General features: G+C 36.5%; 56 protein-coding genes (2 of these 56 running past the window's edge). 32 read left to right on the top strand and 24 right to left on the bottom strand.

Going from position 1 to position 57,671, the window contains the following annotated elements; genetic code table 11:
- Nucleotides 1–160, bottom strand: the 5' end (the start) of a protein-coding gene (locus C4F49_RS01995; protein WP_196934149.1) for a biotin--[acetyl-CoA-carboxylase] ligase. The gene continues 611 nt to the left of window position 1, outside the view; 160 of the gene's 771 nt are visible here — the first part of the coding sequence; it begins with the start codon at nt 158–160; its stop codon lies off the left edge, out of view.
- A gap of 48 nt (nt 161–208) precedes the next feature.
- Between C4F49_RS01995 and rsfS the strand changes: the two genes are divergently transcribed.
- Genes rsfS through C4F49_RS01975 form a run of 4 tightly spaced genes read left to right on the top strand, consistent with a single transcriptional unit; the run spans nt 209 to nt 3,992 of the window.
- Nucleotides 209–583 (top strand): ribosome silencing factor, encoded by a 375-nt coding sequence (gene rsfS, locus C4F49_RS01990; RefSeq protein ID WP_196934148.1) that lies wholly within the window; start codon nt 209–211, stop codon nt 581–583.
- 41 nt (nt 584–624) lie between these two features.
- Nucleotides 625–2,658, top strand: coding sequence for an ATP-dependent zinc metalloprotease FtsH (ftsH, locus tag C4F49_RS01985; RefSeq protein ID WP_196934147.1), 2,034 nt, complete (start codon nt 625–627; stop codon nt 2,656–2,658).
- An 11-nt stretch (nt 2,659–2,669) separates the two neighbouring features.
- Nucleotides 2,670–3,359, top strand: a complete 690-nt coding sequence (locus C4F49_RS01980; RefSeq protein ID WP_231388175.1) for a LutC/YkgG family protein — start codon at nt 2,670–2,672, stop codon at nt 3,357–3,359.
- Between the two features lie 3 nt (nt 3,360–3,362).
- A complete protein-coding gene (locus C4F49_RS01975; RefSeq protein ID WP_196934146.1) occupies nt 3,363–3,992 on the top strand; it encodes a rhomboid family intramembrane serine protease in 630 nt (209 codons plus the stop codon).
- A 103-nt stretch (nt 3,993–4,095) separates the two neighbouring features.
- Here the strand turns inward: C4F49_RS01975 and C4F49_RS01970 are convergent, their stop codons facing one another.
- Both C4F49_RS01970 and C4F49_RS01965 read right to left on the bottom strand, forming a co-directional pair.
- Nucleotides 4,096–4,782 carry a flavin reductase family protein gene (locus tag C4F49_RS01970; RefSeq protein ID WP_231388174.1) on the bottom strand — a complete coding sequence of 229 codons (687 nt, stop codon included), beginning with the start codon at nt 4,780–4,782 and terminating at the stop codon, nt 4,096–4,098.
- A 408-nt stretch (nt 4,783–5,190) separates the two neighbouring features.
- Nucleotides 5,191–6,729: a YifB family Mg chelatase-like AAA ATPase gene (locus C4F49_RS01965; protein WP_196934145.1), complete on the bottom strand. Its 1,539-nt coding sequence runs from the start codon at nt 6,727–6,729 to the stop codon at nt 5,191–5,193.
- Between the two features lie 184 nt (nt 6,730–6,913).
- On the opposite strand from C4F49_RS01965, the gene C4F49_RS01960 reads away from it, so the two are divergent.
- From C4F49_RS01960 to C4F49_RS01950, 3 genes are all read left to right on the top strand, one after another.
- Nucleotides 6,914–7,183 carry a YtxH domain-containing protein gene (locus C4F49_RS01960; protein ID WP_196934144.1) on the top strand — a complete coding sequence of 90 codons (270 nt, stop codon included), beginning with the start codon at nt 6,914–6,916 and terminating at the stop codon, nt 7,181–7,183.
- A gap of 80 nt (nt 7,184–7,263) precedes the next feature.
- Nucleotides 7,264–7,731, top strand: a complete 468-nt coding sequence (locus C4F49_RS01955) for a phage holin family protein (RefSeq protein ID WP_196934143.1) — start codon at nt 7,264–7,266, stop codon at nt 7,729–7,731.
- A complete protein-coding gene (locus C4F49_RS01950; protein ID WP_196934142.1) occupies nt 7,712–8,272 on the top strand; it encodes a hypothetical protein in 561 nt (186 codons plus the stop codon). The genes C4F49_RS01955 and C4F49_RS01950 overlap by 20 nt, the downstream gene beginning before the upstream one ends.
- Here the strand turns inward: C4F49_RS01950 and fcl are convergent.
- Nucleotides 8,269–9,195 carry a GDP-L-fucose synthase gene (gene fcl, locus C4F49_RS01945; protein ID WP_196934141.1) on the bottom strand — a complete coding sequence of 309 codons (927 nt, stop codon included), beginning with the start codon at nt 9,193–9,195 and terminating at the stop codon, nt 8,269–8,271. The genes C4F49_RS01950 and fcl overlap by 4 nt on opposite strands.
- Nucleotides 9,196–9,252: 57 nt before the next feature.
- Between fcl and trmB the strand changes: the two genes are divergently transcribed.
- Together trmB and C4F49_RS01935 are read left to right on the top strand one after the other, a co-directional pair.
- Entirely contained in the window at nt 9,253–9,912 is a 660-nt protein-coding gene (gene trmB, locus C4F49_RS01940; RefSeq protein WP_196934140.1) for a tRNA (guanosine(46)-N7)-methyltransferase TrmB, read from the top strand.
- Between the two features lie 47 nt (nt 9,913–9,959).
- Complete coding sequence (locus C4F49_RS01935; RefSeq protein WP_196934139.1) at nt 9,960–11,390, top strand: M20/M25/M40 family metallo-hydrolase; 1,431 nt, start codon at nt 9,960–9,962, stop codon at nt 11,388–11,390.
- Nucleotides 11,391–11,467: 77 nt separating this feature from the next.
- On the opposite strand, the gene trhO is transcribed toward C4F49_RS01935, so the two are convergent.
- Nucleotides 11,468–12,442, bottom strand: a complete 975-nt coding sequence (gene trhO, locus C4F49_RS01930) for an oxygen-dependent tRNA uridine(34) hydroxylase TrhO (RefSeq protein ID WP_196934138.1) — start codon at nt 12,440–12,442, stop codon at nt 11,468–11,470.
- A gap of 588 nt (nt 12,443–13,030) precedes the next feature.
- Between trhO and C4F49_RS01925 the strand changes: the two genes are divergently transcribed.
- Nucleotides 13,031–13,414, top strand: a complete 384-nt coding sequence (locus C4F49_RS01925) for a GxxExxY protein (RefSeq protein ID WP_196934137.1) — start codon at nt 13,031–13,033, stop codon at nt 13,412–13,414.
- Nucleotides 13,415–13,420: 6 nt separating this feature from the next.
- On the opposite strand, the gene C4F49_RS01920 is transcribed toward C4F49_RS01925, so the two are convergent.
- Genes C4F49_RS01920 through C4F49_RS01910 form a run of 3 tightly spaced genes read right to left on the bottom strand, consistent with a single transcriptional unit; the run spans nt 13,421 to nt 15,313 of the window.
- The gene (locus tag C4F49_RS01920) at nt 13,421–13,657 is read right to left on the bottom strand and encodes a DUF3820 family protein (RefSeq protein ID WP_196934136.1); all 237 of its coding nucleotides are present in this window, start codon (nt 13,655–13,657) and stop codon (nt 13,421–13,423) included.
- Nucleotides 13,638–14,393, bottom strand: a complete 756-nt coding sequence (locus tag C4F49_RS01915; RefSeq protein ID WP_196934135.1) for a glycosyltransferase family 2 protein — start codon at nt 14,391–14,393, stop codon at nt 13,638–13,640. The genes C4F49_RS01920 and C4F49_RS01915 overlap by 20 nt, the downstream gene beginning before the upstream one ends.
- Before the next feature lie 2 nt (nt 14,394–14,395).
- On the bottom strand, nt 14,396–15,313 hold the full coding sequence (locus tag C4F49_RS01910) for a glycosyltransferase (RefSeq protein WP_336244656.1): 918 nt from the start codon (nt 15,311–15,313) through the stop codon (nt 14,396–14,398).
- On the opposite strand from C4F49_RS01910, the gene C4F49_RS01905 reads away from it, so the two are divergent.
- From C4F49_RS01905 to C4F49_RS01890, 4 genes are all read left to right on the top strand, one after another.
- Nucleotides 15,314–15,997: an FkbM family methyltransferase gene (locus tag C4F49_RS01905; RefSeq protein ID WP_196934134.1), complete on the top strand. Its 684-nt coding sequence runs from the start codon at nt 15,314–15,316 to the stop codon at nt 15,995–15,997.
- Nucleotides 15,998–16,097: 100 nt separating this feature from the next.
- On the top strand, nt 16,098–17,546 hold the full coding sequence (locus C4F49_RS01900; protein WP_196934133.1) for a lipopolysaccharide biosynthesis protein: 1,449 nt from the start codon (nt 16,098–16,100) through the stop codon (nt 17,544–17,546).
- 5 nt (nt 17,547–17,551) lie between these two features.
- Nucleotides 17,552–18,913, top strand: a complete 1,362-nt coding sequence (locus tag C4F49_RS01895; protein WP_196934132.1) for an asparagine synthase-related protein — start codon at nt 17,552–17,554, stop codon at nt 18,911–18,913.
- A 1-nt stretch (nt 18,914) separates the two neighbouring features.
- Complete coding sequence (locus C4F49_RS01890; RefSeq protein WP_196934131.1) at nt 18,915–20,021, top strand: CapA family protein; 1,107 nt, start codon at nt 18,915–18,917, stop codon at nt 20,019–20,021.
- 4 nt (nt 20,022–20,025) lie between these two features.
- Here the strand turns inward: C4F49_RS01890 and C4F49_RS01885 are convergent, their stop codons facing one another.
- From C4F49_RS01885 to C4F49_RS01865, 5 genes are all read right to left on the bottom strand, one after another.
- Complete coding sequence (locus tag C4F49_RS01885; RefSeq protein ID WP_196934130.1) at nt 20,026–20,769, bottom strand: DeoR/GlpR family DNA-binding transcription regulator; 744 nt, start codon at nt 20,767–20,769, stop codon at nt 20,026–20,028.
- A gap of 53 nt (nt 20,770–20,822) precedes the next feature.
- Nucleotides 20,823–21,638 carry a hypothetical protein gene (locus C4F49_RS01880; protein WP_196934129.1) on the bottom strand — a complete coding sequence of 272 codons (816 nt, stop codon included), beginning with the start codon at nt 21,636–21,638 and terminating at the stop codon, nt 20,823–20,825.
- 146 nt (nt 21,639–21,784) lie between these two features.
- Entirely contained in the window at nt 21,785–22,510 is a 726-nt protein-coding gene (locus C4F49_RS01875) for a YebC/PmpR family DNA-binding transcriptional regulator (RefSeq protein WP_196934128.1), read from the bottom strand.
- A gap of 3 nt (nt 22,511–22,513) precedes the next feature.
- The gene (locus C4F49_RS01870) at nt 22,514–23,461 is read right to left on the bottom strand and encodes an NAD-dependent epimerase/dehydratase family protein (RefSeq protein ID WP_196934127.1); all 948 of its coding nucleotides are present in this window, start codon (nt 23,459–23,461) and stop codon (nt 22,514–22,516) included.
- Nucleotides 23,462–23,495: 34 nt separating this feature from the next.
- Entirely contained in the window at nt 23,496–25,160 is a 1,665-nt protein-coding gene (locus C4F49_RS01865) for a lamin tail domain-containing protein (protein ID WP_196934126.1), read from the bottom strand.
- Between the two features lie 150 nt (nt 25,161–25,310).
- Here C4F49_RS01865 and C4F49_RS01860 point away from each other — a divergent pair, with 150 nt between their 5' ends.
- Complete coding sequence (locus C4F49_RS01860; RefSeq protein WP_196934125.1) at nt 25,311–26,300, top strand: aspartate-semialdehyde dehydrogenase; 990 nt, start codon at nt 25,311–25,313, stop codon at nt 26,298–26,300.
- A 183-nt stretch (nt 26,301–26,483) separates the two neighbouring features.
- Here the strand turns inward: C4F49_RS01860 and C4F49_RS01855 are convergent, their stop codons facing one another.
- Together C4F49_RS01855 and C4F49_RS01850 are read right to left on the bottom strand one after the other, a co-directional pair.
- Nucleotides 26,484–27,473 carry a Kelch repeat-containing protein gene (locus tag C4F49_RS01855; RefSeq protein WP_196934124.1) on the bottom strand — a complete coding sequence of 330 codons (990 nt, stop codon included), beginning with the start codon at nt 27,471–27,473 and terminating at the stop codon, nt 26,484–26,486.
- A gap of 3 nt (nt 27,474–27,476) precedes the next feature.
- The gene (locus tag C4F49_RS01850; protein WP_196934123.1) at nt 27,477–28,841 is read right to left on the bottom strand and encodes a DUF4270 family protein; all 1,365 of its coding nucleotides are present in this window, start codon (nt 28,839–28,841) and stop codon (nt 27,477–27,479) included.
- 116 nt (nt 28,842–28,957) lie between these two features.
- Between C4F49_RS01850 and C4F49_RS01845 the strand changes: the two genes are divergently transcribed.
- The 13 genes from C4F49_RS01845 (at nt 28,958) to C4F49_RS01785 (ending at nt 45,662) form a co-directional block, all read left to right on the top strand.
- Nucleotides 28,958–30,400 (top strand): sensor histidine kinase, encoded by a 1,443-nt coding sequence (locus C4F49_RS01845; protein ID WP_196934122.1) that lies wholly within the window; start codon nt 28,958–28,960, stop codon nt 30,398–30,400.
- Complete coding sequence (locus C4F49_RS01840; protein ID WP_196934121.1) at nt 30,397–31,071, top strand: response regulator transcription factor; 675 nt, start codon at nt 30,397–30,399, stop codon at nt 31,069–31,071. Before C4F49_RS01845 ends, C4F49_RS01840 begins: the two co-directional genes overlap by 4 nt.
- Before the next feature lie 12 nt (nt 31,072–31,083).
- Complete coding sequence (gene pncA, locus C4F49_RS01835; protein ID WP_196934120.1) at nt 31,084–31,674, top strand: bifunctional nicotinamidase/pyrazinamidase; 591 nt, start codon at nt 31,084–31,086, stop codon at nt 31,672–31,674.
- A 97-nt stretch (nt 31,675–31,771) separates the two neighbouring features.
- Nucleotides 31,772–32,314, top strand: a complete 543-nt coding sequence (locus tag C4F49_RS01830) for a TetR/AcrR family transcriptional regulator (protein ID WP_196934119.1) — start codon at nt 31,772–31,774, stop codon at nt 32,312–32,314.
- Nucleotides 32,315–32,411: 97 nt separating this feature from the next.
- Nucleotides 32,412–34,118 carry a glycoside hydrolase family 3 protein gene (locus tag C4F49_RS01825; RefSeq protein ID WP_196934118.1) on the top strand — a complete coding sequence of 569 codons (1,707 nt, stop codon included), beginning with the start codon at nt 32,412–32,414 and terminating at the stop codon, nt 34,116–34,118.
- Between the two features lie 174 nt (nt 34,119–34,292).
- Nucleotides 34,293–35,720 carry an L-serine ammonia-lyase gene (locus C4F49_RS01820; RefSeq protein ID WP_196934117.1) on the top strand — a complete coding sequence of 476 codons (1,428 nt, stop codon included), beginning with the start codon at nt 34,293–34,295 and terminating at the stop codon, nt 35,718–35,720.
- Nucleotides 35,721–35,975: 255 nt separating this feature from the next.
- On the top strand, nt 35,976–36,536 hold the full coding sequence (locus C4F49_RS01815) for an RNA polymerase sigma factor (protein ID WP_196934116.1): 561 nt from the start codon (nt 35,976–35,978) through the stop codon (nt 36,534–36,536).
- Nucleotides 36,537–36,608: 72 nt separating this feature from the next.
- Nucleotides 36,609–37,718, top strand: coding sequence for a FecR family protein (locus C4F49_RS01810; protein ID WP_196934115.1), 1,110 nt, complete (start codon nt 36,609–36,611; stop codon nt 37,716–37,718).
- Nucleotides 37,719–37,721: 3 nt separating this feature from the next.
- Entirely contained in the window at nt 37,722–41,111 is a 3,390-nt protein-coding gene (locus C4F49_RS01805; RefSeq protein ID WP_196934114.1) for a SusC/RagA family TonB-linked outer membrane protein, read from the top strand.
- Nucleotides 41,112–41,113: 2 nt separating this feature from the next.
- Entirely contained in the window at nt 41,114–42,586 is a 1,473-nt protein-coding gene (locus C4F49_RS01800) for a RagB/SusD family nutrient uptake outer membrane protein (protein WP_196934113.1), read from the top strand.
- A gap of 1 nt (nt 42,587) precedes the next feature.
- Entirely contained in the window at nt 42,588–43,325 is a 738-nt protein-coding gene (locus tag C4F49_RS01795; protein ID WP_196934112.1) for a DUF4843 domain-containing protein, read from the top strand.
- A 10-nt stretch (nt 43,326–43,335) separates the two neighbouring features.
- Entirely contained in the window at nt 43,336–44,808 is a 1,473-nt protein-coding gene (locus C4F49_RS01790; RefSeq protein ID WP_196934111.1) for a PKD-like family lipoprotein, read from the top strand.
- A gap of 71 nt (nt 44,809–44,879) precedes the next feature.
- Entirely contained in the window at nt 44,880–45,662 is a 783-nt protein-coding gene (locus C4F49_RS01785) for an MBL fold metallo-hydrolase (protein ID WP_196934110.1), read from the top strand.
- Here the strand turns inward: C4F49_RS01785 and lipB are convergent.
- The 6 genes from lipB to recG all read right to left on the bottom strand — a co-directional run bounded on the left by lipB (nt 45,659) and on the right by recG (nt 50,866).
- Nucleotides 45,659–46,414, bottom strand: coding sequence for a lipoyl(octanoyl) transferase LipB (gene lipB / locus C4F49_RS01780; protein WP_262894774.1), 756 nt, complete (start codon nt 46,412–46,414; stop codon nt 45,659–45,661). The genes C4F49_RS01785 and lipB overlap by 4 nt on opposite strands.
- A gap of 14 nt (nt 46,415–46,428) precedes the next feature.
- Nucleotides 46,429–46,782: a four helix bundle protein gene (locus C4F49_RS01775; protein WP_196934108.1), complete on the bottom strand. Its 354-nt coding sequence runs from the start codon at nt 46,780–46,782 to the stop codon at nt 46,429–46,431.
- A gap of 52 nt (nt 46,783–46,834) precedes the next feature.
- Nucleotides 46,835–48,025: a GTPase HflX gene (gene hflX, locus C4F49_RS01770; protein ID WP_196934107.1), complete on the bottom strand. Its 1,191-nt coding sequence runs from the start codon at nt 48,023–48,025 to the stop codon at nt 46,835–46,837.
- A gap of 22 nt (nt 48,026–48,047) precedes the next feature.
- On the bottom strand, nt 48,048–48,356 hold the full coding sequence (locus tag C4F49_RS01765) for a helix-turn-helix domain-containing protein (protein ID WP_196934106.1): 309 nt from the start codon (nt 48,354–48,356) through the stop codon (nt 48,048–48,050).
- Complete coding sequence (locus C4F49_RS01760) at nt 48,334–48,636, bottom strand: type II toxin-antitoxin system RelE/ParE family toxin (RefSeq protein ID WP_231388173.1); 303 nt, start codon at nt 48,634–48,636, stop codon at nt 48,334–48,336. The genes C4F49_RS01765 and C4F49_RS01760 overlap by 23 nt, the downstream gene beginning before the upstream one ends.
- A gap of 124 nt (nt 48,637–48,760) precedes the next feature.
- Nucleotides 48,761–50,866 (bottom strand): ATP-dependent DNA helicase RecG, encoded by a 2,106-nt coding sequence (gene recG, locus C4F49_RS01755; RefSeq protein WP_196934398.1) that lies wholly within the window; start codon nt 50,864–50,866, stop codon nt 48,761–48,763.
- Between the two features lie 175 nt (nt 50,867–51,041).
- Here recG and C4F49_RS01750 point away from each other — a divergent pair, with 175 nt between their 5' ends.
- The gene (locus C4F49_RS01750) at nt 51,042–52,058 is read left to right on the top strand and encodes a PorP/SprF family type IX secretion system membrane protein (protein WP_196934104.1); all 1,017 of its coding nucleotides are present in this window, start codon (nt 51,042–51,044) and stop codon (nt 52,056–52,058) included.
- Nucleotides 52,059–52,146: 88 nt separating this feature from the next.
- On the opposite strand, the gene C4F49_RS01745 is transcribed toward C4F49_RS01750, so the two are convergent.
- The 3 genes from C4F49_RS01745 to C4F49_RS01735 are packed head-to-tail and all read right to left on the bottom strand — an operon-like array spanning nt 52,147 to nt 55,402.
- Nucleotides 52,147–54,021 (bottom strand): M1 family metallopeptidase, encoded by a 1,875-nt coding sequence (locus C4F49_RS01745; RefSeq protein WP_196934103.1) that lies wholly within the window; start codon nt 54,019–54,021, stop codon nt 52,147–52,149.
- A 37-nt stretch (nt 54,022–54,058) separates the two neighbouring features.
- Nucleotides 54,059–54,496 carry a hypothetical protein gene (locus tag C4F49_RS01740; protein WP_196934102.1) on the bottom strand — a complete coding sequence of 146 codons (438 nt, stop codon included), beginning with the start codon at nt 54,494–54,496 and terminating at the stop codon, nt 54,059–54,061.
- A gap of 51 nt (nt 54,497–54,547) precedes the next feature.
- Entirely contained in the window at nt 54,548–55,402 is an 855-nt protein-coding gene (locus C4F49_RS01735) for a M23 family metallopeptidase (protein WP_196934101.1), read from the bottom strand.
- 133 nt (nt 55,403–55,535) lie between these two features.
- Between C4F49_RS01735 and mutY the strand changes: the two genes are divergently transcribed.
- The 3 genes from mutY to pheS all read left to right on the top strand — a co-directional run.
- Nucleotides 55,536–56,588: an A/G-specific adenine glycosylase gene (gene mutY, locus C4F49_RS01730; RefSeq protein ID WP_196934100.1), complete on the top strand. Its 1,053-nt coding sequence runs from the start codon at nt 55,536–55,538 to the stop codon at nt 56,586–56,588.
- A 10-nt stretch (nt 56,589–56,598) separates the two neighbouring features.
- A complete protein-coding gene (locus C4F49_RS01725) occupies nt 56,599–57,039 on the top strand; it encodes a single-stranded DNA-binding protein (RefSeq protein WP_196934099.1) in 441 nt (146 codons plus the stop codon).
- A gap of 65 nt (nt 57,040–57,104) precedes the next feature.
- A protein-coding gene (pheS, locus tag C4F49_RS01720; protein ID WP_196934098.1) for a phenylalanine--tRNA ligase subunit alpha crosses the window boundary here: on the top strand, nt 57,105–57,671 show its 5' portion. 471 nt of this gene lie beyond the right edge of the window; 567 of the gene's 1,038 nt are visible here — the first part of the coding sequence; it begins with the start codon at nt 57,105–57,107; its stop codon lies beyond the right edge, outside the window.

The following is a 57,671-nucleotide window of genomic DNA, read 5'->3' as shown; positions in this document are numbered from 1 at the left end:
CTCTACCGGCGGTCTGCTCGTGTGTCATTATGGCAGTAAACTCTTCAAGTGGCTTGAATTTTGACAAATAATTTTTTAAATACGTATTTGTAGAATCCGTTTTATCTAAGACAAGAATATTTTGCGCTGTAGAATCTGATGAAAATATGTTATTTTGCAAGAGTAAAATTTATAACGTTAAGAATAAATCAAAAATAGAATACTTTTAATGAGTAAAAATACAAAATCTGAATTGTCCGAGAAATTAGCTGAGGTAGTTGTTTATGGAATGCAGGAAAAAAAGGGAAATGAAATTGTGCGGTTGGATATGCGAGAGATTAATAGAACCTTGTCAGATTTTTTTGTTATTTGTCATGCGGACTCCAACACGCAAATCAACGCCATTGCCAAAAGCATAGAAGAAGAAGTATATAAAGTGTTCGGTCAAGACCCCTGGCATAAAGAAGGCCATGCGAATGGCGAATGGATTCTTCTTGACTTTGTCGATGTAGTTGTCCATATTTTTAAAACCGATAAGCGCAGCCATTACCGCATTGAAGATCTTTGGGGAGATGCGAATGTTCAATCTTATCAAAGCGCTTAATTAGTCAACCAAAAAAATAATCACGATTTTATCAAGATATAATGAAGAAAATTCCTAGTAAAAAAATTACACCAATGCCACCAAAATTCAACATGATTTGGTTATGGATCGCCATGATCGTTGGTTTTTTTGGTTTACAATATATTTTTAGCAGCGAACCCACAAAGAAGATTTCGTACAATGAGTTCGAAACTAAAATGTTGATTCCAGGTGATGTCGATAAATTAGTTGCTTACAAAAGCAATGATTTAGTGGACGTCGAAGTCTATATTAAGAAAGATAAATTAGAGGAAGATAAATACAAAGAGGTCGCTCCAAGCTCAAACTCTTTAAGCCTATCTCCGAATTCTGGTCCTCAATATCGTTTCACAGAACCTTCTGCAGAAATCTTAGAGAAAAAATTGACAGCTTCACAAGATAGTTTGGGACAATCCCAAGCGCGCGTCGCCGTATCGTATGAAGACCGTTCTAATCCTTGGACAGGCTGGTTTATTTCGTTTATGCTTCCATTGTTAATTATTGTGGTCATCTGGATTTTCCTGATGCGCAGAATGAGTGGCGGTGCAGGAGGCGGAAGTGGCGCGTTGTTCAATATTGGTAAATCAAAAGCGACCTTATTCGATAAAGAATCTCAAATCAACGTAACGTTCAATGATGTTGCTGGATTGACGGAAGCGAAGCAAGAGGTTATGGAAATTGTAGATTTCTTGAAAAATCCTAAAAAATACACAAATCTTGGAGGTAAAATTCCTAAAGGAGCTTTATTAGTTGGTTCTCCGGGTACAGGTAAAACATTATTGGCAAAAGCCGTTGCAGGTGAGGCACAAGTTCCATTTTTCTCTTTATCAGGTTCTGATTTTGTTGAAATGTTCGTGGGTGTGGGAGCTTCTCGTGTTCGCGACTTATTCAAACAAGCTAAAGACAAAGCGCCATGTATCATTTTCATTGATGAGATAGATGCGATTGGTAGAGCCAGAGGAAAAGGCAATATGATGGGCGGAAACGATGAGCGCGAAAATACATTAAATCAATTGCTGGTAGAAATGGATGGTTTTGGTACGGATTCAGGTATCATTATTATGGCAGCTACTAACCGTGCAGATGTATTGGATCATGCTTTATTGCGTCCAGGACGTTTTGACAGACAGATCTATGTGGATATGCCAGATATCAACGAACGTAAAGAGATTTTTGCAGTTCACTTGAAACCGATTAAAATTGAAGCTGGAATCGACGTGAATTTCTTAGCGAGACAAACGCCAGGATTTTCGGGTGCTGATATTGCAAATCTTTGTAATGAAGCAGCCTTGATCGCCGCTAGAAATGGACATGAATCTGTTATTAAGCAAGATTTTCTAGATGCTGTCGATCGAATTATCGGTGGTCTTGAGAAGAAAAATAAAATTATTACTGTTGAGGAAAAGCAAGCGATTGCCTTTCACGAGGCTGGTCATGCGACCGTATCTTGGTTATTGCGCCATGCGCATCCATTGGTGAAAGTGACTATTGTTCCTAGAGGGAATTCTCTTGGCGCTGCATGGTACTTGCCAGAAGAAAGAAGCATTACAACTACAGAGCAGATCTTAGATGAAATGTGTTCGGCTTTAGGCGGTAGAGCGGCAGAGAAAATTGCTTTTGGAAAGATCAGCACAGGTGCGTTGAGTGATTTAGAAAAAGTAACGAAACAAGCTTATGCAATGGTTTCTATGTACGGTTTGAATGATAAAGTAGGAAATATTTCGTACTATGATTCCAGAGGACAAGAATCCTTTACAAAACCTTATTCTGAAACGACGGCTCGCATCATCGATGAAGAAGCAAGTAAAATCATCGAGGAGCAATATGCGAGAGCTTTACAGATTCTGAATGATAACAGAGAGAATCTGGATAAATTGGCGAACAAATTATTGACTTCGGAGGTTATCTTCAAAGAAGATTTAGAACAGATTTTCGGTAAGCGTCCTTTCGATGCAGAGAACACGGAGTTGTTAGCTGAGGCTGTTCCAGATGAAAGCTATTCGATTGAAAATGCGGCGAACCCATCTAGTGCTGAGGGATCGGACGAAAATAAATAACATAATTTTAAATGAAAAAATCCTCTGCGGGGGATTTTTTCGTTTTGATGCATATGAATATTAGAAATACAACATCGAAAGAGCAGATGCTCAAAAAAATTCGACAGGCATTGCTTCAAAAAAAAGAGAATCCTCATCCTGATTTTGAAGATTCACAATTGTATTTTGATGAAGAAGATCCGTTGGATGTTACTTTCGCTCGCGAGTTTATCGCTACGGGAGGACAATTTGTGTATTGCGATGGAGAAATTTCGTTGGTTGAAAACCTAATCATTCTTGTTGAGAAACTAAAAATTTCCAAAATTCATGTTTGGGAATCGTCTATCCAATCTTTGCTGAACCACTATGGTTTTCCGTTTTTGGCGAATGGTGAAGATTTTGAACAGGCAGAGGCAGGGATTACGGGCTGTGAATGTCTTTTGGCGCGTAACGGCAGTATCTTGCTAAGCAATGGGAACGCATCGGGAAGAAGGCTGAGTATTTATCCTCCAGTTCATATTGTATTGGCGAAAGCTTCGCAGTTAACGATGGATATCAAGCATGGAATGAATGCGATCAAAGAGCGTTATGGCGCCAATATCCCAACGATGGTCACAACCATAACAGGGCCAAGCCGCACGGCTGATATTGAGAAAAAGCTAGTGCTTGGTGCGCATGGTCCGAAACAACTTTTTGTATTTTTAATCGAAGATAGATTTTAATTTATGCTAATAGACTACTTAATCGTTACACCTGTAGCTAGTGTTATTTTTGCGCTTACGATAGGGATAAGTATATACGTTTTTTCTAATCCTGAATGGTACGGAAAATTGATGTTGCACCCCTACAGCATCTATCGCGATAAATCAAAAGCTTACATGATTTTTACAAGTGGATTGATCCATCAGGATTGGATGCATTTGTTATTTAACATGATTACATTCTATTATTTTGGGTTTGCTTTAGAAGCCTTGATGGTAGGCCTTAGTGGTGGATTAGGACATTTATACTTTGCAATTATTTATATAGTTGGTTTGATATTAAGCGACATTCCAACGATTCTGAAAGAAAAAAATAATTACGGATACCATAGCCTTGGCGCATCCGGTGCGGTGAGTGCTGTGTTATTTAGCTATATTTTGTTCAACCCAAAAGCAGAATTGCGCATCTTTATGGCGATTCCAATGCCTGCGTATCTGTTTGCATTTTTATATCTAGGCTATTGTATCTGGGCATCTAAGAAAGCACAGGATAACATTAATCATGATGCGCATTTATTTGGAGCATTGACTGGTTTACTGTTAACGATTTTGATGTACCCTTGGGTTATCCGTCATTTTATTGATCAGTTTTAAGGTTTAGCTAGCTCAATTTTCTCGGTATAAGCGTCGGAAATGAATGGCTTCGGCTAAATGGTTATTCTGAATATTTTCTGATTGGTCCATATCAGGATTGTTCTTATATCAGCAATACTTTCCACGCTTCCACAACAAAACCATTATCTAAAAATTCCTTTGCTTTTAAATGCAAGCGCAAGATTCGATTATCGGTGTCGATGCTGAAGTCAAGTAATTCTTTCATTTCTTCAGTTTTGCTAAAAGCTTCTACTTCCTCATCGGACGGAAGAGTTTTAACAAGCGCCAATAATCCCAAATTATTCCCTGTTAATACGTTAGAGTTTTTGACCGCTTCAGGAAAAGCATCTATACCGATGCCCATTCCAGCGAAATCTGAAGGTTTGGCGATTTTAAATAAATTATCTTTGGTTACTCTACAATACCAATCACCGCCTAATCGAGCTACCAGATCTATTTTATGAGGGTCTATTTGACCATTATCATCCAAAATACCTTCATTGATATGAACCAGTTTCACCTCCGCAATTACCAAATTGCCAGATCCTCCGTTTTTTCCTAACGAAATCACATCATTTACTACACATTCCAATTGAACGTGTGATTCGGCTACCCTTGGTGGTTTCACAGTCTCTGAAGCCAATTCTGTAAATCCAGCTTTCATAAACTCATTCACTCCTTTTGGATAATCAGCACTAGTTAAATAGGTCTGTTGAACCATTTCATAGTTCACAATATTAATAACACATTCAGGTACTTCTAGAACGTGTATGCTTCCTGCTGTTATCACGCGCCCTGCTTGTCACCGAAAAGACGCATATGGGTGGATTGATACTAAACACATTAAAAAAACTAAACGGGCTTAAATTAACCTTGCCGTTTTTATCTATGGTGGACGCAAAACAGATTGGTCTAGGTGCAATGGCATAGTGCAAAAATCCCTGAATTTCTGCCGATGTTAAAGATGACGCATCAATAGTTTTTAGACTCATTCAAATTTCTGTTAACTTCATATAAAGATAAAAAAAGTATGCAAGAGCGAACAAATTGTGTAATTTCTGCTTGCAAACACTTGCCAGTCAACAAATACCAAAATAACGGAGTTCAGATATAGAATGACAGAAATTTTCGTATTACATTTTATATGATCATAATGTATCCGCCATTTATCCGTCATTTAATCGATCAATTTTAATTCTTATCCAGCCCAGTTTTCTCTGTCTAAGCTTCGGAAATGAATGGCTTCGGCTAAATGGCTGTTCTGAATGTTTTCTGATTGCTCCATGTCGGCAATTGTTCTGGCGACTTTTAGGATTCGGTCGTATGCCCTTGCTGACAGGCTTAAGCGCTCCATCGCATTTTTGAGCAATTCCTTTCCTCGATCATCGATGTGACAGACTTCTCTCAATAAGGAGGAATTCATCTGCGCATTGCAATACATATCGACGCTGTTCTTAAAGCGTTCGATTTGAATTCCTCGAGCTTGAATAACGCGGTTCCGAATGGCTTCACTTTTTTCGGCAGCCCTTGAATTTGCTAGTTCATTAAATTCAACAGGAGTAACTTCCACATGGAGGTCAATGCGGTCAAGCAAAGGACCTGAAATTTTACTGAGGTAACGCTGAACAACCGCAGTGCCACAAATACATTCTTTATCCGGATGGTTATAATAACCGCAGGGGCAAGGATTCATTGCCGCAATCAGCATAAAACTAGCAGGGTATTCTATTGAAAACCTTGCTCTTGAAATCATAATCGATCTGGATTCAAGAGGCTGACGCATGACTTCAAGCACCGCACGCTGAAACTCCGGCAGTTCGTCTAAAAACAAAACCCCATTGTGCGCTAAAGAAATCTCTCCTGGCTGCGGATTTGTTCCTCCTCCGACTAAAGCAACGTTGGAAATCGTATGATGCGGCGCACGAAAGGGGCGTACTGTCATCAGCGAATCCATGGCAGAAAGATGTCCCGAAACGGAATGAATTTTTGTGGTCTCTAATGATTCCTCGATAGTCAATGGAGGTAAAATGGTTGGCAACCTTTTAGCCAGCATGGTCTTACCTGCGCCTGGAGGACCTATTAAAATAACATTATGGCCTCCAGCAGCAGCGATTTCTAATGCTCGTTTGATATTCTCCTGTCCTTTGACATCAGAAAAATCGACATCATAATTATTCATTCTTTGAATAAATTGCTGTCTCACATCAACCACCGTCGGTTGGAAATCTTCTTTTGATTCAAAAAATCGAACAACATCTGCTAAGCTATCAATTCCGTAAATAGCTAGATTGGAAACAATGGCAGCCTCTCTTGCATTCGCTGAAGGCAAAATGATTCCTTTGAAACCTTCTTTTTTTGCTTGGATGCTAATTGGCAATGCGCCTTTTATAGGCTGGATGGTTCCGTCCAATGACAGTTCTCCTAAAATAATGTAATCCGAGATTTCATCATTAATCAATTGGCCTGATGCGGCTAAGATGCCGATTGCAATAGACAGATCATAAGCCGAGCCTTCTTTTCTGATGTCAGCAGGAGCCATATTGACAACGATTTTTTGTCGTGGCATGCGCATCTTTATACTGACAATAGCCGTTTCGATGCGTTGCAAACTTTCCTTAATGGCGTTGTCCGGCAGACCAACGATATAATATTTCGTCCCTGTAGAAATATTAACTTCAACAGTTATGGTGGTGGCATTTATTCCAAAAACGGCGCTAGCGTAAGTTTTTACTAACATGTTAATTTCCAATGGGTAGCTTATATAAAGCTAAAAAATTACTTTTAAAATTTTTGTTTTTACAGGAAAAAAAAGTAAATTATGTTGCATAGCAATTTATTTGAAAATTATTAAAACGATTCGAAAAGTTGATTGTTATCTTATAAAATAATTGCCATTACAAATAATTAAAAATTGATTGAAAATGAATGACAACAGCAAAATTGTAGCAGCATTGTTAGCAGGATTAGCAGCAGGAGCTGTAATTGGATTATTATTTGCACCTGATAAAGGATCAGAAACACGTGATAAGCTGAATGAATCTTTGGGTGACTTGGCAGACGCGATTAAAGAGCGTGCGGAAGAACAATTTGACCAGTTAGGGGAGCTAAAAGATAGATTGGTTTCAGTTGTTAAATCGAAATTGCATATTGCCGAAGAGGTAATTGACGACGAGATTGAAGAACATGCATGAATCTAATTAAGCCTCCGGCTTAAAATACCTTTTACCAAACCAATCAAGTTATTCATTAACCTGATTAAAATTATAAATGCATGGAAGATCAAAAATTCTCTTTTTCAGGAACAATTGATAAAGCGAAAGAATATGTAGATACAAGAATTGAACTGTTGCGGTTACGTGCAATTGCAAAATCATCGCGAATATTAGGAGCGCTGATATTGGATTTAGCGAAAATAATCTTAACACTGTTTATCGTTTTCTTTTTTTCTATGGCTCTAGGCTTTTATTTTAGTGAGCTTTTCGATAGTTATTCCCTAGGTTTCTTGACTACAGGGGGTGTTTTTGTTATTATATTGTTAATTATTCGAGCTTTCGAGCCTAAGTTGGAATTGAAGTTTATGAATTTGACAATCAGTAAAATATTCGGAAAATTAGATGAAGAGGAAGATCATATTAACGAATCACAGCAACCTGTTGAGGACGACATAAATTCTGTTAAGGAGAAAGAGAGCGAATTGTATAACGAAGAAGCGGAAAGTAATGAAAGTAAAAAATATTGATGATTTAATGTCAGAGATTGCTCGATTAAGCCTTGTTCAAAAAGAACAAGAGGCTTATTTAGGCAATCAATATGGTTTATTAAAGGCAAAGCTTGAAAAACCTGTTCGCGTCGCTAACTCACTGTTTTCGTCTATACCCGGTGTTGGATTGGTTAAAGATTTAGTGTCGCTGACAAAAAATAAAGATGGTTCTGGCAATTCAAAATCAGATTGGCTGACCAAAACATTACAGTTTGGAGTGCCTCTTGTGTTGAACCGAACTGTTCTCAAAAATGCAGGATGGGTTAAGAAAGGACTTGTTCTTTTGGCTTCCGAAACTGCAGCCGGTCAAGTCAATCAAAATAAAGTCGGCAATTTGTTTTCTAAACTAACGGATTTCATTCGTCCTAAAAAGAAGAAAGCAAAGAAAAAAATTATCGATGGCATTGACGAAGTGGAGGACAAAGTTCATAAAGGTCTTGATAAAGTCGATGATGGAATACAAAAAAGCCATGACAAAATTAGCCATGGCCTTGATAATCTTAAAGACAAGATTGATTAATTATTTTTCAAAAAATCTTCATAAGCTAACTGAATCCCTTTTTCTAAAGGGATTTTGTATTTCCAGCCCAATTCTGACAACTTCGAAACATCCATCAATTTCCGTGGCGTACCATCCGGTTTTGATGTATCGAATTTTATTTCGCCTTCAAATCCAACCGTTTCTTTGATTAAGGTAGCCAAATCCTTAATTGAAATATCGGTGCCTGTACCAATATTTACAAATTCTTTCTCCTCATAATTTTCCATCAAGAAAAGACAAGCTTCAGCCAAATCATCCGCATATAAAAATTCGCGAAGTGGCGTACCCGTACCCCAAATCGTCACTTCAGAAGCTCCTGATAATTTCGCTTCATGGAAGCGACTGATCAATGCTGGCAATACGTGTGAGTTTTGAGGATGATAATTGTCATTCTTTCCATACAGATTCGTAGGCATCACTGAAATAAAACGCGAATTGTATTGATCGCGGTATGACTCGCACATCTTGATCCCTGCAATCTTAGCGATTGCGTAAGGTTCATTGGTGGGTTCCAACTCTCCGGTCAATAAATACGTTTCCTTCAAGGGCTGTGGCGCCAATTTTGGATATATGCAGCTAGAGCCTAGAAACATCAGCTTATTCACCTCATTCACATGCGAAGCATGAATAACATTGTTTTGAATGGCTAAATTTTCATACAGAAAATCTGCTCGGTACGTATTGTTTGCTACAATTCCTCCAACTTTAGCGGCGGCAAGGAAAACATAATCTGGTTTTTCTTTTTCGAAAAACTCAAAAACATCCTGCTGATTGCGCAAATCTAATTCTTTAGAGGTGCGAACCAAGAGATTTGTAAATCCTTTTTCTTCCAATAAACGATAAATGGAGGAACCCACCATTCCTCGATGTCCGGCAATATATATTTTAGCGTCTTTTTCCACGTGTTTTGTATAGAATATTGCAAATATAAGGTTATTTTTGCGACAAATTTTTTCGTTATGGGTAAGGATAAGTTAAGAAAATTCGCGGAGATTGAAACCTTCAAAAATGTATTGCAAAAAGAAAATGGCTTGCCATATAAAGGGAAATGGGTTAAAGATTTCTTTGGGAATTCAAATCCATTAATTCTCGAATTGGCTTGTGGCAAAGGTGAATATACGGTGAATTTAGCAAAATTGAATCCTGAAATAAATTATTTGGGAATCGATTATAAAGGAAACCGAATCTGGAGGGGAGCAAAAACAGCGATAGAAGACGGGATAGAAAATGTGGGTTTTTTGCGTATTCAAATCGAAAATATTTTGGAGTTTTTTGATGAGAATGAAATTTCTGAAATATGGATTACATTTCCAGACCCGCAACCTCAAGATAGCAGAGAAAAGAAAAGATTAACAGGTCCCAAATTTTTGGAACGCTATAAATTTATCTTAAAACCAGATGGAATTATGCATTTGAAAACTGACAATGATGGTTTTTATGCCTACACTATCGAACAGATTGAATTGCAAAATTTGCCAATCAATAAGCAAACCACAGACTTATACCACTCGGATTTGGTCGACGATGTATTGAGCATCAAAACATATTACGAAAAGAAATATTTGGCGCATGATAAGAACATCAATTATGTGCAATGGAAATTTGATTCTAAAAACTAATTCAGCAAGCGACCTAAAAATTAGGTCGCTTTTTTTTATCTTGCTTTATGAAAAATATCATCCTATTCATTTTCTTACTCCCTATATTTTCGCTTTTTGCACAAGATTATACGAAAGCTTACAATCAAATTGCAAAAGAGGTGGATAAAAATTCTGAAGCGTATTCCAATCTAAAATTGGCCACTGAAACTATTGGACATCGATTAACGGGTTCGTCCAACGGAGCTAAAGCAGAAGAATATGCATTTGAAGTTTTGAAATCTTATGGGCTAGATGTAAGATACCAAGCCTTTGAAGTAGAGAGCTGGGCTCGAAAATCCTTGTCGCTAAAGATGGATAACCAACCTGTAAAAGCGGTATCTCTCGCACATTCTCCAGTTTCTGCGGAACTGACTGCTGCAGTAATTGATGTCGGAAATGGGTTGAAATCTGATTATGAACGATTGGGTAATTCCGTTCAGGGTAAAATCGTGTTGGCATATTTGCACATTTTGCCAGGTTCAGAAGCGGCGTTGAAAAATTTGCACCGCTCGGAGAAAACTGCCTTAGCGGCACAGTATGGCGCCAAGGGGATTATTTTCATCAACTCGGTTAATGGCGGTGTTTTGCTAACAGGTACGGCTTCGATTACAGGTAAATTGATAAATATTCCGGCTGTATGTATTGGCAAAGAGGATGGAATGGCGTGGAAAGAGAAGCTTAAAAATTCGGAAATACAGGCATATATCCAAATGGAAAATAGTTCGGAACTCATTCAAGCTAGAAACATTGTGGCAACAATCCCTGGAAAATCTTTAGCGAATGAAAAAATAGTTGTCGGAGGACATTTGGATAGCTGGGATTTGGCAACCGGCGCGATTGACAATGGAATCGGTTCTTTTGCGGTAATGGACATGGCAAGAACACTTAAAGAACTTCATTTAAAAAGTGACAGAACAATTGAATTTGTTTTGTTTATGGGCGAAGAGCAAGGTTTGTTAGGTTCTAAAGCGTATGTTGAACAAGCAAAAAAAGATGGGCAATTGAATACTATCAAGTACATGCTGAATTTTGATATGACGAATAATCCAAAAGGATTTTCGACTTCAAGAGTGGAAATGGATGCGTTGCACGCGTCATGGGGAAAACTCTATAGCACAATCGATACAGCCTTTCAGAGCAAAAATACACAAGGCGCTTGGTTGCATAGCGACCATCAGCCATTTATGCTAGCTGGAATTCCGATTGGCGGGGGAGGTAGCGCGAAACTTCCAAATAATGCGGGATTATATTACCATTCGGACCAAGATAATTTCAATCTAGTGGATGAATATGGATTAAAACAAACTGTAAAAATCGGTGCTGTTTTGGCATATTCATTAGCAAACACAAAAGAAATTCCTGCCAAACAGCAGAATGATGATGAGCTGGTTCTGTTTTTAGAGGAAAGTAATCTGAAGGAGGAGTTAAAAATCTCCGGAGATTGGAAATGGAATTAATCATCTAACGATTAAAATAAAAATGGAGGCTACCTTATGAAAAAGATAGCCTCCATTTTTTATAGTTCAACTAGATTTTATTTCTGAATACTGAAATTCTTATGTTTTCGTTTGCTGATTTTTTCAGCATTGACAGGCTGAGGAACTTTTACGTAATAACCTGTGCCATCGTATTCGCGTTTTCTAGGATGTGTCATACATTCTGCGGAGCAACAACCTTCTAGCTCTTCTCCACAATCGTCGCATTGCGTGAAATGTTCATTGCAATCTGGGTTTGCACAGTTTATCATTTTTGGCGTAGTTCTTCCACAGTTTTTGCATGTAGAAACAACGACAGGATTTACCGAATTTACATCGACCGTGACCCGATTGTCGAAGACGTAGCATTTTCCTTCGAAATCTTCTCCGCCTGCTTCTTTTCCATATTTGATGATGCCACCATGCAATTGGTAGACTTCCTCAAAACCTTCTTTTAAAAGTAAGGCAGAGGCTTTTTCGCATTTGATTCCGCCAGTGCAATAGGTTAGGATTTTCTTTCCTTTGTATTGTTCTAACTCTTTTACTTTTTCCGGAAATTCCCTGAAATTTTCCATGTCCAGTGTGACCGCATTTTTAAATCGACCAACATTATGCTCATAATTCGAGCGCACATCCAAAACAACTACATCATCACGGTCTTTCATCGCTAAAAAATCTTGCGGTTCAAGATGAATACCTGTTTCTTTATTTGGATTGATGATTTCAGGATTGCGTAAGCCAGAATGTACAATTTCAGATTTGTAGCGGCAATGCATTTTGATAAAGGACGGTTCGTCTACTTCATCGATTTTAAATTCCGTATGGTTGAATCTTCCATCAGCATAAATTGCATCCATATAGGCTTTGCAAGACTCTGGAGAACCAGAAACGGTTCCGTTCAAACCTTCATCGGCTACGATTATGCGGCCAACTAATCCTAAGGATTTACAAAATGCTAAATGTTTGTCTGCGAATTCTTCCGCATCTTCGATTGGGCTGTAACAATAGTACAGCAATGTTTGATAAGCTTTCATATTCATTGATACCGCTGCAAACGGCGTTTAATGTTTAAAATTTAATGGGACAAAGGTAGTAAATTCAAAAGGAAAAATTAAAAATTCAAAAACGGAGAGGGATTTTTAAAATTAATAACCGCAGAAGACGCAGAGAAGGTCGCAGAAGACACAGAGCTTGAGTAATAATTAGTTGGATTTTCTCTGTGCAACTCTGTGTCTTCTTTGCGAAACTCCGCGGGTCAGCTTCTAGCGATGAATCGTGGAAGTATAAATGCATAACCGCAGAAGACGCAGAGAAGGTCGCAGAAGACACGGAGCCTTGAGCGATAATTAATTGGTTTTCTCTGTGCAACTCTGTGCCTTCTTTGCGAAACTCCGCGGGACAGCTTTCGGTTATGAGTCATAGAAATATAAATGCATAACCGCAGAAGGCGCAGAGAAGGTCGCAGAAGACACAGAGCTTGAGCGATAATTAATTGGTTTTTCTCTGTGCAACTCTGTGCCTTCTTTGCGAAACTCCGTGGGTCAGCTTTCGGTGATGAGTCATAGAAAACGCTAAAAATTTCAAAAGATTTGTGGAAATTTATATTCAAAAATCATCAGCTTATGGAAATTGAAAATGAAATAGCAACGTTAACCAACCGTTGTGCGATTGAAGTTCATAAGAATCTTGGCCCAGGATTATTAGAATCAGCTTATAAGGAATGCTTGTACTACGAGTTGCTAAATACGGGATTAGAAGTTGACAAAGAAATACCGTTACCGATTATTTATAAAGAGATAAAATTGGAGCATGGTTACAGGATAGATTTATTAGTATGCAAAAAGCTAGTCGTAGAAATAAAAACGGTAGAATGTTTTACAGACGTCCATTTAGCACAAGTTTTAACCTATTTAAAATTGGGGAATTTCAAGTTGGGGCTTTTATTGAATTTTAACGTTACTATGATGAAACATGGAATTAAGAGAGTGATTCAATCTCAAAGTTAATCCAAATTACCGTTTAATCAATGGAGTCAATAGATGTTCTAAGCCATTTAATTTGATTTCATAGAGCGTTGCTAATTGAATTCCTAGCTTGCCTGGAGGGAAACCTTTGCTATGAAACCAGACCAAATAAGGCTCAGGCAAATGGCATAAGCGATATCCTTTATACTTTCCAAATGGCATCGTCGAATTCGCTAGTTCGACCAAAATTTGCGGATTCAGAAAATTATTCTCTTGTTTTTCCATGTTTCAATCGATAGGCGAATAAACGCATTGCTATAATTCCGTGATTAATAAAATTTCGGATGACGCCATAATATTGATTAAAAATCACATATCGCTCTTTCAAACTTTCTCGATGACGTTTTTGAGATAATCCGCCAACCAAGTAGCGGGCCACCAGTTCGTTTACATTTACAGCAGTTTTTGCATTTTTCGCACAGCGAATAATCCAATCAATATCTGCGCTTAACTTGTAGTTTTCGTTGTAAGGAACTGCAATTTCTCTCTTAATGTAGATTGCCTGATGGCAAATGTTCATGCCGTATTTGAATGATTTCCAAGTAAACTCTTTAGGCGCAGCATGGCGACGTAAACCGATTTCTTGTCTGTTTTCGTCAATGAGCATGGTTTCACCATAAATAATGTCTGCATTCTTTCCTTTTTTGACGACATGGTCAAGTGTGTTTTCATCATACAAAGCATCCCCTGAATTAAGAAATAAAACATAATCTCCGGTAGCTTCTTTTAGTCCTTTATTCATGGCGTCATAAATTCCGGCATCTTTTTCTGACGTAAATATGGCAAGCTGGTTTTTATATTTTTTGATAATATCTACTGTGCCGTCCGTCGATAAACCGTCGATTACAATGTACTCAATGACTGGATAAGTCTGATTAAGCACCGATGCCATCGTGAATTCAATGTCTTTTGCATTGTTGTAGACAATGGTTATGATGGATATTTTTGGCAGGTTTGCCATATTTATTTTTTAAATTTTTTCTTTATGTATCTTTTGATTCTATCCAAAAGAGAACCTTTTCGAGTGGCATAGAAATGCTTGATAGCAACGTATGCCTGCTTATTTTCTTCTATTTCCTTCGGAAAATCGGAGACTCGCGTCGTTGCTAATTCAACATGATAAATCTGGTCGACATCAGAATGCGTTCCGCTTCCGTCAGTGCCGATGTTTTGAATCATGGACTGTCTTGGGTATAAAACCAGACCACGTTCTTTAAAAATCGACAAATACCAGCGTATCGCCCAAGAATTTATTTTTCCAGCTTTCAATTGTTTGACTTGCTTCCAAAAATTTTCCTTTCCCTCGATGCTAAACTGATGTCGGTCGTGTTTTGTGAAATCCTTGAGTAAATCTTTGATGTCTGGATTAAAATAATTCCAAGCCCTCTTCCAAGTTGCCCAACCCCAACTATTCGCTACGCGAAAGAAATAGCTTTCCGGCAGGTTTTCCAAGTTTTTGACAGGATACGAATAACCAGAAATTTCCATGACCTTAACATCATTCGCATAAATTTCTAAAGCATCGTTGAAATATTCCAAAGCATGTACTGAGGTTTCCAAATCATCTTCCAATACAATAACGGTTTCGTATTTTTCCAATACTTTGCTGACTCCGTCAATGACATTATTGGCCAAGCCCCAATTTTTGGAACGCTCAACGATTGTGATGTGCTTAAAATTCCATGGCTCACGGATTAATGAGCGCACGGCATTGACTTGTTCAATCGCTTCACCATCCTTCGCTCCATCCGAAAAAATAAACAAATCCGTCTCATCGGCCATCAGATTTTTTTCTAAAGCTAGTAGAGTTTTTTTTGTATGTTTGGGTCTATTATAGACAAATAAAACAACAGGGGCTAATTTTTTTTCGCTATCAATCAAATGAAAAAATTAAAGAATTTTATATTGAAATATTTTCCTGTCGATAAATTTCGGTATAAGAGTTCATATTCACAAGAGGGGGAGGATGCAGTTTTATTAGGATTCTATGAGGGCATAAAGAATTATAAGGGATACTACGTTGATATCGGAGCGCACCACCCTTATCGATTTTCAAATACGATAGCCTTCTATAAAAGAGGATGGAGAGGGATAAACATCGAGCCTAATCCAAGTGCTTTAAAATGGTTTAAATGGTTCAGGTCCAAAGATATCAATCTGAATATCGGCGTTGGTCCAGAGCTTGGAAACCTAACGTATTATCGTTTTAATGAGCCCGCATTAAATGGGTTTTCAGAAGAGATTTCCAATGATAGGCATGAAAAAACCAGGTACTACATTATTGATAAGCTAGAAATTCCTGTTCAGCCCCTAAGCCATGTTTTGGATACTTATTTACCAGCTGATCAAGAAATAGATTTTTTTTCCATTGATGTGGAAGGGTTTGATTTGTTGGTGCTACAATCTAATAATTGGGAAAAGTACAGGCCTAAATTTGTGCTAGTTGAAGACGTATTTAGCGAACCTGAATTTCAGAATTCTCCAATCGCAAATTATCTAAAAGAACTAGATTACAGAATCGTTGCAAAGACAAAGCGCACGGTATTTTTTGCTCTGCAAAAATAGACTTTGTTTGGTACTACAGGATTAAAGCAAACCTTGTCGATTTATTGCTCATATCAGCTTATTCTAAATTAACTTTTCTAAATTTGTCGTTTAAAATAGTATGAGCGAAAATAGCAAGCAACTAACTCTTAAAGGATTATTTTGGAATGCCATCGATCGATTTGGAAACCAAGCTGTGGTCCTTATTGTTGGTGTTTTTACTGCGCGATTATTATTTCAAGAAGATTTTGCGGTTATTTCTGCACTGGCTATCTTTTCTGTGATTGCGACAGCCTTAATCGATAGCGGACTTGCCACTTCTTTAGTTCGCTCTAAATCAGTCACTGAAATCGATTATTCGACGATGTTTGGATTCAATTTACTATTCAGTCTGGTCGTCTATTTTATCCTGTACTTTTCTGCTCCATATATAGAACGGTTTTATGGAATTGAGAATCTTGCGCTATATGCTAGAGTCCTATTTTTACAGATAGTCGTGCACGCTTTGGGAATTGTACAGAACGTGAAAATTTTGAGAAGTTTTCAATTTCAAATTACAGCGCGCATCAATTTATTGTCCGTAGTGATTTCTGGTTTGGCGATTATTGCTATTGCAGTTTTAGGTTATGGCGTATGGTCATTAATTTTGCAACCTGTTTTGCAGTCTTTAATTCGGACCATTTTATTTTGGTATTGGGGCGGATGGATCTTTGATTTAAAATTTCGTATGGAATCGCTTAAAAAGCATTTGGAATTTTCTGTTTTATTTATGTTTTCCACCATGCTAAGTAAAATCATGTCACCGTTATACAATTCAGTAATTGGAAAGAATTATTCTCAAACAATGACGGGCGCCTATTATCAAGCGAATAAATGGGGAGAAACGCCAAATCTATTGATATCTTCAGTTATTCAGGGAACGACTTTGTCGACATTAGCTCCTTTGCATTATGATTATCCGCGATTTCTAAATGCCTGCCGGAAGACAATGTCTACGCTGGCATTTGTGTTATTTCCGGTATCGTTTTGTGCAATTGTCGTAGCAGAACCCGCTTTCGTATCCGTATTGGGCGAACGCTATTTATCTTCTGTTCCATTCTTTCAATTGCTAACTTTTGCTGGGTTATTTATGTCATTAGCAGATTTGAATACCAATTTTTTGAACATAAAAGGCAAATCAAATTATACGCTTGGATTAGAGATTTTCAAGTTAAGCCTAGCAATTTTGCTGTTGTTTTTTACTTATGATAAAGGAATTTTAATTATTGTTTATGGACAAATTGCGGTTAGAATGCTTTTCTATGCAGTCATCACAGTTCTGAGTGGAAAAGTGTATGGTTATCATTTTTTCATTCAATTAAAAGATATTTTACCTTCATTTATCATTAGTTTAATCTGTGGTGTTATCGCATATTTGCCTTTATACTATGGATTGGAAGTCAATAATTGGATACTTTTTATCAGTCAAGGATTTATCTTCGTAGTGTGTTATCTTGCGATCAACCATTTAATAAAAAATCAAATTTGGATGGAGCTAATAGAAGTTGTTAAAAATAAAATTGCGAAATAGAGTTTATGGAGTTAGCCAAAGGTAATTGGGTTGGATATGCGACTGTTTTTTATCATGAGAAAACAGGAAAATATGGAACACAAATAAATGATGTAATTGATTATTCAACGCTTGAAATCGATCGTCAGGGACTTGCGGCGTACCTAGATTTTGGATACAGTGTTTTTGGACAAACTCCAGTAAAGCATGTAAAATACCTGCTTCCTTATCAGTCTTTACGTTTTGAAGACGGGAAATTAAGGGTTGTCGAAGGCGAAGATTTAACACTTGCCAAACTAGGGGGGAAGTCCACCGAGAAAGATGTTTTTTCTAGGTTAGAGAAGGATGTAAATAGTTGGGCAGATGGATTCGATTCGGACATCATTGTCCCTACGAGCGGTGGATTTGATTCCCGCTTATTGAATTTTTTAGTCAAAGATAAATCCAAAATTCATGCCTACACATATGGAACTTCTGCAAACCAAAGCGATTCTAGGGAGGTTGTTTATGCCAAACTATTGTGTAAGCGCTTGGGGATTGACTGGAAGCGAATTGATTTAGGCCAATTTAATCATTTTGAAAAAGATTGGTATGCTATTTTTGGTCCTTCAGTCGGCGCGACAGGAACTTACCAAATGGAGTTTTACACGAAAATTCAGGAAGAACTTGGCTCTCAAAAACCGCATCTATTGAGCGGAATAATTGGAGATGCTTGGGCTGGTTCTGTGCGTGTTTCGCCGATTCTTGATGCGATGGATTATCTGAAATTAGGATATACGCATGGGATGAATGCAAATTCTAAAGACGCGATGGATGTTGATTATTTGCCTTTGGTAGAGCCAATTTTTGATAGACAGAAGGATGCTTTGAAAGACGATAAATTTCGGGTTGTCTCAGCTATGCGGACAAAAATGATGATGTTGCAATATTTGATCAGCGTGCCTGAAACTTTTGGCTACGAGGGTTATTCTCCATTTATCAATGAAGATATTGCGATGAGCATGCTGAATTTGCCAGAAGAACGCAAACAGCAAAGACAATGGCAAAGAGACTTTTTTAGAAAAAATAACATCTTATTTGAAGAAGAGAAACATACATTCACTTACCAAAATTCGCTCAATTTCTTCACCTTGCTGAACGAGCGATTGGAACCATTAGACACTTCTTTGTTAAAGGAATACATCAAACCTGCTTACTTAGAGTGGATAAACCAAAAGATTACCCAAATTGGAACTGCCGAACGCTTATTTCAAACGTTGATGCATACGCCCAAGGTGAAAGGGGTAATGAAGATGATGGGTTTCAAAAATAATTTGATAAATGCTTACTTTGCGTACGTCACTTTGAAGCCGATCGAACGCTTATTGAAAATTAGAGAGAACTCGTAGCATGGAACATAAATTACTATTTGTTGGAGATGTCGTTTTAGAGAAAAAGTTGGAATTTTCTCCAGAAATAACTCAGCTGTTTTCGACAAGTTTGGTTAAATGCTGCAATTTCGAAGCACCGGTTAAAGGTTATGGAGCGCCAATCAAAAAAACTGGACCTCTTGTACAGCAATCTGCTGATTCGGCAGCGTGGTTAAAGGATTTGGGTTTCAATTTGTTTTCGATGGCCAATAATCACATCAATGATTATGGGAAAGAGGCGATGGATAAAACGTTGAGCTTATTTTCAAAGGATGAGGTTCTTGGGGCAGGACATGAAGCTGATGCATATGCAATGAAGGTCTTCGAATTTGATGGTGTGAAATATGGCTTTGTGGCTTACGGAGAAAATGGATATGGCGCTTTAAATGGAGATCGGGAATTTGGGCACGCATGGATAAATGCGGAGCGAGTAAATAATGATATTCGTCAGTGTAAAGAAGCGGTGGATGTTCTGCTGGTTCAAATTCATGCTGGTGTAGAAATGTTAGATGTGCCTATACCTGAATGGCGGCAACGATATAAGGAAATTGCGGATTGTGGTGCTGATTTTATTATTGCACATCATCCTCATGTGTTGCAGGGCATAGAAGTCTATAATCATTGCCATGTTTTCTATAGCTTAGGTAATTTTGCTTTTGATTATCCTTCAAATCATCCGGAATGGAATAGAGGAGGGCTTTTGCAATTGATTTTTGAGGAAGGTAAATTCAAAGAGTTTCAGTTATCCGTAATCGAAAAGAAAAATCAGACGATTTATTTGGAAGATTCTCAGAAGGGAAATGATGTCATTTCCGAATTAAATAAAAAAATATTCAGTCCTTCTTATGTTGATTATGTAAATCAAGCAGCAGTAGATTTTTGGCATAGCGCATTTAAGAATTATTATGCGAAACCTTTTAATGGAATTTCCACTTACAGCGCTAAAAATTTGCTAAAACAAATCAAGCGAAACCTATTTAATCGACAAATTGATTATTCTATGCTTTGGCACAATATGTTTATCGAAAGCAATGAATGGTTCATCAAAAGAGCCATCAAAACCATTCAATCAAAACAAGATTCTTAGAAAATTAGATAACCGTAATTTGTCGGCTAAAATCACGCAAATTGATGTGATGCGGTTCCAAATCTGTGATTAAATAATTTACATCACGCAAAGGTGCAACGCGCATTTTCTGATTGGAATTCAATTTTTCAGCAATGCTTAATACGCCGACTTTATTCGAACATTTTATCATTGCTCGTTTGATCTGAACAACTTCCCAGTCCGAATCCGTGATTCCATCTTCAACAGATAAACTATTCGTTCCCAAGAGACACAAGTCCACTTTGATTTCTGACAATTCGTTGATTACTTGCGAACCAGTAACGATGTTTGTATTTCTTGATAATTTTCCGCCAATTAGGATTACTTCAAGATTGTCTTTCTCGGCTAATTCTAGAGCGACTAGAGGACTGATCGTGAAAAAGGTACATTGTACATCATTTGGAACAGAACGCGCCAACTCAATCATGGTTGTTCCGCCACCAACTAAAACAGTCATGCCACTTTGGATCAATGTAAGCGCTTTGCTAGCAATTTCCTTTTTGGATTCTTTGGCATAAACATGTCCTTCCTGGAAAGGATATTGAAAAGATTTTGACAAAGCGCCTCCATAGACTTTTAGCACTTTTCCGCTTTCTGCCAATTCGTTTAAATCTCTGCGAATGGTATCTTCGGAAACATTTAATTGAACACTTAAGTCAGACGACAATACTTTGTTGTGTAAGTTAATCTGATGAATGATATATGCTTGTCTCTCTTCTTTTAACATGTTTATAAGGGTTTTGACTTTAAATTTAAACTCTTTTGGTGAAAATAAGAATTTTATTTTTCAGGAGAGTCTTGATTTTTATTTGTTATCCCTGCTTTAAATCTTGGCTTAAATCCAATCGGTTTTTTAATCTCGTTCGAGGATTTGATTTCTGGGTCAGAATCTTCATTTTCTGAAGGTTCATTACAAGTCTCATTAGGGGTTGCTTCTTCAGCTTTATTTTCTTCTGCAGGTTTTGTTGCTCCGGCTTTGAAACGCGGTTTGAATCCTGTTGGCTTTGCTGTAGTTTCGCTCGCTTTGATTTTGGCTTCCGAAGGATTTACCTCTTCAGCTTTATTTTCTTCAGCAGGTTTTATTACTCCGGCTTTGAAACGCGGTTTGAATCCTGTCGGCTTGGCCGTAGCTTCGCTCGCTTCGCTATTAGTTTCTGAAGGATTTACTTCTTCCGCTTTATTTTCTTCTGCAGGTTTCGTTACTCCAGGCTTGAAGCGAGGTTTAAATCCGGCAGGTTTTGCAACAGGAGAATCTACTGGGTTTTCTTGCTCAGCTATAGTTTTTGTTTTGTCTTTTTCAATAGCCGGTAATTCATCTTTTACAGGCGCTTTGAATTTTGGTTTAAACCCGCTCACTTTTGAAACCGAATCTCCTGCTGATTCAGGAGCAGATTCGACAGCGATTTTGTCAGTCAGCTTTTCTTTCGGCAAAATTGCTTCCTCAGGAAGCCTATATGTTTTTCTTAAGCGGTTAAACCAGTACTTTTTAGTGTGGTCAAAACTTTTTTCGCCCATCTGTACATAATGATTTTTGAATTCTGTATATAGACCTTGATCTGCCTGTTTTAGCGCAGGAAGATCTATTTTCTTTTTCACAAAAAACTCCTCAAAAGTCACCATAAACAAAAGTACTTATTTGCAAACACATAAAAAATTGCTAAACCGCTTTAGAGTACATTAACTTTTAATTCTTGGACAATAAAAAAAGAGGGCTAGCCCTCTTTCAAAATATGTTGAATTCATTAATCCATGTTGTGATATACAGCCTGTACATCATCATCTTCTTCAATTTTGTCAATTAATTTCAGCACATCAGCCGCTTGTTCTTCTGATAAAGGAGTTGTTGATAATGTAATACGCTCCAATTTGGCTGAGGAAACTTCAATTCCTTTTTCCTCAAGCAATTTTTGCATGTTTCCAAAATCCTCAAATGAAGTTTGTACAACTGCAATATCATTTCCCTCTTCATCGGATTCGATGTACAATTCTTCCAATCCACCGTCAATCAATTCCAATTCCAATTCTTCAATATCGAAATTTTCATCAGCAGCGAATCTGAAAATAGATTTACGTTGAAAAATAAAATCCAAAGAACCGGTTTTTCCTAGAGAACCGCCTGATTTGGTGAAATAACTGCGAATATTTGCGACTGTACGGTTTGTATTATCCGTTGCAGTTTCAATCAATACAGGAACACCATGAGGGCCGTAACCTTCATACACATGTTCTTCATAACCTTTTGAATCTTTTTCAGAAGCTCTTTTTATAGCTGCTTCCACACGGTCCTTCGGCATGTTAACCGCTTTCGCATTCTGCATAGCAGTACGTAAACGAGAATTATTTTCCGGATGCGGGCCTGATTCTTTAACAGCGATGGCAATCTCTTTTCCTAAACGTGTAAACTGCACGGCCATTTTTGACCAACGTTTAAATTTTCTTTCTTTTCTAAATTCAAAGGCTCTGCCCATTTGTTATGCGTTATTTTTAAGGTTTTCAATCATGTCTTTAGTCATTGCCTGCAAATCAAATTTTGGTTTCCAGTTCCAGTCGTTTTGAGCATGCTCATCATTGATGCTGGAGGGCCAAGAATCTGCGATGGCTTGACGCGGGTCATTTTCTTTATACGATAAGACAAAATTAGGAACAATTTTTTTAATTTCATTTCCAATCTGTTCAGGATTGAAACTCATACCGGCTAAATTATAGCTAGATCGGACACGGATATTTTCTGAAGGAGCATCCATCAGTTCGATAGTCCCCCTCACAGCATCTTCCATATACAGCATTGGCAATTCTGTGGACGCTGAAAGAAAGCTTTCATAATTGCCTGAACGCAGCGCTTCGAAAAAGATATGCACCGCATAATCTGTTGTGCCACCTCCAGGTTCAGTTTTCCAAGAAATGATGCCTGGATAACGGATACTGCGAATATCCAATCCGTATTTATGATGATAATATTCACACAGGCGTTCGCCAGCCAATTTGCTGATTCCGTAAATGCTATTCGGATCCATAATGCAATACTGGGGCGTATCCACTTTTGGAGAGTGAGGGCCAAACACGGCGATGGAACTCGGCCAGAATATTTTTTTGATACCTAATTCAACAGCCAAATCCAGGACATTCAACAAACCGTTCATGTTCAGATCCCAAGCTTTTTGAGGATACTGTTCGCCGGTAGCTGACAGCATCGCGGCTAATAGATAGACTTGAGTAATTTGGTGTTTTTCGAATAATGCTTTTAGCGCATTTTTATCCAGAACATTGATTAATTCGAATTGTTCATTTTCTCCTAACTGTTTCGGTTCGCGAATGTCTGAAGTGACGACATTTTCGTGTCCGAATTTTTTGCGAAGCGCAACAGCTAATTCAGTGCCAATCTGCCCGTTAGCGCCTAGTAGAATAATACTTTCTTTCATTGCCTACAAAGATAGTTTTTTTTATGGAGTCCTGTCAATAGCTAATGCCTTTGCGAACCAAAACAAAGCTCTCTTTATAGGTCTCGAAGACGCCATCTTCGCTGTATAATTCGATATAAAATATGTAAATCCCATCAGCTGCATCTTGCTTGTTTTCGCTCTTGCCGTCCCAAGTAATGATTCCTTTAGTTCCTATGTTTTGGTTGCGAATCAATCGGTTGACTAGGTTACCTTTATCATTAAAGATGTAGGCATTTATCATTAAATTTCCTTGGCTTAATTCATAATTCATTTCCAAAAAATCTTGAAAATTATCAAGGTCAGGAGAGAAAGTTTTTGAGCTTAAAAAAAAGCTGTTTTTTTCTGAAATTAATTCACTGTTTTTTGAATTTTCATAACCTGGAGTAGCTCCTTCGCTCAATGTTGATGCAGAAGTAAAGGTATTTATTCCGTTTGTTGGTAAATTTGCTCCTTGTCTTTCTAAGGAAATTCCGTCTGGATCGTCTAGCAGTTGAAGATGATAATCGCTGCTATAATACAGCGAATCACTTAACATTTCTGGAGAATAGATCGTCACAATACCTTGTTCATTCGAATAGGCGGGAAGACTAACTAGCTGAATCATGTTCTCTACAACTGCGCTTGGATAATTCAATTTGATGTTGTCAATATTGCTTGTCAGCACGCGATATTCATTCGGATAGAATAGATGAATACCGGATGAAATTACTCGATTGCCAAGCAACCAGCCTTCGAGATTTATTATAGCGTTGGAATTATTGAATAACTCAACAAAATCAACGCCATCTGCTCGCGGATTAAACAAAACTTCATTAATAATTACGTCGTTGTAATTGATGGGATCTGAAATGAAAATTGTTTTTGAAAGATTTATTCTATTTCCACAGAATTCCACATCATTCAATCCTAAAGTGTACGGTTCATTCTCCAGAAAATTGCTGGAAAATTGAATAGACAGAGTGTCATTTCCTAGAAAATCAACAGCAAGGATATTTCCTAAAGATGGACTTAAAGCAATCTGTTCATTTAAAAGATACAGTGAAAGATTAATGGTTTGATTGAAGATTAGCTTGACGGTATTATCCGTTACTTCTGTCTCTAAAATAGTGAGCTCTGCAAAAAAATCTTCGTCATAAACCGAATTTCGTTTTCCGGGAGTTCCTCCTTGATAATCGAGGCTTGCCATCCAATTTGTTTCTGATTGGCAAGTAAGAACTGGGTTTATCCGTTCTAAACTCCAACCACCATTATCTTTTGCCCCATCTTGGTACCAATCATCCTGATAAAATACGGAATCGACAAGTCTGTTGTTTGGATCGTGTAGGCTGATGGACGTTCCTGTGTTTGTCAAGGTAAACCAACGTGATAGGCCGATGCTGTTGCCATAACGTTCAAATTCGCTGACGTTAGCCGCGCTAACCAGAACTACATGTTGTTTTGGCGCTAAAAAATAGTCAGGCAAGGTTTGGGAATTTGAACCAACCGAATAGCGATAATCTTTTAAATTGAGCGAAATTTCCCCAGCGTTATAAAGTTCAATGTATTCTTGATTTGGCAACAAACTATTTGTCGGATTTGCCATAATCTCGTTAATCAGAATGGTTTGACTTGACACATTCGTGCTATGCATCAGGCATGCTAAAATAGCGAGCACATTGACAAAATTTGGTAAGTTCATAAGTAAAATTTCAAAAACGATAATTAAAATTCTATTTACTTGGTAGATTTGAAACTAAATTTAAAAATTTTTCCAGTTAATTTAGTATGTTTGGCTTCCTAACAATTTAATAATAATAGATTTAAAATTTTTAATTAACAGAATTAACGTATGAAAGTGGCAGTAGTTGGCGCAACAGGACTTGTTGGGTCAGAAATGTTGAAAGTATTAGCGGAACGCAATTTCCCAGTAACAGAATTAATCCCAGTTGCATCAGAGCGCAGCAAGGGTAAGGAAATTGAGTTTAAGGGTAAGAACTATAAGGTCGTTACTCCATTAGAAGCTATTGCTTTGAAACCTAATGTAGCGCTATTTTCTGCGGGAGGAGAGACTTCAAAACAGTATGCTCCTTTATTTGCTGCAGCAGGAATTACCGTAATCGATAATTCATCTGCATGGCGTATGGATACAACAAAAAAATTAGTTGTTCCAGAAGTAAACGGTGACGTGCTTACCGCAGAAGATAAAATAATTTCTAATCCAAATTGTTCGACCATTCAGATGGTGGTTATTTTAAAGCCACTTCATGATAAATATAAGATTAAGCGTGTTGTTGTTTCTACCTATCAGTCCGTAACGGGAACTGGCGTAAAAGCTGTTCAGCAGTTGCAAGATGAGCGTGCTGGAATCGTTGGAGAGAAAGCATATCCGTATGAAATTGATATGAACGTTATTCCTCACATTGATGTATTTCAAGAAAATGGCTATACAAAAGAGGAAATGAAAATGATTCAGGAGACGAATAAGATTATGCAAGATGACTCTATCCGTGTCACTGCGACTACAGTTCGTATTCCAGTTGTTGGAGGACATTCGGAAGCGATAAACATTGAGTTTGAATCTGATTTTGATTTAGCTGAAGTTCGTGAACTTTTGGCAAAACAAGAAGGTGTTATTGTTGTTGATAATCCTGCAAATCTAGAATATCCAATGCCAAAAGATGCGCATGGAAAAGATGAAGTTTTGGTCGGGCGTATTCGTCGCGATGAATCTCAAGACAATACCATCAACATGTGGGTTGTGGCAGATAACTTGAGAAAAGGAGCGGCAACAAATACAGTGCAGATTGCAGAAGCATTGAACAAAAAAGGATTAATCTAAGAGTCCAAAAATAATTAGTAAAACAGCGGCAAATTTTGCTGCTGTTTTTTTATGTTCCAAATTATGGAACAATAGATTTTATTGTCGCTATACTAATGCGTTGCTCATGAAGAGCAGATAGCTATAAACAAAAAAGCGTTGCTGATTTTAAACCAGCAACGCTTTTTTTACGAATTCGTTTGATTAACGAACTGGAATAAATTCCCAGTTATCATCAAAGTATGAAGTTCCGTTAATACCGGTAGCCACATACCCTTTGTTATTCAATGAGAAAGAAACAGCCTTTTCACGAGTTGAACCTAAGAATTCTTGGTGTCCGTCGATCCATGCATCTAAAGATGGGTCATATTTCCAAGTTGTATTTGTAATACCGCTTGAGCTACGACCGCTTGTTACGTAACCGTAGTTTCCGATCGCAAATGCAGCAGTGTTGTATCTTCTTACATCATACACATAAGAATCATCATCTCTAGCAAGATCTTCTAACTGAGTCCAAGTTGTTCCGTCAAATTTGTAAAAATCTTCAGGTAACGCATTGTTTGAATAACCACCGCCTACATAAGCATTGTTTCCAATTACAAAAGAGAAAGCATATGCTTTTTTGTAAGTAAAGTTAGTCGCTAATAAAGTCCAAGTGTTTGCAGTTGGGTCATATTTGTAAAAATCACCATAAGTTTTGTCATTATTATCCGTTCCTAAACCAACATAACCGAATCCACCTAGCGAGAAAGCTACAGCGCCAAAACGAGCTTCGCCTGGAAAGTCAGCAATTTTCGTCCAAGTGTCTGTGGTTGAATTGTACTTATAGAAATCCTTTAACTCCGAAGTTCCATTCCATCCAGTTCCTACAAATCCTTCCGTACCGATTGCAAATCCAACCGCGCTATTTCTGATATCTCCAGGAAATTCAGCTTTAGGGCTCCATGTTTTATCTGATCCGTCAAAAGACCAAGTGTCTTTTAATCTTTCGTTATTTGTTTTAATAATTCCACCTACTAAATAACCTTGATCACCAATGGTAAAATATGCTGATCCATTACGAGGAGTACTTAAAAATACTGAAGTTCTGAACCACTCATCTGGTTCTTCCGTATCATCACTACTACAAGATTGGAAGGATGTTAAAGCAATTGTACAAGCTAGTAATAAAACTAACCAATTTTTCTTCTTCATAAATTATTGAAATTTAGTATATATTATATTTAATTTAATTTTTGGTGCATTATTTTGCGTCGCAATAACAGAAGCATTCGTCGAATTGAACAAGCCTGGTGACATCACACTTAGAAATAAAGATGTGTCATAATAAGCATCTGTTGTTATCGATTTAGTGTATTCTATTAAGTCGAACGTATACGTATTGTTTTTTCCTGTTTGGTTTCCTGCTGTAAATACAGCTTGCTGAATGGACGTTGAATAAGGAGCAGTCAGGTAATAAATCGGAATATTATTGCTATTCGCAACAAAAAGCATTGCCGTTGTTGAAGCCGGATAGTTTCCATCGTAGGCTGAACTCGTCTCGATAATCAGTTCGGCTTTATTAATTGCAATGTTTGATTCCCTCATTAAATCCTGTAACGACTTTAATGTGATTTTAGTTACAACACCAGTTCCCGCTTGGAAAAACAGTTTTCCATTCGTTTCAGTTAGAGTCAATTCTTTTTTAGTTCCGTTTAGCGCTTCGAAAGGTGTTCCCGTGCGGTCGTATTCGAAATTATTGTATTGATAGGTGCGATTTCCTAAGTTCAGCAATTTGTAATCGGTTACTTTAAAGCCTGCCGAATTGATATAACTGTAGTTAAATCTGATTTGGACGGTGTCACTGAATGCTACTAAAGCTTTATTGTTTTCATCTGGTACAAGTGCGATTCCGTTTAAATAATCTAAGAAGAAATCGGTATTCGTTGTCTTGATGTCGGTTGTACGCATGAAATCAAAAAACGTAGTTCCGAAAGTTTGATCTAAACGGATGTCCAATGAATCCATTGATTTTATTCGAGGTCTAAACGATTTTGTACCCAATGGAGTAGCGTCGTAAGGATATACCGTATTGTTAAAAATAGTTGGCCCAGTTACAAAAACCGGAGCATTTGCCGCATCTATCCCTGTTGTAATATCTGTAGTTTCAAAACGTTTGGTAACCTGATGAACACTGAATTTATTGGTAACGGTTGTGTCTCCGTAATAATATCTTGTGCTATGCGGCCTTAAAACCATGTTAACGGAATCAAAAACTGCATTTTCAGGAATTCCCGCAACGTAGTTTTGCAATCCAAGTTCAAAATATGCTGTTGATTTTACGGATCCAATTTCGGCTTGTGAAGTTTTTCCAACTAAAACTACGCCGGTGTTTGCACCAGGCATATAATCTAATTGGTATGTTGAAGTCGTCACAGCCATGGAATCAATAATTGAAACATTTAATGCATCATTCGAATTTCTATCTAAGAAAACACTCATATCTTTGTCGCAAGCAGTGAACAGTGCGATAAACACTGGAAACAGAATAAGAATAAGTTTACCTTTATAAAATTGAATCATACAAATTATTTGTGTGTAAATGTAATTAAAGCTAATTGTTAATCATTGTTATATTTTGTTAAATCTAGCTAATTACTTATGCGGTGCAAATCTACTAATTTAAATTTGTTTTAATTATGTTAAAAAAGTATAAAATAATTATCCTAATCATCTTCCTTACGGCCGGTGGAATAGTTTTTATTCTTTCGATTTGGTTGCACAGCAGTTATAAAAACAAAGAAGAATTATTCATCTCCAATTTTGAACGCGACCTCTTTAATGTTATTCAGGAATTTTATCATTCCCAGCAAGACGTTAAAAATGATACCGCGGAAAATAGATTGCGGTTAAATAGAGGTGATTACAGATTGTTGAGCATAGTTTCTAGCCGGTATCCAAATGTCAATAAAGATACCATTGCCAAAACATTGGATTCATTATATAAGTTGAGGGATCTGCAACGTGATTCGATACGCAAGGCAGAAGGAAATCAAGATAAAGATGTCAACGAGCTGGCTCAAATCTTATCCCCTTTCATGCTTAGAAAGATTGATTTCAACGATAGTACGCTTTCTGTGTTGTCCGAATCAATGAAGGACGCGCTGGACTCGCGTGGCGTTGATGTGCCTTTTACTATTGCGCTCGTAAAGATTGAGCGTGAGAAATATAAGAATTATCAGACTGATTTACGAGCCTCGGGTCAATATAGCACACGTCCCATTTTAATTAATCCGGATGACAATGAATTTCTGATTGCAAAATTTGATAATCCCCAATCCTTTATTATTATGTCGATGGCTTGGCAATATTTGTATGTCGCTATTCTGATTTTCATGCTTATTGCTACCTTCTTTTATCTTTTAAATACAATTAATAGACAGAACAAGTTGGCAACAATGCGAAAGGCTTTTGTCAACAACATGACCCACGAACTTAAAACTCCGATTTCGACGGTGATGGCAGCGGTTGAATCCATTCAGCGATACGGAGCGAAGGATGATAAGGAACGTTTGGATAAATATTTGAAAATCTCAAAAATCGAATTGGAACATCTTTCCTTAATGATCGAGCGTGTTCTGAATTTCGATACGGCTGAAACAAACGGAATCCAATTGGTGAAATCTAATTTTGATATCGTAAAAACAGTCGAATCTTGCATCGAAAGCAGTAAGGTTGGCTTGCTAAAACAAGTTGATTTTGAAGTGCACTCCACGTTGGATAATCCAATTATTTATGCGGATGAATCACATATAAAAAGCGTGCTGAGGAATCTATTGGATAACGCAATTAAATATTCGAACAGTCCCGTACACATTACGATTAATTTAGATCAAGAAAAAGATAACGTAATCTTAAAAATAAAAGACAATGGAATTGGCATTCCAAAAGAACATTTGTCTGATGTGTTCGACATGTTCTTCCGCGTGCCCAGTGGCCATCTTCATAACGTAAAAGGATTCGGCTTGGGATTATCGTATGTCAAACAAGTGGTCGAACAACATGGCGGTTCGGTTTCTATAAATAGCGAGGTAGATAAATACAGTGTTTTTGTAATCAGTATCCCAAATAAAAAAATATGATAAATGTGTTGTATGTGGAAGATGAGTTGAGTCTAGCCATGATTGTTGAGGATAGCTTAATTGCGCATGGATTTAATGTGACTCATCGGAACAATGGGCAAGAAGCGCTTGCCAGTTATTCGAATAAAAAACCAGATGTCATCGTTTTGGATATCATGATGCCACTAATGGATGGTTTCTCTTTAGCGAAAGAGATTCGCAAAAAGGATAATGCGACACCCATAATATTTCTGACTGCTATGACACAAACAGAAGATGTGGTGAACGGATTTCATTTAGGGGGAAATGATTATGTAAGGAAGCCGTTTAAAATCGAAGAGCTGATCGTCAGAATAGAAGCTGCGGTTAAGAAACAAGCAAAACCAGCGGTGGGCCAAAAATATGAAATCGGCAATTACACTCTGGATACCTTAAAATGTACAATTAGTTTTGATGGAGAATTGGAGAAAATTTCATTCCGCGAAAGCGAATTGCTAAAAAAATTATTTGAAGGCAAAGACCGTGTGATTCCTCGAGAAGAAATCATTAAAGCTTACTGGAATGATGATAATTATTTTACAGGACGAAGTCTCGACGTTTTTATCAGCCGGATCAGGAAATTTTTAGCAAAAGACGAACGCATAAAAATCACAAATATTCGTGGAGTAGGATACATGCTGACCGTAGAATGAGTATCTTCGGATATGAAAGCGCTTATCGTAATTGATGTCCAAAATGATTTTTTGCCGGGAGGGAGTTTGGCTGTTCCCAAAGGCGATGAAGTCATCCCGATTATAAACGAATTGATTCCAGCTTATTCTTTGGTTGTTGCTACGCAAGATTGGCATCCAGCTAATCACCAGAGTTTTGCATCACAGCACCCAGATCAGCAAGAATTTGATGCCATTTTATTAAATGGCACGGAACAAGTTTTGTGGCCAGATCACTGTGTCCAAGGAACGTTTGGAGCTGAATTTGCTCCAAGCTTAAAGTTAAATTCTATTTCGGCTATTTTTCGGAAGGGAATGAACAAAAGCATCGATAGCTACAGCGGCTTTTATGATAATCAAAAAAGCCAGAATACAGGACTGACGGGTTATTTGAAAGACCGCGGGATTACGGAAGTCCATCTTTGTGGATTGGCGGCCGACTTTTGCGTTTATTATTCTGCGTTGGATAGTTTGAACGAAGGGTTTGGAACAGCGATTGTTTCTAAAGCGACGCGCGCGATTGATAAAAGCGAGTTTATGGAAAAGAAAAATAACTTTATTCAGCTAGGGGGAAAATTGATTTAATCTGTCATGATTTGGCAAATGCAAGCTGCATTTTATAGAGAATTGCTGATTGTCGCCCATCATGTTTAAAATAATATCTTTGTAGAAATTTAAGTAAATGAAAGAAAATACAATTAGTCGAAAAGAAAGAATTATGAAGGAGGCTTTGCTTCTTTTTTCTTCAAAAGGCTATATGGATACTTCGACGAAAGAAATTGCGCTACAAGCAAACGTTTCGGAAGCTCTCATTTTTAAACATTTTGGCAATAAAGATTCATTGCTGTCTCAGCTAATTAAATCAGGTTATCGACGAGTTATTTTGCAGCACAAGGATATGCTGACCTATAAAAATGCGAAAGATTTTCTTCGAAAAATGATTTTCTTGCCCAATAAATTAGTGTCTGAAGAACCCCAGTTTTGGCGATTGCAAGAGCGCTTATCTCATCATCCTTTTTCAAAATCCCAACATGAGCAGTTTATGAAACCTGTTCAGATTGTATTGAATAAAGCATTTGTTGAATTGGATTATGCTTATCCGGAATTGGAAACCCAATATCTTTTACTGTTAATCGATATGCTCTGGAAAAAAGAAGCTTGTGGAGAGATCAACAATGCGTTAGACATTTCTATCTTGCTGGAAAAGAAGTACAACTTAATTTAGATGCATTTTTTTTGCGGGTTGTAAATAATAAAACGCAAAACATTTTAAAATTCACCTTAAAATCACGTACTTCGTACGGATTTTAAAATCGTAGATCATGATTAAAAGAATTATTTTCCTAATTCCATTCTTAGTATGTACACTTTCGACGCTACAGGCGCAAAAGAAAGCTGATTTTGTCACATTTATTAACCAACAGCATACTTGGGTCGATTCCGTATTTAATAAATTAACTCCCAAAGAACGAATAGCACAGCTTTTTCTAGTGCGTGCGCATACCAATCTTGGGCAAAAATACATTGATTCGGTTGCGAATGTGATTAAAAAAGAGCAATTGGGAGGTTTAGTCGTATTCCAAGGTGGACCTGTTCGCCATGCGAATATGTTTAATCAATATCAAAAAGTGAGCAAAGTTCCTTTGCTGATTACTTTCGATGGAGAATGGGGCTTAGGAATGCGCATGCAGGATTCCACGCTTTCATATCCTTATCAAATGACTTTGGGCGCTATTCAAAATGATAATTTGTTGTACGAAATGGGTAGGCAAGTTGCGAAGGACTTCTTAAGGTTAGGCATGCACTTCAATTTTGCTCCGGTCGTCGATATCAACAACAACCCGAAAAATCCGGTGATTAACTTTCGTTCTTTTGGAGACAATAAACAAAATGTAACCAAAAAAGCAAAGCAATACATGGACGGAATGGTTGATGGAGGAATTATCGCTTCGTTAAAACATTTTCCAGGACATGGGGACACTGATGTCGATTCGCATTATGATTTGCCTCAATTAAATTTCACTAGAAAGCGCTTGGATACATTGGAAATGTATCCGTTCAAAGAGCTAATCAAACAAGGAGCTCCCGCAATCATGGTGGCTCATATGCATATTCCTGCATTGGACAACACGCCGAATATGCCCTCGTCGATTTCCAAAAAAGTAGTTACGGATTTGTTGAGAAGAGAATTAGGTTTCGAGGGCCTGATTGTTACGGACGCAATGGATATGAAAGGCGTAAAGAAATTTTTTCCGAATGGGGAAGCGGACGTAATGGCGATCGAGGCTGGTCATGACTTGTTGGAGGTTTCTGAAAACAGCGCTCGCGCAATCGACTTGATTGAAAAATCCATTGCTAGCGGACGTATAAGACAAGCCGACATTGATGCACGTGTGAAGCGTGTTTTGGCTTCAAAATTATGGCTGTCATTGGATAAATATAAACCGACCACTACACGTAATTTATATGCAGATTTAAATACTGCATCAGCAAAAACATTAATCCAGCGTTTGGCGGATGCGTCTGTAACGGTTCTGAAATCTGACCGTCGTATCCAAGATTTTAATCCTTCGGATGAAACCGCCGTGGTAAGTATTGGTATCGCTTCTGCGCAGGATTTTGAAAAAGGTTTGCAATCACAACTCTCGAACTACACACAATATTATGTGAGCGGAAAAGAGGATAAAGATTATTTAGATAGTATCTCAAAACTTATCCGAAGTAATGACCAATTGGTTTTAGCAATACACGATAATCGTACGCGGCCAAGAAGTGAATTGGATTTTTCTAAAGAAGTTCAAAAATTTATTGATAAATTAGCACGGCGAAAAGCAATTACGGTGATGTTTACGAATCCGTATGCGATCGAGTCTGTTGATATTAACCGCAGCGGAAGCATTATTCTTTCTTATCAGAACGATAACTTTATGCAAAAAGCAGCGTTGAAAGTGTTATTAAATCAAATCAAGCCTGCAGGAAAACTTCCTGTTACTTTATCAAAGAGGTATAAATTTGGTCAAGGAATTTAATCATCCTATATTAAACAAAGGAAAAGGTCGGCGAAAGCTGGCCTTTTCTCGTTATCGGTTATGTTGGAAACGCTTTTTAATTGGTAAATCCTTTTGATTTAATGTGAACTAGTGTAAAACTTAACAGGAATTTTTGAAGAATAAACGATAAGTTTGTTAATCTTATTAAACGACATGGCATCTGAACAAATTTCAATATTTGATATGTTTAAAATCGGTATCGGACCTTCCAGTTCGCATACCTTAGGGCCTTGGCGAGCGGCGCAGCGGTTTGTCGAGCTTTTAAAAGTTCAAAAGAATCTGTCTCAATTGGTAGGAATCAAAATTCTCTTGTACGGTTCTTTAGCTAAAACAGGAACTGGTCATGGAACGGATATCGCCGTATTGTTAGGACTTAGTGGAGATGATCCGGTGACTTTTGATGTGTATCAGGTATTGCCAAAAGTTGAACAGATCAAAACATCCAATCAAATTGTCATAGGCAACGAAAAAGTAATTTCCTTTAAATATACGGAAGACCTGTTGTTTCTTTACACAGAAAGTCTTCCCTTTCATCCGAACGCGTTGACTTTTCAAGCATTCTTCGATGATGAAACTGCCATTTCACAAACGTATTATAGCATCGGTGGTGGTTTCGTTGTTCAGGAAAATGATAGTGAAGGTGTGTTGTCAGAAGTAGATTTGCCATTTCCAGTCCATACAGCTCAGCAATTAATGGTTTGGTGTATGCGAACAGGATTAAAAATTTCAGAATTGGTGCTGGAAAACGAATTGGCTTGGCGTTCTGAAAAAGAAACGAAAGATGGCGTTTTGCAAATATTCAATACGTTGAAAGATTGTATTTATAAAGGGTGTCATACTTCTGGCGTGCTTCCTGGAGGGCTACATGTTGAGCGTCGTGCTGCCAAACTCAATCAACGATTATTAAAAGGAAAAGCCTATTCCAATTATGAGGAATGGATGGCGTCCATTCGCGAAGGGGGTAAAGATTTTGGTTATATTTTGGATTGGGTAAGTTGTTTTGCATTAGCGGTAAATGAAGAAAACGCATCCTTCGGGCGTGTGGTTACCGCGCCGACGAATGGGGCTGCGGGAGTAATTCCAGCAGTGCTGCAATATTACATTACGTTTTACGATTGTTATTCAGAAGACAAAATTATTCAGTTCATTGCGACAGCATCAGAAATCGGATCAATTTTCAAAAAGGGCGCGACTATTTCTGCCGCAATGGGTGGATGCCAAGCTGAAATTGGTGTTTCTTCAGCAATGGCTGCAGGAGCTTTGACCGAATGTTTGGGCGGATCACAACGCCAAGTTTTGATGGCTGCCGAAATCGCCATGGAACATCATTTGGGCCTAACCTGTGACCCGATCGGTGGGTTGGTGCAGATTCCATGCATCGAACGAAATACCATGGGCGCCATAAAGGCGATCACCGCCGCGCAGCTGGCTCTGCAATCTAACCCAGACAAAGCTAAAGTTTCATTGGATGCAGTTGTGAGTACTATGTGGGATACTGCGCAGGACATGAACGTCAAGTACAAAGAAACTGCCGATGGCGGTCTAGCTATCCAAATTCCTTTAAGCTTGCCGGAGTGTTAGGTTGAGATTTTATTCCTAAATATATTTTCATTTATTTTCCATCAATTTTGTAGCGAAAGCCATACTTACTCGTTGTTTTATAATATTATTTAACTACTAGTTTGATTATAATTTAAAAAATTATTAATTTGGTGGTTAATAAAGCCTTATGAAAGCATTTTCCTAAAATATTAGTTGTTTTCATGCAGTAAAACTTCTAAATATTTTAATTTTTTAATAGTTATAACCAGTTAGGGGTTTTGAGATTTTGTTTTTGTGAAAAATAAATTTATTCATAGTTCTGATAATGAGTTGTTAATGCTGATTAATGACCGGAATCCTCATGCTTTTACGGAGTTGTACAATAGATATAAGAAACCATTACTTATTTATGCCTATCAAAAACTGGAAAATAAGCAAGAGGCCGAAGATGTGGTGTCTGAGCTATTTATTAAACTATGGAATGATAGCCAATCTATAATTCTTCAAGGGGAATTCAGGTATTATGTTTTTAAAATGCTTAAAAACAGAATCTTAAATCAAATTTCTAGTTCTCAGAGAGTTCACGTTTTTGTTGAATCCCTAAGTCATTTTTCGAATACTCATCAGAATGACACTGATTTTTTAATCAGGGAAAAGCAGTTTGATGTTGAAATCGACAATTATCTAAATCGTTTTTCCGACCGCCAAAAACAGATGGTAAAAATGAGGATAGAGGGTTATAAAAATCCAGAAATCGCAGAAGAGCTTGGTATGTCCGAAAAGACTGTTCGGAATCAGTATTCGTCAATTGTCAAGAGCATCAAAACCAAATTTGGTTCAATTCTATTTTTTTAGGGACAATCATGCCCCCAAAATTGTCATTTCCCAAATACGCCTAAAAAAGGTATTAACTTAATTAAATAGTTTATGATTAATAGCGAATTATTTAAAAAATATATTCGCGGCGAATGCACTGTTGAGGAGTGTCAATTGATAGAAGATTGGTTAGCTCAGTACAATGCAGATAAGCCGATCGATTTTTCAGAAATCAATCAGATGCTTGATTCGATGGATAAGAAGCTGGACTCAGAAATTCCTTTGCCATCTAGTCAGAAAAACTATTGGCTTCATGTTTTAGTCGCAGCTTCGGTACTTTTATTTTCTACATTTTTCTTTATTCGAGTAAATCAAGAAGACCCACAAGATTTAGTCGCTCAAAATGAAAAACTTGCTCCAACTGGCAATAACGCAATTATTATTTTGGAAGATGGTTCAACCTATAAACTGGACGATCTTAAGCAATTTGATACTATTGACGCAAATTCCTATTTGATTACCCGAAATCAGGAGGGTCAATTAATTTATATTGAAAAATACGATAGCGATGTGCTAGTATATAATACAATTCAAACAAATTACGGGGGTATCGTAAATTTTGAATTGAGCGATGGTTCGCAAGTCTGGATCAACTCAAAATCGAAAATCACTTATCCGATCAAATTTTCAGAAAATAGCAGGGAAGTATCTCTAGAAGGAGAAGCCTATTTTGAAGTTGTTTCAAGTAAAGAATTAAAAAATCATCCAGCTTTTTTTGTAAAGACAAAGCAACATACGCTTGAGGTTCTTGGTGCGCATTTTAACGTAAACTCGTATAAAAAGCAATACGAAGTTGCTTTATTGGAAGGGCATGTTCAAATTAAAAATAATCATTTAGAGAATAATTCAATTCAATTATATCAAAATCAAATTTACGATGGAGCAATGATACAAAAAGACGCCAATATTGAACGATTCATAGATTGGAAATCGGGCTATTTTGATTTCTCGCATTTAACATTGCAAGAAATATCAGAAAAGTTATCTAACTGGTATGGTGTGGAATTTGAAATAAGCAAATCATTACAATCAAAACAAGTTTTCGGTCAAATTGATAGAAAAAAATCCTTACTTGATGTGTTGAAATTGTTAGAAAAAACGATGCCTATAACCTATAAAGTTGAACATAACAAAATATTTATCTACCAAAAATTAATCTGATAAATGAATTTAAATTTATATGAGAAACATAGACTATTCAAAGAATTAAAATTACAACAGGCAATTAATAAATATAGAAAGATCATTTATATACTATCTATCTTTTTTATGTTTTCAATTTCCCTTGCTAATGCTCAAAATATTTCTTTGAATGAGAAAAATGAAAAAATAGAAAAGGTACTAACTAAAATAAGAAGTCAAACAGGACTTGATTTTTTAGGAGACCTCAAACTTTTTCAAAATGCAAAATTAATTACGATTAATGTGCAGAATCAGCCAGTATCAAATGTACTCGCTGAATTATCAAAAGGACAAAATTTTAAGTTATCCATTAGTAATAAAACTATTATTGTGGAACCGCTACCTAAAGATATTTCAATGACGATGCCTGATAAGCTAAGCGTTACGCAGGATGTATATCTTTTGCGAGGTACAATATTAGATGAAGATAATAAGCCTGTTCAAGGGGCTACTATTAGGGTGCCAGATATGGCTAAGTTAGTGGCTAAATCAGATGAAAATGGGTTATTTACTATAGGTGTAAAAGCTGACTCTAAAATTCAAGTTACCATGCTTGGTTATCTAACACAAGAATTTGAAGTTGAAAATAAAACTTCTATTGCTATACATTTAGTTCTGGAAGATAACCTAATAGAAGATGTAGTCGTTACAGGTTATTCTAAAATTTCTAAGGAAAGTTTTACTGGAGCTGCGACAACCATTACGCGTAAGGAGTTAGAGAAATTTAATAATAACAATATCTTTTCTGTATTGCAAAGTATAGATCCTGCATTTAAAGTTGATGAAGGCGTTATAAATGGTTCCAATCCTAATGTTATTCCTGAAATTAATATTCGAGGGATATCTAGTGTAGGAGATTATGCTGTAAATGCGCCATTAGTAATTGTAGATGGTTTCGAGATTTCTCTTGCTGCCTTATATGACTTGGATGTAAATAGAATAGAAACTATCTCAATTCTAAAAGATGCTAGCTCCACTATTCTATATGGATCAAGAGGAGGAAATGGAGTAATCGTTATAGAAACTAGACTTCCAAAAGAGGGTAAGTTTACAGTCACATACGATGCAAAACCATCAGTAACCATAGTTGATTTGTCAGATTATAGTTTAATGAATGCTAGTGAAAAGTTAGCTTACGAAAGTTTGGCTGGACTTTACACGAGCAAATTAAATGATGCTACGGATAGACTTATGGAAAATGAATTTCTAACTAATTTATATAATCAAAGGTTATCCGATGTGCAGGCAGGGACAGATACGTATTGGCTTTCACAGCCTGTACAAAGCACCATTTCGGTAGCGCACAGTATTCGTATGGAAGGTGGTAGTGATCCAGTAAGATATAGCATTGATGGAAATTACAATAATTTCCTAGGCGCTATGAAAGAGTCGGGTAGAGAAAGAGGTGGAGCTGGATTTAATTTACTTTATCGAATTCCTAATAAGTTTACCTTTAGAAATTATGCTACATATCAATACACGAAAGAATCAAACAGCCCTTACGGGGACTTTTCGACATATACTCGATTAAATCCTTATGAGAAAATTTACGATGAAAACGGAGAAATAATTGCTTCCTATAATAATTATGATGGAGACTATAATTTTGGCGCAACCCAATTTAATCCAATCTATGATGCACAATTCCCATATTTGAATTACACAACAACAAACTACATCGCAAATAACATTGATATTGAATGGCGTATATTAAAGAACTTATTGTTTAATGTTAAAGGTGTAATAGGACGAACTTTTGTAGAACAACAATATTATAGTTCACCTTTTCTTTCAATTTATGCAGAAGAAACAGATCCGTCTTACAAAGGTTCACTGGATGAAATATCAGGAGATAGTTTCAATTATAGTGCAAATGCATCCCTGAATTATACAAAATCAATAAAAAAGCATAGCATTTCAGTATTAGGTGTGGCAGAAATAATTAACCAAAATACTAATAGTACAGAGCATAATTATATAGGATTTGTTGATGATCGTTTTATGAATGCTAGTCAAGCTTTGCAATATAATCCTTCCTATATTATGCCCAGTGTAATATCTAGTCCTATAAGATTAGTGTCATTAGCAGGAAGTTTCACATATGCTTATGATAATAAAATTTATGCTACAACCTCCTATAGATTGGATGGTTCTTCACAATTTGGAAACGATAATAGATATGGACAATTTTATAGTTTTGGTTTAGCTTATAATTTGCATAAGGAGGAGTGGTTTAAAAATAACATCGTTTCTAATTTGAAAATTTTTGCTAATACCGGCATAAATGGATCAGATAGCTTCAGTGCAGATATGACTACTACAGGGTATACTTTTATAAATAATTATGTATACCTGAATCAATATGCTGCAGTTTATTCTAGTCAAGGAAATGAAAGTCTTCGTTGGCCACAAATTAAACAAAATTCTGGTGGAATAGAATTAGGTTTATTTAACAATGCTATCAATATCAAGGCTAATATTTATGATAAATTAACTACCGACATGATATCTACTATTAGTGTTGCGCCATCATTTGGTTTTGCCAATAATATGTTTTATCAAAATTTAGGTAAGGTTAGTAACAAAGGATTTGAAATTAGCAGTAGTTTTCAAGTTTACAAAAATACAGAAAATGATATCTTATGGTTGTTGAATTTTAGTGCCATCCAAAACAGGAGCAAGTTGTTAGAAATATCAGATGAGCTAAAAGCTCTGAATGAATCCATGCTATCTACTGATCCTGATGATCCAATAACAGCACCCTCACAATACTATCAAGAAGGAGAATCTTTAAGTAATATTACAGCTGTTCGCTCATTAGGTATAGATCCTGCAACCGGTAGAGAGGTTTATTTGGATATTAATGGGAATAGAACTTTTACATGGAATGCTAATGATCAAGTGGTTGTAGGTAATGCCGAACCTAATCTTTTTGGAACATTTGGAACAACATTTAATTACAAAAGATTTTCGGCTCAATTAATTTTTAATTATACAGTAGGAGGCGATATTTATAATCAAACCCTAATGGATAAAGTTGAAAATAATGATCCTTATGTAAATGCAGATATCCGAGTTTTGGAAGATCGTTGGCAACAACCTGGAGATGTAGCCATGTTTAAGAGTATTTCTGATCAAACAATTACTCAAATATCTAGCAGGTTTGTACAAAGAGAGAATTATTTAAGGTTTTCGACGCTAAATCTTAATTATGAAATTCCACCAAAGATTTTATCAAAATTCAAATTACAAAGGGCAAAGTTTAATTTTTCGTGCAATGATATATTCCGCTACAGCACCGTACAAATGGAAAGAGGAACCTCTTATCCTTATGCAAGGACATATAATTTTGGACTTTTAATACAATATTAATTATGAAAAAGATACTTTTTATTATAACACTTATTATATGCTGTAGTTGTGATAAATATTTGGATGTCCAACCTTCTAATGTTGCTTACGAACCAGATTTATTTTCCACGAGGAGTGGCTTTGAAGCCGCACTAGCAAATGTTTATTTTGGATTGACAAGTACTGATCTATATGGTCGAGAAATGAAATATGGTTTCGTTGAAACATTAGTAGGATATTATAAGATTACAAGTACAAGTCATGAACTTTATGAAGCCAGCCAATACAATTATCTTCATTCTAAAGTTAACCCTTTTTTAACCAATTTTTGGAATGAGTCCTATAATTTAATAAATCAATGCAATATTATTCTACAAAACTTAGATAATATTAAGGATGATCCATACTATAATATCATAAAGGGTGAAACGCTTGGTTTAAGAAGTCTAATTCATTTTGAATTACTTAAATATTTTGGGCCATGCATTAGCGTTGAAGGTCTATCAGCTACAGCAATTTCATATCGTGATAAAGTTGATTATGTAGCAACTAAATTTAGTTCCGCCCAAGAATTCATAGATTTTCTGATTAGAGATTTGGAAGAAGCGGAATTAGCTTTACAAAATGATCCCGTGATTACCAATTCTCGATCTGCAAACTTGAATACGAATCAATACGAACAATACAACTCACTGATTGATAAAAGAGGAGAACGTATCAATTATTATGGAGTAAAAGCGATGAGAGCAATGGTTTATCAATGGAAGGGTGATGCATCTAAAGCTGGTGAAATTGCAGAAGAAATAATTGCAGAATTAAAATTATCACCAACTTTTAGACTTACAATAGATTCGGATTTAAATAATCCTACAGGACTAAATGTAGATATAAAAATGAATATGGAAAATCTTTTTGGTCTATATATTCGTGATTTAAAAACAAAAGCAACCTATTATTTGCCAGAATTAGCTACTTCAGTACTAGAAAGCAACTATTATATTTATCCAGATCCAAATTTAGGATCCTCATTATACACAGAAGCTCCCCATGGTAGTACAAATGATTATAGATTTGGAAAATGGTTTGGTTATAACTTAGCACAATGGAGATTCATTAAATATGACACATCTTCTCTACCAGTAAATAATACTGAATATAGTAATTTTTATGAAATTAAAATGATAACGCTTCATCAGGTTTATATGATAGCATGCGAAAGTTTAGTTGATACTAATTTACAGAAGTCGATTGATTATTTTAATGAGGTTAGAGTAGCTAGAAGTCTTACAGCTTTAAGTAGCACAGGAATGACCAGCGACACTTTGAAAGAGTATTTGTTCAAAGAAGTTAGAAAAGAAAGCATTGGGGACGGAAATTTATTTACTACATACAAACGCATGTTTAGAAATATAGATCGCGAAATAAATGTTAATGCTAGTCTGTCTATATTCAAATTTCCAATTCCCACAGAAGAGTTAACTTATAATCCTAATTAATATGAAAAGGTCTTTATATATACTAGTTATTGTTCTTTTATTTGGATGTAAAAAAGATGGTAGCATTGAAACTTATCAAACAGAATCAAGCTATGTTTACTTTGCATTACCAAACCCTGATACTAATAGCCCAGAAAAATATGCTGATACTACGGGATTTAATTTTGCGTTGATATCTGATATTTATCTCACTGAAACAACAGTTAAAATACCAGTTAGAATTATGGGAATATCTTCAAATGTGGATAGAAAATATAGTGTTACAATTTCATCAGAATCCGATTATGATCCAGCGTTAGTAGAGTTGTCAGACTTTGTTATACCAGCAAATGAATATGAAGATACATTGTACGTTACTATTAAAAACGATGTGATATTAGAAACTAAAATAATGAAACTAAAACTTGATTTAGTAGCTAATAATGATTTTGAAGTTGGAAATATTTATAACAAATCAATTGAAATATCATTTACAGATCAATTAATTAAACCAAGTTGGTGGAATACATGGCAAATATACTTCGGAACTTATTATAAGGAAGTTTATCAAGCATGGATTCAAATTTATCCAGAGGGTGCGGATCCAACAGGATATTATTGGAATAATATGCCACCTTCAGCAAGTTGGATATCGTATCCAGTTACTTACGCATTTATACAGGCTTTAGAGAAATTTTTTATTGATAATGTGATTTATCCTGAAAATGACTCAACGAAACCAAGAATTTTATTACCATAATTTAGAAGTTATGAAAATTTTAAAATATTTTTTAATAATCGCACTATTTATGTCAAGTTGCTCTCCAGATTTGGGTAACTATATATATTCAGATGAGAATACTATAACAATTTCGGGAGTGAAAGAAGGGTTGACTGCCTCTTCAAGAGTTTATGATTTAGTCTATGGAGATACACTAATTTTAGAACCTTCTGTTTCTGGCCTTTTATCTAAAGATGATATGACCAATTTATCTTTCTTGTGGGTTATTTCTGAAGATACTGTTTCAACAACTAAAAATTTATCTTATAAAACAGATAAGTTCGGCATTAATTACGGTAGTTTCTATGTAACTGATAATCTATCAGGAATTAAGACAGTTTATAGTTTTATTTTAAATGTTACGAATGTATACAATAGAGGTTACTACATCTTAACACAAAATGATGATGGAGATGCAGTATTTTATGCAAAATCTGCCATTGATACTTCAAAAGCTTTGGAACAAGTCAATATTCCAGATGTAGAAAATCTTGGAAAAAATCCAGTTTCAGTAAGTGGTATAAGACTTAAAGATGGTAATAATCAATATTATTATCATCTTTATCTCACTATCAAAGATGCTGAGTTTAATGTCATGAATATTGATACTAGAGAATTCAAACCAATATATCGCTATAATAGCGCAACAACGACTGAAGCAATGAATTTTCAACCTACTCAGTTGTTTAATGAAGCCACAACTGGAGGATCAAAGGCTTATGTAGTCAGTAATGGCAAATTTCATGTGATGGAAAATGGCATAGTTGGCGTTGAAAAATTTAATACGGATCCATTAGATTATAAGGTAGAACCAGGAGATTTATATAAATGTGTTCTTTTTGGAGGATATTTAATTTCACTTTATGATTCAAATAACGAAAAAGTAAGAATACTCTTTAATTCGTTCGGGGTTTTTGACGATTACAACTACTCATTTGATAGTTATATAACCAATAAATCAACGTTAGGACATGATTTTTTATATGGAATGAATACATATATAACTGGGGTACCAGATTTTTATTATCTAACTAAAAAGGACAATAAATTATATTTATTTAAAAGCGCATTTAATTTTCTTTTCGTTCCTTCCGACCTGTCTCAGTTTGCTGTAAGTGATTTAAGCTCAATAGGCTCAAGTCCAGATAAAATTACAGACATTTATTATGATCCATCGAATTATTGGTTTATATCAATAGGAAGAACAATTTATAGAGCATCTTATTTAGGTTTAGCATTTCAAGAATACATTAAACTTCCTGATGATGGGTCTGGTGATATTGTGAAATTTATGGCGGCAACTCCAAGCCCTAATAGGTTTCTGATATCAACGTATAATGCATCTTCAACAAAAGAAAAGAAAGGTTCAGTGTATATTTATGATATTGCTAAAGCTAAAGTCACTAATACAATGTTATATTCTACTGAGAAAGCAGTTTCTGTGTTTGTTGGAGACCAATAAAAAAAACGTTTTGGTTGAATGTTTGCCTCTTAGATTTATTTTTCTAAGAGGCTTTTTTATACCTTTGCTTCATGAAATATTGTTCTATAGCATCAGGTTCAAATGGAAATTGTTATTATGTAGCAAAAGGCCAACAAGCTATCTTGATAGATGTTGGGATTAATACGAAACACCTTGAATTACGCATGTGGAATTTGGGAATTATTCCAAGTAAGATTCAAGCGATTTTTATTACGCACGAACATACAGACCATATTCGTGGATTGTCAGTGTTCTGCAAAAAATATCAAATTCCAGTTTACCTAACTGAAGGTACTTATTCAGGAACAAAACTAAGGCTGCCAGAACATTTAGTTAATATTATAAAACCAAATGCAACAATAAAATTAGGTGAATTAACAATTTTCGGTATTCCAAAATTTCACGATGCCAAAGAACCATGTAGCTTTGTGATTTCAGATGGAAAATCTAATATTTCCATTCTTACAGATATTGGCCGTATTTGCGAAAATGTAAAACATGTGATTCAACATTCTGATGTGTTAGTATTAGAATCGAATTTTGATGAAGAAATGTTAGCAAACGGTAGGTATTCCTACTATTTAAAAAACAGAATTAGAAGTGGTTGGGGACATATTTCAAACCGAATATCGGTTGAAGTTTTTCAGGAATGTAGGACTAATCGATTGAAACATTTAATACTATCTCATTTATCTGGACAAAACAATACGATTGAAATTGTTGAACGGACTTTTGCCCCTTTCTGTCAAGATATTCGGTTTTCAATTGCTACTCGAACAGAAGAAACAGAATTATTTGACATCAATGAATTAGTACTCAAACAAGTTGTTTAAGCTTCCTTCAATTCCATCTTGAACAATTGAGAAATGTGATTTCTTAATTTAAGTTTCACTTCTTCTATATCTAATTTTTTCCCTAATTCTCTTTCCATGGAAGTCACATCTTTATCATCTATTCCACAAGGAACAATATTTCCAAAATAACTTAAATCCGTATTGACATTGAATGCAAATCCATGCATTGTCACCCAGCGTGAAGCGCGTACGCCCAAAGCACAAATTTTTCTAGCATTTTCATTGTCTGCATCTAACCAAACACCCGTGTAACCCTCATATCGTCCAGCTTCAATACCATAATCTTTTAGTGTCAAAATTACTGCTTCTTCCAAGGTTCGTAAATAAAGATGTATGTCGGTGAAGAAATTATCCATATCTAGTATTGGATACCCTACAATCTGTCCAGGACCGTGATAAGTAATGTCACCGCCACGATTTATTTTATAATAGGTCGCTTGCTTTTCTTTCAATCCATCCTCATCCAACAATAAATTTTCTGGTTTGCCCGATTTACCTAAAGTGTAAACGTGTGGATGCTCAGTAAACACCAAATAATTTGGTGTTACCTCACCTAAATCCTTACTTCGATTCTCTTGTTTTATTGCTAAAATAGATTGAAAAATCTCTTCTTGTCTATCCCAAGCTTCTTGATAGTCAACTAGTCCCCAGTCGATGTATGTTACTTTTTTATTCATATGCTGTAGGCTATAGGCTATATGCTTTAAGCTGTGGCTTAAGTATATAAACATTGAGCTTTTAGTTATTATTCCTTTAATTTTTTACTTAGATTGAATAACTGTTTTTTTATGATATTTATTTGTAATAAAAGACTTGTTGCTTCTTCAGATGAAATAAATCCTAAATCTTGTGATAAAATTGAGAAATATTCTAATTCATGTGCAGATCCCAAACTCATCTGAATAAATCTATTAAAATCCTTATCCGAATCTCTTCCACATCCTTCCGCAAAATTGCTTGGAATTGAATATGAAGCCTTTTGCATTTGAGATATTAGGCTGTATTTTTCTGTTGACGGAAATTTTTTTGTTATTTCATAAACATTAATTGTTAGAAGATGAGCGTTATTCCAAATATCATATTTTTTAAAATCTCTCATAATCGAAATTTTTAATGTTCTAATCTGTAGGCTATTTACATAGACCTAAAGCTTACAGCTTATAGCCCAAATACGAAAACCGCTCATTATGCAATTCTACTACCGTATCATACAATTTTTGTTTAAATTCTTCAACATTCACTTTGTCAGTTGCAGAAATAAAAATAGCAGGATCAGAGTTTTTTGCCATCCAAGAATTTTTAAAATCTTCCAACGTAACTTTAATTTCTTCACCATCTTCTGTTTCTTCAATCGGTGCTTTGTAGGCATCGATTTTATTGAATACTGTAATTATCGGTTTGTCTAACGCATCTAAATCTTTTAATGTTTCATTTACTGCCTGAATATGGTCTTCAAAATTTGGATGCGATATATCAACGACATGAATCAATACATCTGCTTCGCGGACTTCGTCCAAAGTTGATTTAAAACACTCCACTAAATGATGCGGTAATTTTCGAATAAATCCGACGGTATCCGAGAGCAAGAAAGGCAAGTTGTCAATCACTACCTTACGCACAGTAGTGTCTAAGGTCGCGAATAATTTATTTTCAATCAATACATCCGATTTAGAAATCAAATTCATAATCGTCGATTTTCCAACGTTAGTATACCCAACTAAAGCCACTCGAATCATTTCTCCACGATTTTTCCGTTGTGTCTCATTTTGTTTGTCTATTAAATCCAAACGTTCTTTGAATAATGTAATCTTATTCAAAATAATTCGTCTGTCTGATTCAATTTGTGACTCACCTGGACCGCGCATTCCTATACCACCTCGTTGACGTTCTAAGTGAGTCCACAAGCGTGTCAATCTGGGCAACATGTATTGCAATTGTGCTAATTCAACCTGTGTCTTTGCTTGTGCTGTTTTTGCATGCTTCGCAAAAATATCTAAAATCAAATTCGAACGATCCAAGACTTTTACTTGAAAGAACTTTTCGATATTCCGAAGCTGAGAAGGAGACAGTTCATCATCAAAAACAACCATATCAATTTCTTCGGCATCGATAAAGCCTTTGATTTCTTCCAGCTTTCCTGTTCCCACGAAAGTTGCACGATCCGGATTTGTTAATTTTTGTGTGAAAATCCCTTTCGTTACGCCACCAGCGGTTTCAACTAAAAATTGTAACTCTTCTAAATATTCCTGCGCTTTAATTTCCGACACACCTTGTGGAATGACTGAAACCAAAACAGCAGTTTCCGGCTTAATAGCCGTATCATATGATTTTTCTTTTGCCATGTAATTTTTCTTTGCTGTAACCTTAAATCTCTAAGGTTAATTTTAATTTACCTCCTAAACCTGTCTGAATTATTTTCATTAAGGTAGAAAGCCTAATATCGCTTGCGTTATTTTCTATTCTCGAGATATAGGATTTATTTGTGCCACACTTTTCCGCAAGCTGTTCTTGTGTGAGTCCGAGTTTTAATCTTGCTTCTTCGAGCAAAACTCCTAATTGAAATGCTTCAAATTGATGTTCCCAAGTTTCTCTTTCGGGTTCTCCTATTTTTCCGTATTTTTTATCAATAAGTTCGTCAAGAGATGTTATGTTATTTTCTTTCACATTTTTCATATTCCTCTTTTATTTTTAGTGCCCGTTCAATTTCTTGTTTAGGCGTTTTTTGAGTTTTCTTTTGAAAACCGTTTCCCAAAATCACCAAATGTTTTTTGTCGAAAAAAGCAAAAATTCTAAAAATATTTCCGCCAACTTCAACACGTATTTCGTAAAGACCTTGAGTTCCAGTAATATGTTCAAAATACTTAGATGGCACTCGATCTAGAGTTTGCAAAAGCATTAATGTCCATTCGATTTTTCGTTGAACCGCTTCAGTCTGTTGTTCGTAGAAGTCCAAGAAATATCTTTTATAAGCAATTACTTGTCTAACGGATTTCACTTTGCAAAGTTAACTGTTTAGGCAACAATTCGCAAGGTTTTAAAAAACGAAAAAGCTTAAGTTTACGTGCAAATTAGACTTCTTAAGAAATCTTATCCCAAGAAATTGCTGAGCGCTGGCTCAAAAATTCTTTTAATAGAACATTTTTTGTTGCCAAAAGGTTTGGGTCGACTTCAAATAAATGAATAACAGCTTGTCTCGCTTCTGAAAGCAGGGCTTGGTCGGAAGCTAAATTAGCGATTTTCATTTCCAGAACGCCTGACTGCTGTGTGCCCGAAAGGTCTCCCGGTCCGCGCAATTGCAAATCTACCTCGGCAATTTCAAAGCCGTCATTGGTGTCGACCATTGTTTTTAGACGTTTCTTGCCTTCTTTGCTCAGCTTATTGCCTGACATCAATATGCAATACGATTGCTCAGCACCTCGACCTACACGTCCACGCAACTGATGCAATTGCGAAAGCCCAAATCGTTCCGCATTCTCAATAATCATCACAGAAGCATTTGGAACATTCACCCCAACTTCAATAACCGTCGTCGCGACCATAATTTGAGTCTGCCCTTTAATAAAACGCTGCATCTCAAAATCTTTATCTTTGGCAGGCATTTTTCCATGAACAATGCTTATGAAATAATCGGGCAACGGAAACTCGCGCTGTAGAAATTCTAAGCCGGCTTCCAGATACAATAAATCTAATTTTTCACTTTCTTTAATCAACGGATAAACGACATAAACTTGTCTGCCTTTGGCAATTTCCTCACGCATAAAACCGAACATGCGCAAACGCGAACTTTCAAAAAAATGAACCGTTTTGATTGGTTTTCTTCCGGCAGGCATTTCGTCAATAATCGAAATATCCAAATCTCCATATAGCGTCATAGCCAATGTTCTTGGAATTGGTGTGGCCGTCATCACCAGCATGTGGGGAGGAATAACGTTTTTTCGCCATAATTTGGAGCGTTGCTCCACACCAAAGCGATGTTGTTCATCAATCACCACCAAACCAATATTTTTGAACTTTACTTTATCTTCAATTAAGGCGTGCGTTCCGATTAAAATCGAAAGTTTTCCATTTTCAAGCTCTTCATGAATCACTCGGCGCTGCTTGGTTGTCGACGAACCCGTTAGTAGTTTTACGGTACAGAAATCTTCAGGTATAAGATGCTGAATAGAGGCGTAATGTTGCTGCGCAAGGATTTCTGTAGGTGCCATCATACAGGCTTGGAAGCCATTGTCTACAGCCAATAGCATGCTCATCAGAGCAACTACTGTTTTGCCGGAGCCTACATCACCTTGAATCAACCGATTCATCTGTGCGCCCGTATTTGTGTCCATCCGTACTTCTTTAACCACTCTTTTTTGAGCATTCGTCAGTGGAAATGGCAATAAATTTGAATAGAAATGATTGAACTTTTCACCCACTTGCGTGAATAGATGTCCTTTATATTTTTGGGTATTCAACTGCTTGTTGTTTAAAATACGCAACTGAATCCAAAAAAGCTCTTCAAATTTCAAACGTTTAATGGCTTGATTTAAATCAAGCTGATTTTCTGGGAAATGTATAGACAATAATGCGTCCGCATACGAAATTAATTTGTGTTCTTGGACAATGTATTTCGGCAGGGTTTCTTGAAGGTTTTTCCCAAATAATTCCAGTGCATTGAGTTGCAATTGCATAATGCCCTTACTATCCAAATTAAATTTCTTCAACTTTTCTGTGGACGAATAAACAGGTTGCATGGAAAGATTCCCAGTAGTTTTGCTGTTCTTTTGAAACAATTCCATTTCCGGATGAGTGATGGAAAGTTTTCCGTTAAATTCAGAAACTTTACCGAAAATGATGTAAGCCGAACCAATTTGCAAGGACTTTTTAATCCAAGCCAAACTCTGGAACCAAACCAATTCAATCGAACCTGTATCGTCCCTAAATTCCGCGACCAATCGCTTTGCTTTTTTTTCTCCGACTTCCTGCAGAGAAATCAAACGTCCTAAAACCTGCGAAAACGCGAGGTCATTTGGATTTAATTGATTGATTTTGTGAAATTTCGTCCTATCAATATACCGAAAAGGATAATGACCCATCAAATCTTCTATGGTAAAAAGTCCTAATTCCTTTTGAAGCACTTCTGCTTTGATAGGACCAACGCCTTTCAGATAAGTTATGGGACTTTTTAGATTTATTTGTGGCATCATGCAAGACAAAAATAGAAATATAAATTCTGAATTTTAATTTGATTCATTACACCATAAAAAACTTTTTAAACGCAATTCTATTTTGTCGGTTCAAATTTTAAGTAATGATAAAACCTTTTTAGTATTTTGCAGCAAATTACAATCCCAATTGTTGCGAAACAAAATGATATTTATGAAATATACAAAATATGCTTTATTAGTTGTGCTAGGGTTTGTGGCTTTAGGAACACAAGCACAGCAGAGCATTCAGTTTACACAATACATTTTTAACTCCATGAGTGTGAATCCGGCTTATACCGGGTACAAGGAACAATGGTTTGCTCAAATGGGATTGCGCAGCCAATGGGCGGGATGGGCTGGTGCTCCGAAAACAGGTTCCGTATCCATAGACGGTGTCTTGGATCAAGTCGATAAACGCCATGCTGTCGGCTTTCAAGTGACGGCGGATCAATTGGGGGCGCAATCTGCTACATCCGCTTATGCGAATTATGCACTTCGCTTACAAATTGATAATGAAGACACACAGCGATTAAGTTTGGGGATTGCTGCTGGTGTGACACAATATAGTTTAGATGGTAATAAATTAAATCCGGTTGATTTTGGGGATCAAGTTCTTCCGAATGGAAAGATCTCAACTTGGAATCCGGATATTCGATTGGGAATTTATTACTATACGCCAAAATGGTATGCTGGGGCATCTATTCAGGATTTATTCGCAAATAGCGATAGCAATAGCGATTATCGGTTTAATGAAAATAGCTTAGAGAGTTTGTATCGCAATGTTAGCCTATATGTAATGGGTGGAGGCTTATTCGAACTACAGCAGGGTTTACATTTGCGCCCGAGCCTTTTGGTGAAAGATGATTTTGAAGGGCCAACAACTATTGATTTCAATGCAATGTTTATTTTTGATGGCAAATTTTGGGTAGGTGCAGGTTATCGAACTCGTAGCCGTATTTTTAACAGAGAGTATTCCGATTATTCCGCTAGTAAATTAAGTGCAGTAAATTCGTTTCAGGGAATCGCTCAGTTTCATGTTTCGCAAAAATTAAGCATCGGTTATTCCTATGATGCGATGCTGAGCAAAATGAGCGGATTGTCTAACGGAACGCATGAAGTTACGTTGGGATTGTCGTTTGGTGCATACGCAAGGCCTCGAACAGCCTATTATAATCCACGATATTTTTAAAGCAAACATCCAGCGGAGCTGAATGAAAATCATAAAAAAATAGCAGTAGAATTTTAATCATACTGCTATTCAAATCTTTTTTTAAAAACTATTTCTTGGGAAAAGTATTGTTTGACGATTCAACATCTGCCAATCTCAAAGAAGGATCGATTGTTACCTTAGCGGGCTTTTTATCTAGTTTGATTTCGTAGCTAGGCTTTGTCCAGAACCAATCTTCCAGAACAGTTCGTTTTGCTCCAGCATATACTTTCAACTCTTCAGCAGGTTTGTCAGCGCGCATTTCGCGGAGCGGAATGTAGAATAATTCCTTAGTTCCATCTTCGTATTCAACCAACAAATCGATAGGCATCGCAAAATCTGATTTATTAACCAGAGTGATTTCCGTATCGGTCACCGTTTCAATCGCATAATCGACTTTGCGTGTTGTATTAATCATCAAGTTGAAATACCATTTTAAATTAATTCCTGAAACTTGTTCTGCAATCCGTTTGAAATCATTTGGAGTTGGATGTTTAAATTTCCACTGTTTGTAGAATTCAAGAAAGGTGTTCTTTAGATTTTCTTCGCCGATAATATAGCCTAGTTGAACCACCAATACTTGCCCTTTGTTGTAAGCTTGATTGCTATAGGCATAGTTGCTGTTGTAGTAGTCGGCCAATAAGCTTGCTGGTTCTTCTTTACCTGATAGCGCTAATTTGTAGTACGATCGATAGGCTTCAATGCTCGGATTTGCTTCAATCGCTCCCCGTTTTTCGAAAAGTGTTTGAAATCCTAGCTCCTCCACATAGCTTGTGAAACCTTCATCAAACCATTCATCGACTGTTTCATTGATTCCAAACAAATGCTGGTACCAAGAATGCGCAGCTTCGTGAAAAATCACATTGACCAAACTTTTAAGATTCCGGCCACCGGTTACTAAAGTTGCGGTTCCGTATTCCATTCCGCCATCACCACCTTGAATAATGGTATAGCTCGGCCAAGGGTAAGGGCCGAAACGATCCGCGCAGAAATCGAAAAATTCTGTCGCCAATCCTAAAGCTGTTTTCCAATTGTTAATGGTCGAATCATTCTTAGGAAGATAGACAATATTAACATTGATACCGGCTTTACTTTTAGCCGAATCGACTAAGAATTTGCTGTCAGAAGCCCAAACGAAATCATGGATATTCTCAGCTTTATAATGCCATGTCGCTTTTCCTTTGTGCTGTTTGATTTTCGCATTTTTTTGATAGCCTTTTACTTCATTCGGATTCTGTAAAATGCCGGAAGCGCCTACGACGAAATCTTTATTTATATGAATTTTCACGTCGAAATTTCCAAAGGGCGCAATAAATTCGCGACCAATATACTCATCTAAATGCCATCCAAATTCGTCAAAATGCGCCATTTTTGGATACCATTGCGCCATTGATAAAGCTACGCCTTCTTTTGAATTTCTTCCAGACCTTCTGATTTGCTCTGGAACTTGCGCATCCCAAGTTACTATAAAGTTTCCCGTTTGCCCTGCTTCCAAAGCTTGAGGTAAAGTAACCTCTAAAATTGTTCCGTCAACTTTATATTGAGCATCAACTCCGTTGTATTGCAATGTTTTGATTTTCTGATAACCGATTTGGTCTTCTTTCAAAAGCTCAATCCTGCTTTGATAATTTGGTTTCTCTTTCGTTCCATGATTGATGACCATTCGGGCATCCGGGTCGGAAATGTTTTTTAATCGATAATCCATCATGCTTCCAGGTTGGAACGCATTAAAGTAAAGATGAAAATATACTTTTTTTAAGGATTGATTGGAATTATTGCTATACTTCAGCTCCATTTTGCCTTGGTATTGATATGATTTTTCGTTCATGTCAATATCCATTTTATAATCCACAGCTTGTTGCCAATAACCTGGACGTTGGGCTTTAACAAGTGTACTTGTAAGTAAAAATAGCAGTATTGCGGGGAATAAATAAAGAATTCTCATGCCCAAACATACTAAATTGAATATTCAGGCACAAAATCTATTGTCGAAATATTCGGATATTTCGTTCTTCAAGAGCCGAAATCAAGAGTTTGACATCATCCTCTTTTTGAAATAATTTATTGCTCCAGTATCTCTTAGGGGCTTTTTTGTCTTTGCTATGAATGGTAACCAATGTTCCTCCAGAACGTGTTCCTGTCTGGATTTTGGTAATATTTTTTAATTCGAATGACTCTGACTTATCAGAATAGTTAATTGATAAGCTTTCGTCATTCAGCTCCCAAATACTTGGTTTTTTACTTAATAAAATGGATAAAAAAAGCAACAGGGGAAGGCAAATCAATAAAATAATAATCTTGTAAATCTCGGGAAGATTAAATTGAGAAGCGATAATAGCCGATAAAAAAATACCAATTAACACCAAGAGAATAAACTTTTCCCTATGTAATGTCGAAATTTCAAAAGAAGTATTTTCCATATTGGATTGTAAGATGCTAAAATTATAGCATTAATCTTCCTTTGGGTCGATTTAAAACGTAAAAAAGTTTGACGGATTGACCTTCTTATTGTTATGCAGAATTTCGTAATGCAAATGAGGGCCTGTGCTACGGCCCGTATTTCCCAATAAGCCGACCAAATCGCCCACATCTATACGCTGGCCTTTTTTGACCTTTACTTTTGATAAATGCGCGTAACGGGTTTCAAATCCATTCGCATGCTTGACAACGACTAATTTTCCATATTGGCCTTTGTAGCCCGCAAAATCGACTACGCCTTTTGCTGTAACTTTAACAGGGTCTCCCGTACGTCCTTTTAAATCAACTCCCGAATGCATTTCACGTCCTCGGTTAGTGAACGGATTTCTGCGGTAGCCATATCGGGAAGTTATTTTTCCTTTATGGGGAACGCCAATCGGCATCCCGTCTAGTTTTTTCTCTAAATTCTTTAACGAAGATTTATAATAATTTGTGAGTTCAACGATATCTTCTTCATCTTCTTCGACAGGCCCACCCATGTTTTTTAGGCTAATGGTTTTCAGCCCTCTTTTTTTCATTTTCTCATTGATCCGATCCAGCGTACTATCGATTGCGTTGAACGATTTTTTGACCTCGCCGTCGGTCTGCTTGCTGTTTAATTCTTCTAACGATAGCTGTTTATTCTGTTCTTGAAGGGCGATTAATTTTTTTGTATAAACCGCGGTATATTCTTCTGAGGTTTTCTGTTTTACGAAGTATGATATTGAAAATATAAGGATGATTATCGTCGCAAGGACAGATAAAAGTATTTTTTTCCAGTGTAGAAATAAGACTGTTGGGATTTGGATATTCTTAGAAGATGCGCCATCCGAGTCTAGAATCAATACTGAAGTTTTTTTCTTAAACATGGTGTAAATCAATTAAGTAGTCAATTTTACAATTTGCAAATCTATCACAATAAAAACGGATAAGTGGACAATTTAACTTTTTTAACAATTTTTTACATTCCCCATTTTCTAAAAAAATGATAACCTTTGTAGCATGGGATTTTCGAGCAAATTAATTTCTTGGTACGCTAAAAATGGGAGGGAATTGCCTTGGAGAAACACAACAAATCCCTACATTATTTGGCTTTCGGAAATCATTTTACAGCAAACTCGAATTGAACAGGGCACCCCTTATTTTCATAATTTTTTAGAAAACTTTCCGACAATCGAAGATTTTGCAAATGCGGACGAAGGCGAGCTTTTAAAATTGTGGCAGGGTCTGGGCTATTACTCTCGTGCACGCAATATGCACAAAGCGGCTCGTCAGATCCAGACAGATTTTGATGGAAAGTTTCCAACAAAATACGAGGAGGTCATCAAACTTACGGGTATTGGAGAATACACCGCTGCGGCAATTGCATCTTTTTCTTCGAATGCAGCTTATGCAGTCTTGGATGGAAATGTGTTTCGGGTATTGTCGCGTTATTTTGCTATCGATACGCCAATCAATTCGACGGCAGGGAAAAAGCAATTTTCTGAAATTGCCAATGAATTGTTGGACAAAAAGCATCCCGGCACTTATAACCAGGCAATCATGGATTTTGGTGCTATGCTATGCAAACCTAAAAATCCGCTTTGCGAAGAATGTATTTTTAGAATGGATTGTCGTGCATTTCAAACAAATTCTATACAATCTTATCCGGTCAAGCTAAAGAAGAAACCAAGCAGAAATCGATTCTTTGCTTATTTTATTGTTGAAGAAGATGGTCAATTGTTGATGGCCAAGCGAAATGACTCCGACATCTGGGCAAATATGTATGAATTCCCAATGATTGAAACGGAAGAAGAGCTGTCAATTTCGGCATTAGTTGAACACAACGAATTTAAGTTTAATTTTCCTTCAGCAATCATAGAACAACTAAATGGAATGGTAAAGCAAGTGCTTAGCCATCAGAATATTTATGCTAAATTCTATAGAATCACCAACCCCGAAAATAATGTGCTAAAAAATAGCAATTGGGCGTTTTATAATTCCGAAAATTTAGATAAATTAGCTATGCATAAACTTATGTTTACTTTTTTAGAAACATTTAAGAAATTACCTTAATTATAGAATTATGTCAGGGGTTAATAAAGTTATTTTGGTAGGATTTTTAGGCAAAGATCCTGAAATCCGGTATTTGGATAACAACATCAGTGTAGCGAACTTTCCATTGGCGACAACTGAAACGGTCACAAGAGATGGAAAGCGAATCGAGCAAACCGAATGGCACAACATTGTTCTGTGGCGCGGTTTGGCCGAAGCGGCTTTTAAGCATTTGTCGAAGGGCAAGCAGGTTTACTTGGAGGGAAAATTGAGAACCAGAAGCTACGAAGACAAAGAGGGCATACGCCGTTATTTAACTGAAATTGTTGTTGATGTTTTTAATCTTTTGGGTAGACGCTCAGATATCGAAACGAAAGCGAAGGAAGATAAAGATGTCGTGAGCGAAGAAAACAAGAATATTCCTGTTGACTTTAAAGAAAATAACAACGATTCGGATCCGCTTCCTTTTTAGCTTTTTTAGCGACAATCTTAGTTCCGAAATATTGGTTTTTAATATTTTGCTGTATCTTTGATGCTATGTTGCAAGAAAAGTTAAAGCAGTATACGGTCGAAGTAGAACAGTTTACACCAGCTTCTGCTCAAGAAGTTGAAGAATTTCGCCTTAAATTTTTAGTTACTAAGGGTATAATTCGAAATTTATTTGAAGAATTTAAAGCCGTTTCTCCTGATGAGAAACGTGTGTTGGGAAAAGTGCTTAATGAGTTTAAGCAACTTGCCGAACAAAAATATCAAGAAAGTTTAGAGCAATTTACGGCTGAGCAAAGCGGAAAGTCATCTTTTGATGGTGATTTGACATTGCCGGGCGTAGGATTTAAATTAGGATCAAGACATCCTTTGTCTTTAGTGCGCAAAGAAATTGTAGAGATTTTTAAAAAATTGGGATTTATCGTTGCCGAAGGTCCAGAAATTGAAGACGATTGGCATAATTTCTCCGCATTAAATTTCCCTCCAGAGCATCCCGCACGCGACATGCAAGATACATTTTTCATCAAAAAACAAGATGGGAATGATATTGCATTGCGAACGCATACCTCATCGGTTCAAGTTCGTTTGATGGAAGCCGGCAAACCGCCTTTTCGTGCG

The organism is Sphingobacterium hungaricum (genome assembly GCF_015210005.1).
Lineage (GTDB): Bacteria > Bacteroidota > Bacteroidia > Sphingobacteriales > Sphingobacteriaceae > Sphingobacterium > Sphingobacterium hungaricum.
Note: the sequence above shows the minus strand (reverse complement) of the source record. Positions and strands in the feature narration are given on the sequence as shown.

Bases quoted from the DNA above. Each gene is read 5' to 3' on its own strand.
- C4F49_RS01950 (WP_196934142.1), top strand. From the start codon at position 7,712: ATGAAAGTAAAAAATATTGATGATTTAATGTCAGAGATTGCTCGATTA.
- mutY (WP_196934100.1), top strand. From the start codon at position 55,536: ATGGGATTTTCGAGCAAATTAATTTCTTGGTACGCTAAAAATGGGAGG.
- C4F49_RS01845 (WP_196934122.1), top strand. From the start codon at position 28,958: ATGTTAAAAAAGTATAAAATAATTATCCTAATCATCTTCCTTACGGCC.
- C4F49_RS01765 (WP_196934106.1), bottom strand. From the start codon at position 48,356: ATGAAAAATGTGAAAGAAAATAACATAACATCTCTTGACGAACTTATT.
- C4F49_RS01810 (WP_196934115.1), top strand. From the start codon at position 36,609: ATGATTAATAGCGAATTATTTAAAAAATATATTCGCGGCGAATGCACT.
- C4F49_RS01830 (WP_196934119.1), top strand. From the start codon at position 31,772: ATGAAAGAAAATACAATTAGTCGAAAAGAAAGAATTATGAAGGAGGCT.
- C4F49_RS01725 (WP_196934099.1), top strand. From the start codon at position 56,599: ATGTCAGGGGTTAATAAAGTTATTTTGGTAGGATTTTTAGGCAAAGAT.
- C4F49_RS01825 (WP_196934118.1), top strand. From the start codon at position 32,412: ATGATTAAAAGAATTATTTTCCTAATTCCATTCTTAGTATGTACACTT.
- C4F49_RS01840 (WP_196934121.1), top strand. From the start codon at position 30,397: ATGATAAATGTGTTGTATGTGGAAGATGAGTTGAGTCTAGCCATGATT.
- C4F49_RS01885 (WP_196934130.1), bottom strand. From the start codon at position 20,769: ATGTTAAAAGAAGAGAGACAAGCATATATCATTCATCAGATTAACTTA.
- C4F49_RS01870 (WP_196934127.1), bottom strand. From the start codon at position 23,461: ATGAAAGAAAGTATTATTCTACTAGGCGCTAACGGGCAGATTGGCACT.
- hflX (WP_196934107.1), bottom strand. From the start codon at position 48,025: ATGGCAAAAGAAAAATCATATGATACGGCTATTAAGCCGGAAACTGCT.
- C4F49_RS01800 (WP_196934113.1), top strand. From the start codon at position 41,114: ATGAAAAAGATACTTTTTATTATAACACTTATTATATGCTGTAGTTGT.
- C4F49_RS01965 (WP_196934145.1), bottom strand. From the start codon at position 6,729: ATGTTAGTAAAAACTTACGCTAGCGCCGTTTTTGGAATAAATGCCACC.
- trmB (WP_196934140.1), top strand. From the start codon at position 9,253: ATGGGTAAGGATAAGTTAAGAAAATTCGCGGAGATTGAAACCTTCAAA.
- C4F49_RS01925 (WP_196934137.1), top strand. From the start codon at position 13,031: ATGGAAATTGAAAATGAAATAGCAACGTTAACCAACCGTTGTGCGATT.
- C4F49_RS01850 (WP_196934123.1), bottom strand. From the start codon at position 28,841: ATGATTCAATTTTATAAAGGTAAACTTATTCTTATTCTGTTTCCAGTG.
- C4F49_RS01905 (WP_196934134.1), top strand. From the start codon at position 15,314: ATGAAAAAATTAAAGAATTTTATATTGAAATATTTTCCTGTCGATAAA.
- C4F49_RS01860 (WP_196934125.1), top strand. From the start codon at position 25,311: ATGAAAGTGGCAGTAGTTGGCGCAACAGGACTTGTTGGGTCAGAAATG.
- ftsH (WP_196934147.1), top strand. From the start codon at position 625: ATGAAGAAAATTCCTAGTAAAAAAATTACACCAATGCCACCAAAATTC.
- C4F49_RS01795 (WP_196934112.1), top strand. From the start codon at position 42,588: ATGAAAAGGTCTTTATATATACTAGTTATTGTTCTTTTATTTGGATGT.
- C4F49_RS01740 (WP_196934102.1), bottom strand. From the start codon at position 54,496: ATGGAAAATACTTCTTTTGAAATTTCGACATTACATAGGGAAAAGTTT.
- C4F49_RS01875 (WP_196934128.1), bottom strand. From the start codon at position 22,510: ATGGGCAGAGCCTTTGAATTTAGAAAAGAAAGAAAATTTAAACGTTGG.
- C4F49_RS01820 (WP_196934117.1), top strand. From the start codon at position 34,293: ATGGCATCTGAACAAATTTCAATATTTGATATGTTTAAAATCGGTATC.
- C4F49_RS01935 (WP_196934139.1), top strand. From the start codon at position 9,960: ATGAAAAATATCATCCTATTCATTTTCTTACTCCCTATATTTTCGCTT.
- recG (WP_196934398.1), bottom strand. From the start codon at position 50,866: ATGCCACAAATAAATCTAAAAAGTCCCATAACTTATCTGAAAGGCGTT.
- C4F49_RS01975 (WP_196934146.1), top strand. From the start codon at position 3,363: ATGCTAATAGACTACTTAATCGTTACACCTGTAGCTAGTGTTATTTTT.
- C4F49_RS01980 (WP_231388175.1), top strand. From the start codon at position 2,670: ATGAAAAAATCCTCTGCGGGGGATTTTTTCGTTTTGATGCATATGAAT.
- C4F49_RS01745 (WP_196934103.1), bottom strand. From the start codon at position 54,021: ATGAGAATTCTTTATTTATTCCCCGCAATACTGCTATTTTTACTTACA.
- C4F49_RS01895 (WP_196934132.1), top strand. From the start codon at position 17,552: ATGGAGTTAGCCAAAGGTAATTGGGTTGGATATGCGACTGTTTTTTAT.
- C4F49_RS01805 (WP_196934114.1), top strand. From the start codon at position 37,722: ATGAATTTAAATTTATATGAGAAACATAGACTATTCAAAGAATTAAAA.
- C4F49_RS01955 (WP_196934143.1), top strand. From the start codon at position 7,264: ATGGAAGATCAAAAATTCTCTTTTTCAGGAACAATTGATAAAGCGAAA.
- C4F49_RS01855 (WP_196934124.1), bottom strand. From the start codon at position 27,473: ATGAAGAAGAAAAATTGGTTAGTTTTATTACTAGCTTGTACAATTGCT.
- C4F49_RS01735 (WP_196934101.1), bottom strand. From the start codon at position 55,402: ATGTTTAAGAAAAAAACTTCAGTATTGATTCTAGACTCGGATGGCGCA.
- trhO (WP_196934138.1), bottom strand. From the start codon at position 12,442: ATGAAAGCTTATCAAACATTGCTGTACTATTGTTACAGCCCAATCGAA.
- C4F49_RS01960 (WP_196934144.1), top strand. From the start codon at position 6,914: ATGAATGACAACAGCAAAATTGTAGCAGCATTGTTAGCAGGATTAGCA.
- pncA (WP_196934120.1), top strand. From the start codon at position 31,084: ATGAAAGCGCTTATCGTAATTGATGTCCAAAATGATTTTTTGCCGGGA.
- lipB (WP_262894774.1), bottom strand. From the start codon at position 46,414: ATGTTTATATACTTAAGCCACAGCTTAAAGCATATAGCCTATAGCCTA.
- C4F49_RS01865 (WP_196934126.1), bottom strand. From the start codon at position 25,160: ATGAACTTACCAAATTTTGTCAATGTGCTCGCTATTTTAGCATGCCTG.
- C4F49_RS01785 (WP_196934110.1), top strand. From the start codon at position 44,880: ATGAAATATTGTTCTATAGCATCAGGTTCAAATGGAAATTGTTATTAT.
- C4F49_RS01790 (WP_196934111.1), top strand. From the start codon at position 43,336: ATGAAAATTTTAAAATATTTTTTAATAATCGCACTATTTATGTCAAGT.
- rsfS (WP_196934148.1), top strand. From the start codon at position 209: ATGAGTAAAAATACAAAATCTGAATTGTCCGAGAAATTAGCTGAGGTA.
- C4F49_RS01900 (WP_196934133.1), top strand. From the start codon at position 16,098: ATGAGCGAAAATAGCAAGCAACTAACTCTTAAAGGATTATTTTGGAAT.
- C4F49_RS01915 (WP_196934135.1), bottom strand. From the start codon at position 14,393: ATGGCAAACCTGCCAAAAATATCCATCATAACCATTGTCTACAACAAT.
- C4F49_RS01920 (WP_196934136.1), bottom strand. From the start codon at position 13,657: ATGGAAAAACAAGAGAATAATTTTCTGAATCCGCAAATTTTGGTCGAA.
- C4F49_RS01750 (WP_196934104.1), top strand. From the start codon at position 51,042: ATGAAATATACAAAATATGCTTTATTAGTTGTGCTAGGGTTTGTGGCT.
- C4F49_RS01775 (WP_196934108.1), bottom strand. From the start codon at position 46,782: ATGAGAGATTTTAAAAAATATGATATTTGGAATAACGCTCATCTTCTA.
- C4F49_RS01890 (WP_196934131.1), top strand. From the start codon at position 18,915: ATGGAACATAAATTACTATTTGTTGGAGATGTCGTTTTAGAGAAAAAG.